57 protein-coding genes and 1 tRNA gene (2 of these 58 running past the window's edge) are annotated in these 57,501 nt (G+C 62.1%); 27 read left to right on the top strand and 31 right to left on the bottom strand.

The features are described 5' to 3' along the window. On the bottom strand, positions 1-245 hold the start of the coding sequence (locus tag B0E55_RS04355) for a helix-turn-helix domain-containing protein (RefSeq protein WP_019744771.1). It extends 346 nt beyond the left edge of the window; 245 of the gene's 591 nt are visible here — the first part of the coding sequence; it begins with the start codon at positions 243-245; its stop codon lies off the left edge, out of view. A gap of 165 nt (positions 246-410) precedes the next feature. On the opposite strand from B0E55_RS04355, the gene B0E55_RS04350 reads away from it, so the two are divergent. The 6 genes from B0E55_RS04350 to B0E55_RS04325 all read left to right on the top strand — a co-directional run bounded on the left by B0E55_RS04350 (position 411) and on the right by B0E55_RS04325 (position 6,442). Then, the gene (locus tag B0E55_RS04350; protein ID WP_019744772.1) at positions 411-1,196 is read left to right on the top strand and encodes an aldolase; all 786 of its coding nucleotides are present in this window, start codon (positions 411-413) and stop codon (positions 1,194-1,196) included. Between the two features lie 33 nt (positions 1,197-1,229). Then, a complete protein-coding gene (locus tag B0E55_RS04345) occupies positions 1,230-2,132 on the top strand; it encodes a dihydrodipicolinate synthase family protein (protein ID WP_019744773.1) in 903 nt (300 codons plus the stop codon). Between the two features lie 59 nt (positions 2,133-2,191). After that, a complete protein-coding gene (locus B0E55_RS04340; RefSeq protein ID WP_060938210.1) occupies positions 2,192-3,052 on the top strand; it encodes an SDR family oxidoreductase in 861 nt (286 codons plus the stop codon). Then, the gene (locus B0E55_RS04335; RefSeq protein WP_080909160.1) at positions 3,052-4,845 is read left to right on the top strand and encodes a DEAD/DEAH box helicase family protein; all 1,794 of its coding nucleotides are present in this window, start codon (positions 3,052-3,054) and stop codon (positions 4,843-4,845) included. The genes B0E55_RS04340 and B0E55_RS04335 overlap by 1 nt, the downstream gene beginning before the upstream one ends. Positions 4,846-5,128: 283 nt before the next feature. Continuing rightward, positions 5,129-5,605 carry a nitroreductase/quinone reductase family protein gene (locus B0E55_RS04330; protein ID WP_041815139.1) on the top strand — a complete coding sequence of 159 codons (477 nt, stop codon included), beginning with the start codon at positions 5,129-5,131 and terminating at the stop codon, positions 5,603-5,605. Between the two features lie 57 nt (positions 5,606-5,662). Then, complete coding sequence (locus B0E55_RS04325) at positions 5,663-6,442, top strand: DUF427 domain-containing protein (RefSeq protein WP_080909159.1); 780 nt, start codon at positions 5,663-5,665, stop codon at positions 6,440-6,442. 48 nt (positions 6,443-6,490) lie between these two features. On the opposite strand, the gene B0E55_RS04320 is transcribed toward B0E55_RS04325, so the two are convergent. Next, positions 6,491-7,723, bottom strand: coding sequence for an MFS transporter (locus tag B0E55_RS04320; protein WP_080909158.1), 1,233 nt, complete (start codon positions 7,721-7,723; stop codon positions 6,491-6,493). 72 nt (positions 7,724-7,795) lie between these two features. Here B0E55_RS04320 and B0E55_RS04315 point away from each other — a divergent pair, with 72 nt between their 5' ends. After that, on the top strand, positions 7,796-8,671 hold the full coding sequence (locus tag B0E55_RS04315) for a LysR family transcriptional regulator (RefSeq protein WP_080909157.1): 876 nt from the start codon (positions 7,796-7,798) through the stop codon (positions 8,669-8,671). On the opposite strand, the gene B0E55_RS04310 is transcribed toward B0E55_RS04315, so the two are convergent. From B0E55_RS04310 to cobF, 4 genes are all read right to left on the bottom strand, one after another. Next, positions 8,664-9,530, bottom strand: coding sequence for an Fpg/Nei family DNA glycosylase (locus B0E55_RS04310; protein WP_019744780.1), 867 nt, complete (start codon positions 9,528-9,530; stop codon positions 8,664-8,666). The genes B0E55_RS04315 and B0E55_RS04310 overlap by 8 nt on opposite strands. Before the next feature lie 40 nt (positions 9,531-9,570). Then, on the bottom strand, positions 9,571-10,746 hold the full coding sequence (locus B0E55_RS04305; protein ID WP_019744781.1) for a GGDEF domain-containing protein: 1,176 nt from the start codon (positions 10,744-10,746) through the stop codon (positions 9,571-9,573). 43 nt (positions 10,747-10,789) lie between these two features. Then, positions 10,790-11,956 carry a GGDEF domain-containing protein gene (locus B0E55_RS04300; protein WP_241896002.1) on the bottom strand — a complete coding sequence of 389 codons (1,167 nt, stop codon included), beginning with the start codon at positions 11,954-11,956 and terminating at the stop codon, positions 10,790-10,792. A 75-nt stretch (positions 11,957-12,031) separates the two neighbouring features. Further along, positions 12,032-12,772 carry a precorrin-6A synthase (deacetylating) gene (gene cobF / locus B0E55_RS04295; RefSeq protein WP_019744783.1) on the bottom strand — a complete coding sequence of 247 codons (741 nt, stop codon included), beginning with the start codon at positions 12,770-12,772 and terminating at the stop codon, positions 12,032-12,034. 86 nt (positions 12,773-12,858) lie between these two features. On the opposite strand from cobF, the gene B0E55_RS04290 reads away from it, so the two are divergent. From B0E55_RS04290 to B0E55_RS04270, 5 genes are all read left to right on the top strand, one after another. After that, positions 12,859-13,659: a thymidylate synthase gene (locus B0E55_RS04290; RefSeq protein ID WP_003946427.1), complete on the top strand. Its 801-nt coding sequence runs from the start codon at positions 12,859-12,861 to the stop codon at positions 13,657-13,659. A gap of 2 nt (positions 13,660-13,661) precedes the next feature. Further along, entirely contained in the window at positions 13,662-14,153 is a 492-nt protein-coding gene (locus B0E55_RS04285) for a dihydrofolate reductase (RefSeq protein ID WP_021345190.1), read from the top strand. A gap of 84 nt (positions 14,154-14,237) precedes the next feature. Further along, positions 14,238-14,570, top strand: a complete 333-nt coding sequence (locus tag B0E55_RS04280; RefSeq protein WP_003946336.1) for a cupin domain-containing protein — start codon at positions 14,238-14,240, stop codon at positions 14,568-14,570. Positions 14,571-14,589: 19 nt separating this feature from the next. Further along, a complete protein-coding gene (locus tag B0E55_RS04275; protein ID WP_019744785.1) occupies positions 14,590-15,285 on the top strand; it encodes a hypothetical protein in 696 nt (231 codons plus the stop codon). A gap of 27 nt (positions 15,286-15,312) precedes the next feature. Further along, on the top strand, positions 15,313-17,004 hold the full coding sequence (locus B0E55_RS04270) for a sensor histidine kinase (protein WP_021332279.1): 1,692 nt from the start codon (positions 15,313-15,315) through the stop codon (positions 17,002-17,004). 2 nt (positions 17,005-17,006) lie between these two features. On the opposite strand, the gene B0E55_RS04265 is transcribed toward B0E55_RS04270, so the two are convergent. The 7 genes from B0E55_RS04265 to cycA all read right to left on the bottom strand — a co-directional run bounded on the left by B0E55_RS04265 (position 17,007) and on the right by cycA (position 25,212). Next, positions 17,007-17,645, bottom strand: coding sequence for a response regulator (locus tag B0E55_RS04265; RefSeq protein ID WP_019744786.1), 639 nt, complete (start codon positions 17,643-17,645; stop codon positions 17,007-17,009). Positions 17,646-17,721: 76 nt separating this feature from the next. After that, a complete protein-coding gene (locus B0E55_RS04260; RefSeq protein WP_003946389.1) occupies positions 17,722-18,615 on the bottom strand; it encodes a universal stress protein in 894 nt (297 codons plus the stop codon). 358 nt (positions 18,616-18,973) lie between these two features. Further along, positions 18,974-20,014: an LLM class F420-dependent oxidoreductase gene (locus tag B0E55_RS04255; protein WP_007727670.1), complete on the bottom strand. Its 1,041-nt coding sequence runs from the start codon at positions 20,012-20,014 to the stop codon at positions 18,974-18,976. Between the two features lie 175 nt (positions 20,015-20,189). After that, the gene (locus tag B0E55_RS04250) at positions 20,190-21,083 is read right to left on the bottom strand and encodes a universal stress protein (protein WP_019744789.1); all 894 of its coding nucleotides are present in this window, start codon (positions 21,081-21,083) and stop codon (positions 20,190-20,192) included. A gap of 141 nt (positions 21,084-21,224) precedes the next feature. Then, complete coding sequence (locus tag B0E55_RS04245) at positions 21,225-22,730, bottom strand: glutamate-cysteine ligase family protein (protein ID WP_080909156.1); 1,506 nt, start codon at positions 22,728-22,730, stop codon at positions 21,225-21,227. 125 nt (positions 22,731-22,855) lie between these two features. Next, positions 22,856-23,626 (bottom strand): M23 family metallopeptidase, encoded by a 771-nt coding sequence (locus tag B0E55_RS04240; RefSeq protein WP_080909155.1) that lies wholly within the window; start codon positions 23,624-23,626, stop codon positions 22,856-22,858. Between the two features lie 122 nt (positions 23,627-23,748). Beyond that, positions 23,749-25,212 carry a D-serine/D-alanine/glycine transporter gene (gene cycA / locus B0E55_RS04235; RefSeq protein ID WP_019744791.1) on the bottom strand — a complete coding sequence of 488 codons (1,464 nt, stop codon included), beginning with the start codon at positions 25,210-25,212 and terminating at the stop codon, positions 23,749-23,751. Between the two features lie 142 nt (positions 25,213-25,354). Here cycA and B0E55_RS04230 point away from each other — a divergent pair, with 142 nt between their 5' ends. After that, positions 25,355-26,071 carry an HAD family hydrolase gene (locus B0E55_RS04230; protein ID WP_080909154.1) on the top strand — a complete coding sequence of 239 codons (717 nt, stop codon included), beginning with the start codon at positions 25,355-25,357 and terminating at the stop codon, positions 26,069-26,071. 7 nt (positions 26,072-26,078) lie between these two features. Here the strand turns inward: B0E55_RS04230 and xylB are convergent, their stop codons facing one another. From xylB to B0E55_RS04215, 3 genes are all read right to left on the bottom strand, one after another. Continuing rightward, positions 26,079-27,476, bottom strand: a complete 1,398-nt coding sequence (gene xylB / locus B0E55_RS04225) for a xylulokinase (RefSeq protein WP_080909153.1) — start codon at positions 27,474-27,476, stop codon at positions 26,079-26,081. 24 nt (positions 27,477-27,500) lie between these two features. Then, on the bottom strand, positions 27,501-27,818 hold the full coding sequence (locus B0E55_RS04220; protein WP_003946343.1) for a WhiB family transcriptional regulator: 318 nt from the start codon (positions 27,816-27,818) through the stop codon (positions 27,501-27,503). Positions 27,819-27,887: 69 nt separating this feature from the next. After that, complete coding sequence (locus B0E55_RS04215; protein WP_020970382.1) at positions 27,888-28,118, bottom strand: DUF3263 domain-containing protein; 231 nt, start codon at positions 28,116-28,118, stop codon at positions 27,888-27,890. 194 nt (positions 28,119-28,312) lie between these two features. Here B0E55_RS04215 and B0E55_RS04210 point away from each other — a divergent pair, with 194 nt between their 5' ends. Continuing rightward, positions 28,313-29,500 (top strand): ROK family transcriptional regulator, encoded by a 1,188-nt coding sequence (locus B0E55_RS04210; protein ID WP_080909152.1) that lies wholly within the window; start codon positions 28,313-28,315, stop codon positions 29,498-29,500. A gap of 266 nt (positions 29,501-29,766) precedes the next feature. Beyond that, positions 29,767-31,068 (top strand): MFS transporter, encoded by a 1,302-nt coding sequence (locus B0E55_RS04205; protein ID WP_080909151.1) that lies wholly within the window; start codon positions 29,767-29,769, stop codon positions 31,066-31,068. Between the two features lie 46 nt (positions 31,069-31,114). On the opposite strand, the gene B0E55_RS04200 is transcribed toward B0E55_RS04205, so the two are convergent. The 9 genes from B0E55_RS04200 to B0E55_RS04160 form a co-directional block, all read right to left on the bottom strand. Further along, positions 31,115-31,915: a crotonase/enoyl-CoA hydratase family protein gene (locus B0E55_RS04200; protein ID WP_080909150.1), complete on the bottom strand. Its 801-nt coding sequence runs from the start codon at positions 31,913-31,915 to the stop codon at positions 31,115-31,117. 65 nt (positions 31,916-31,980) lie between these two features. Continuing rightward, complete coding sequence (locus tag B0E55_RS04195; protein WP_257237272.1) at positions 31,981-32,934, bottom strand: LLM class F420-dependent oxidoreductase; 954 nt, start codon at positions 32,932-32,934, stop codon at positions 31,981-31,983. A 46-nt stretch (positions 32,935-32,980) separates the two neighbouring features. After that, a complete protein-coding gene (locus B0E55_RS04190; RefSeq protein ID WP_019744799.1) occupies positions 32,981-33,382 on the bottom strand; it encodes a nuclear transport factor 2 family protein in 402 nt (133 codons plus the stop codon). Further along, complete coding sequence (locus tag B0E55_RS04185) at positions 33,379-35,100, bottom strand: class I adenylate-forming enzyme family protein (RefSeq protein ID WP_080909149.1); 1,722 nt, start codon at positions 35,098-35,100, stop codon at positions 33,379-33,381. Before B0E55_RS04185 ends, B0E55_RS04190 begins: the two co-directional genes overlap by 4 nt. Positions 35,101-35,113: 13 nt before the next feature. Next, positions 35,114-36,397 (bottom strand): ABC transporter substrate-binding protein, encoded by a 1,284-nt coding sequence (locus B0E55_RS04180; protein ID WP_020970386.1) that lies wholly within the window; start codon positions 36,395-36,397, stop codon positions 35,114-35,116. A gap of 58 nt (positions 36,398-36,455) precedes the next feature. Beyond that, a complete protein-coding gene (locus B0E55_RS04175) occupies positions 36,456-37,544 on the bottom strand; it encodes a branched-chain amino acid ABC transporter permease (RefSeq protein ID WP_019744802.1) in 1,089 nt (362 codons plus the stop codon). Then, positions 37,541-38,437: a branched-chain amino acid ABC transporter permease gene (locus B0E55_RS04170; RefSeq protein WP_019744803.1), complete on the bottom strand. Its 897-nt coding sequence runs from the start codon at positions 38,435-38,437 to the stop codon at positions 37,541-37,543. Before B0E55_RS04170 ends, B0E55_RS04175 begins: the two co-directional genes overlap by 4 nt. A gap of 3 nt (positions 38,438-38,440) precedes the next feature. Further along, positions 38,441-39,154, bottom strand: a complete 714-nt coding sequence (locus B0E55_RS04165; RefSeq protein WP_020970388.1) for an ABC transporter ATP-binding protein — start codon at positions 39,152-39,154, stop codon at positions 38,441-38,443. After that, positions 39,151-39,954, bottom strand: a complete 804-nt coding sequence (locus tag B0E55_RS04160; RefSeq protein ID WP_069146421.1) for an ABC transporter ATP-binding protein — start codon at positions 39,952-39,954, stop codon at positions 39,151-39,153. Before B0E55_RS04160 ends, B0E55_RS04165 begins: the two co-directional genes overlap by 4 nt. A 114-nt stretch (positions 39,955-40,068) precedes the next feature. Between B0E55_RS04160 and B0E55_RS04155 the strand changes: the two genes are divergently transcribed. Genes B0E55_RS04155 through B0E55_RS04140 form a run of 4 tightly spaced genes read left to right on the top strand, consistent with a single transcriptional unit; the run spans position 40,069 to position 44,100 of the window. Further along, positions 40,069-40,656 carry a nuclear transport factor 2 family protein gene (locus tag B0E55_RS04155; protein ID WP_019744806.1) on the top strand — a complete coding sequence of 196 codons (588 nt, stop codon included), beginning with the start codon at positions 40,069-40,071 and terminating at the stop codon, positions 40,654-40,656. Next, the gene (locus B0E55_RS04150) at positions 40,653-41,423 is read left to right on the top strand and encodes an SDR family oxidoreductase (protein WP_080909148.1); all 771 of its coding nucleotides are present in this window, start codon (positions 40,653-40,655) and stop codon (positions 41,421-41,423) included. The genes B0E55_RS04155 and B0E55_RS04150 overlap by 4 nt, the downstream gene beginning before the upstream one ends. Beyond that, on the top strand, positions 41,420-42,475 hold the full coding sequence (locus B0E55_RS04145) for an NAD(P)H-dependent amine dehydrogenase family protein (RefSeq protein ID WP_080909147.1): 1,056 nt from the start codon (positions 41,420-41,422) through the stop codon (positions 42,473-42,475). Before B0E55_RS04150 ends, B0E55_RS04145 begins: the two co-directional genes overlap by 4 nt. Further along, positions 42,472-44,100, top strand: a complete 1,629-nt coding sequence (locus B0E55_RS04140) for a long-chain-fatty-acid--CoA ligase (RefSeq protein ID WP_080909146.1) — start codon at positions 42,472-42,474, stop codon at positions 44,098-44,100. Before B0E55_RS04145 ends, B0E55_RS04140 begins: the two co-directional genes overlap by 4 nt. A gap of 74 nt (positions 44,101-44,174) precedes the next feature. On the opposite strand, the gene B0E55_RS04135 is transcribed toward B0E55_RS04140, so the two are convergent. Genes B0E55_RS04135 through B0E55_RS04125 form a run of 3 tightly spaced genes read right to left on the bottom strand, consistent with a single transcriptional unit; the run spans position 44,175 to position 47,696 of the window. Beyond that, positions 44,175-44,906, bottom strand: coding sequence for a hypothetical protein (locus B0E55_RS04135; protein ID WP_020970393.1), 732 nt, complete (start codon positions 44,904-44,906; stop codon positions 44,175-44,177). Next, a complete protein-coding gene (locus tag B0E55_RS04130; protein ID WP_019744811.1) occupies positions 44,903-46,420 on the bottom strand; it encodes a carotenoid oxygenase family protein in 1,518 nt (505 codons plus the stop codon). The genes B0E55_RS04135 and B0E55_RS04130 overlap by 4 nt, the downstream gene beginning before the upstream one ends. Positions 46,421-46,463: 43 nt before the next feature. Continuing rightward, on the bottom strand, positions 46,464-47,696 hold the full coding sequence (locus B0E55_RS04125; RefSeq protein WP_080909260.1) for an acetyl-CoA acetyltransferase: 1,233 nt from the start codon (positions 47,694-47,696) through the stop codon (positions 46,464-46,466). A gap of 123 nt (positions 47,697-47,819) precedes the next feature. On the opposite strand from B0E55_RS04125, the gene B0E55_RS04120 reads away from it, so the two are divergent. The 5 genes from B0E55_RS04120 (at position 47,820) to B0E55_RS04100 (ending at position 52,733) form a co-directional block, all read left to right on the top strand. Continuing rightward, positions 47,820-49,031, top strand: a complete 1,212-nt coding sequence (locus tag B0E55_RS04120) for an acetyl-CoA C-acyltransferase (RefSeq protein WP_047890093.1) — start codon at positions 47,820-47,822, stop codon at positions 49,029-49,031. Beyond that, complete coding sequence (locus B0E55_RS04115) at positions 49,028-49,981, top strand: SDR family NAD(P)-dependent oxidoreductase (RefSeq protein WP_080909145.1); 954 nt, start codon at positions 49,028-49,030, stop codon at positions 49,979-49,981. The genes B0E55_RS04120 and B0E55_RS04115 overlap by 4 nt, the downstream gene beginning before the upstream one ends. Further along, on the top strand, positions 49,948-50,772 hold the full coding sequence (locus tag B0E55_RS04110; RefSeq protein WP_080909144.1) for a DUF1295 domain-containing protein: 825 nt from the start codon (positions 49,948-49,950) through the stop codon (positions 50,770-50,772). Before B0E55_RS04115 ends, B0E55_RS04110 begins: the two co-directional genes overlap by 34 nt. Next, positions 50,769-51,635 (top strand): acyl-CoA thioesterase, encoded by an 867-nt coding sequence (locus tag B0E55_RS04105; RefSeq protein WP_020908689.1) that lies wholly within the window; start codon positions 50,769-50,771, stop codon positions 51,633-51,635. The genes B0E55_RS04110 and B0E55_RS04105 overlap by 4 nt, the downstream gene beginning before the upstream one ends. A gap of 81 nt (positions 51,636-51,716) precedes the next feature. Then, a complete protein-coding gene (locus B0E55_RS04100; protein ID WP_021345229.1) occupies positions 51,717-52,733 on the top strand; it encodes a winged helix-turn-helix transcriptional regulator in 1,017 nt (338 codons plus the stop codon). Positions 52,734-52,742: 9 nt separating this feature from the next. On the opposite strand, the gene B0E55_RS04095 is transcribed toward B0E55_RS04100, so the two are convergent. Then, on the bottom strand, positions 52,743-54,122 hold the full coding sequence (locus B0E55_RS04095; protein WP_198538393.1) for an LLM class flavin-dependent oxidoreductase: 1,380 nt from the start codon (positions 54,120-54,122) through the stop codon (positions 52,743-52,745). Between the two features lie 242 nt (positions 54,123-54,364). Between B0E55_RS04095 and B0E55_RS04090 the strand changes: the two genes are divergently transcribed. Both B0E55_RS04090 and B0E55_RS04085 read left to right on the top strand, forming a co-directional pair. Next, positions 54,365-54,440, top strand: a tRNA-Arg gene (locus B0E55_RS04090). A 49-nt stretch (positions 54,441-54,489) separates the two neighbouring features. Beyond that, complete coding sequence (locus tag B0E55_RS04085; protein WP_080909259.1) at positions 54,490-55,452, top strand: formylglycine-generating enzyme family protein; 963 nt, start codon at positions 54,490-54,492, stop codon at positions 55,450-55,452. 1 nt (position 55,453) lies between these two features. Here the strand turns inward: B0E55_RS04085 and B0E55_RS04080 are convergent, their stop codons facing one another. Both B0E55_RS04080 and B0E55_RS04075 read right to left on the bottom strand, forming a co-directional pair. Continuing rightward, positions 55,454-56,371: a TauD/TfdA dioxygenase family protein gene (locus B0E55_RS04080; RefSeq protein WP_080909142.1), complete on the bottom strand. Its 918-nt coding sequence runs from the start codon at positions 56,369-56,371 to the stop codon at positions 55,454-55,456. Positions 56,372-56,406: 35 nt separating this feature from the next. Continuing rightward, positions 56,407-57,075 (bottom strand): TetR family transcriptional regulator, encoded by a 669-nt coding sequence (locus tag B0E55_RS04075; protein WP_021332258.1) that lies wholly within the window; start codon positions 57,073-57,075, stop codon positions 56,407-56,409. Between the two features lie 205 nt (positions 57,076-57,280). Between B0E55_RS04075 and B0E55_RS04070 the strand changes: the two genes are divergently transcribed. After that, positions 57,281-57,501: the 5' portion of an arylsulfatase gene (locus B0E55_RS04070; protein ID WP_080909141.1), read on the top strand. 2,116 nt of this gene lie beyond the right edge of the window; only the first 221 of its 2,337 coding nucleotides appear in the window; it begins with the start codon at positions 57,281-57,283; its stop codon lies beyond the right edge, outside the window.

The following is a 57,501-nucleotide window of genomic DNA, read 5'->3' as shown; positions in this document are numbered from 1 at the left end:
GCCGGGTCGATCACGCGGTCCTTGGCGCGCACGATCGTCATGGCATTGCCCTCCATACTGTCCGAGAACAGTTGTCCCACATCGGCATCGAGCACCCGTGCAATTTTGAGCGCCACCGCGATCGACGGGGTACTGATACCCCGCTCGACCTTCGAGAGATAGCTCTTCGTCAGACCGGTCTGCTCGGCCAGGCCCTCGAGCGTCAGACCGGCGCGACGCCGATGTGTTCGCAAAAACGCTGCCATTCGATTCCCCTCACGAGACTTTGTGTCATCACCCTACCAACACATTGACCTGCGACGATCAGCGACGCTCGTCCTGAGGGTTGCGCATTTCCGTCCTATATGACACTTTGTGTCCTATAGGTGACTGAATGTCATTGATTCCGGGCCCCGAGAAAGGCACACCCCATGACCGACACGATGCATGCGAGCAAGCAAGAACTCATGGCCACCGCCGAGACGAAAATGCTCACCGAAGTAACCACAGGCAGTTGGACACTTCGACAGAAGATCGCACTGACCTGCCGCGCACTGTCGGACGCCGGCCACGATTCCGGTCTCGCCGGCCAGATCTCCGCCCGCGGTGAGCAGCCTGGCACGTTTGTCACCCAGCGACTCGGCCTCGGGTTCGACGAGATCACCGAGGACAACCTCCTGCTCGTCAACGAGGACCTCGAAGTCCTCGACGGGGAGGGCATGCCGAACCCCGCCAACAGGTTCCACAGTTGGATCTACCGCGCCCGACCCGACGTCAACTGCATCGTCCACACACACCCACTGCACGCGACGGCGTTGTCGATGCTCGAGATTCCCCTCGTCGTCTCCCAAATGGACATCGCGCCCCTCTACGACGACTGCGCATTTCTCGCCGACTGGCCCGGAGTTCCCGTGGGAAACGAAGAGGGCGAGATCATTTCGGCTGCGCTCGGCGACAAGCGGGCAATTCTGCTCGCCCACCACGGCCAACTCGTCGTCGGCAACACGGTCGAAGAAGCATGCTCCCTCGGGCATCTGATCGAGCGGGCCGCGCGGCTGCAGTTGCTGGCAATGGCTGCCGGCGACATCAAGCCGCTACCGCCTCGCCTGGCGAAGGAGGCTCACGATTGGACACTGACCCCTCGGCGCAGCGAGGCGAACTTCGCGTACTACGCCCGTCGGGCTCTCCGCAATCATCCCGACGCACTGACCAACTGAATTTCGTTTCCCACCAACAGAACAGAGAACCCCATGAGCAGCACAATCAAGGGAATCGTCGCCTACCCCATCACCCCGTTCGACCGGGACACCGGAGCATTCGATCCCAAGCCGCTACACACGCTCCTCGACAGCATGATCAGCAGTGGTGTCGACGCGATAGCCCCACTCGGCAGCACCGGCGAGAGCGCCTATCTCGACGACGCCGAATGGGAGTCGGTCGCCCGGGAAACTGTCGACTACGTCGACCGACGAGTCCCCACCGTCGTCGGAGTGTCGGATCTGACGACGGCGGGAGCACTCCGCCGAGCATCGATCGCAGCAGACGCCGGCGCCGACGCGATGATGATCCTCCCCACGTCGTACTGGCATCTGGGTGAGCAGGAGATTCGTGAACACGTCAGTGCGGTCGCCGATTCCGTCGACATTCCCACGATGATCTACAACAATCCCGCGACCACAGGGATCGACATGTCGCCGGAGTTTCTCGTCGACCTCGTCTCCACCGTCGACGGCATCACGATGATCAAGGAATCCACCGGCGACATCACCCGGATGAACCGCATCAACGAACTGAGCGGTGGCACGATCCCCTTCTTCAACGGCAGCAATCCTCTTGCACTGCAATCTTTCTCTGCCGGTGCAAGCGGATGGTGCACGGCAGCACCGTGTCTGGCCCCCGAACAGGTGGTGCACTTCTGGCGTCTACTCGAATCCGGTGATCGGTCGGGTGCCGCCGCTGTGTTCGAACAGATCGAGCCACTACTGAAGGTCCTCGTCAGTCGCGGACTGCCGTCGACGGTCAAAGCCGGGTTGGAATTTCTCGGCGTCGACGCCGGCCTTCCCCGCCGGCCCCTGCTGCCCCTCGACGACAACACCAGGACAGCTTTGTCCGACGCTCTGTCGGTGGCTCGCGGTGTAATCGTCGCGTCGTGACCTGACGTGGGAGTGGGTTCCGGCAAGATGGGATGCACACCGACCGAAGGAGGGGCACCATGTCCGTAGATTCACGGTCTGCAAGGATCGCCGTCACCGGCGCTACCGGTCATATCGGCGGACTGGTGGCTCGGTCGTTGGCCGACGCCGGTGTCCCGCAGCGACTGATCGCGCGTTCGGTCAACCGATTACCGCAGCTCCCCGGTGCCGATTCGGCCCAGACCACGTACGGGGATCAGGAGAGCGCTCTCGCGGCTCTGGCCGGAATCGACACCCTCTTCATGGTCTCGGCGGCCGAAAGCGCAGATCGCCTGGATCAGCACCGCACCTTCATCGACGCCGCAGCGGAGGCCGGGGTCAGGCACATCGTCTACACGTCTTTCCTCGGTGCCGCTCCGGACGCGACGTTCACGCTCGCTCGCGATCACTGGATCACCGAAGAACATATCCGCGCTTCCGGACTCGCATTCACCTTCCTGCGCGACAGCTTCTACCTCGATTTCCTACCCGCTCTCGCCGGTGAAGACGGTGTGATCCGCGGACCCGCAGGTGACGGTCTTGTCGGCGCGGTAGCGCGGTCCGACATTGCTGCCGTCGCCGTGTCGGTTCTGCAGGATCTGGATTCTCATGTCGGACAGACGTACAACCTGACCGGACGCGAGGCACTGACGCTCTCCGAGGCCGCGAGCATCATCACCGAGGTCACCGGCAAGCGGACCACGTACGTCGAGGAAACGCTCGAGGAAGCCTACGAGTCGCGGGCGTCGTACAACGCACCCGATTGGGAGCTCGATGCTTGGGTGTCGACGTACACCGCAATCGCGCAGGGTGAATTGGCGATGATCACGAGCACCGTGGAGGACCTTGTCGGCCGGCCTGCGCTCACGCTGCGTGAATTCCTCACAGCAGAAACCGCCTGATGCCACCACGCAAAGCAACCACGGCACGCAAGGCTGCCGCAAAGAAAGCTGCACCGAAGAAGGCTGCTCCCAAAGAGAGTGCAACCAAAAAGACCGCCGCAAAGAAGACTGTCGCAAAGAAACGATCACGCGCTGTGATGCCCGACGTTCCGACAGCCGCTCCGGGCGAACGAGTCTGGCTTCTCGACGTACCCTTTCGGACGCCGGCGCCTGGTGCGCAGTTCGTCAAGAAATGGAAGAGCTACGCGTGGGTCGGCACGGAGTTGCCTGTAGAACTCGCTCCGTTCAAGGCACTCCCCTTCTCGTATCAGCAGTGGGTCGAGGACGACATCAATGACAGCACCGGCGAACGCCCGGTTGCTGCACCCAAAATTCCTCGGCCCGAGCAGGTTTCGGGGGCTGCGGCCGTCGTCGACGCTGCTCGGGCCGGCAAACGCGGATTTCTGTTGGCAGACAATGCCGGCCTGGGTAAGACGCTGATCGCAGTGATGTCGGCCAAGACGATTGCCGAGGAACGCGGCGAAACCAACATCCTCGTCCTCGTCGATCGACCCGCACAGATCACCATTCCGCATTGGCGCTATTCCATCGCCTCGGTGGGCGACGGCGGATTCCGCTGGCTGATCATGTCGCCTGACCAAATGAAGAAGCTGATCGCGCGGAACGGCCGTCCCAAGTACACCTTCGGTGTGGTGATCGCGGACGAGGCCCAGCTGTACAGCAACGACACACAGCGCACAGCTGCCTTCGAGAAGGTTGCGCGCTTTTCCAATTCACACGAGCAAGCGCCGTTCGTCCTGTCCGTGACAGCAACACCGGGACATACGCCGGCAGATCAGCGTTACCTGGCGCCGCTTTTTGCGCAGCTGCATTCAGAACCTTCGGAGTACTGGTCCGACCTGGGTGCCAGGCTTGTCGAGTCCGGCCTTCCGCTGGACAAGTCCTACGGGAAGTGGACGTGGAGCGCAGAGGCGAAGGAATCAGCGACCCTGCAATCCCAGGCGCTCGAGACCGTGCGTGGATGGATGTCGAACAGCAAACCGCCCTTGATGATTCATCGACCGACTCCGTGGGGACCCGTTCCGCTCGACGGTATGCCGATCGACCTCACGCATGCCCAGCGCGCCGAGTACGAGACCGAGTGGGCCGAGTACGCCTACGAAATGGGATTGGCCCGCAAGAGCCGCAACATCGCGCGGGGCCGTGCGCTTGTTCTGCGCTATCGACAGAAGGCGGGCATGATCCGCGCCGAATCGACGGCCCAGTGGGCGCAGGCGCAGGTCAAGGCAGGCAAACAGGTGTTGGTGGCCGTCGAATTCGTCTCCACGGCAGGCGATCCACTGGTCGAGATGATCGAAGACGCCGGGATCTCGGTGGCAAAACTGTTCGGCGCGGTGCCGGACAAGGAGGGTCAACGTCTGCGGTTTCAACGCGGGGATGCACCGGTCATCGTCTTCAATGTCACGACCTCGATCTCGCTCCACGCCAACGAAGCACTCCCCGACGGCACTCACGCGTCCTCGTTGCCACGGACGGGAATCTTTCATCAACCGCGATACTCAGGGATCGCGGCAGAACAGACATTCGGTCGGTCACACCGCGACTACCAGACGTGTCCATGGGTCATACCCTTCGGCGTGGGCACCAAGGAAGAGGACGTCGCCACGGTCATGTTGCGCAATCTCAATTCGGTCACAGGTCTGAAAGGTGGTGATCGATCCGGTCTGCGGTCGCTGTCCGAACTGCTCGGCGTCGAGTGGCTAGAGCCCGATGTCTTGACCTCGGAGTCTTGACCTCGGAGGCTTGACCTCGGAGTCTTGACCTCGGAGTCTTGACCTCGGAGTCTTGACCTCGGAGGCTTGACCACGGCGGCTTGACCTTCCAATGGCCGTCCAACGCGCGCACACGAACGGTTTCGGAGGTATGCCCCAATTCCGCTCCACCAAAACCGAATTCGGCTGACCGCTTCATTCCTTTCGGGACCTTGGGACTCAGGTATCTGTGACCTGACGTGGCAGACTCTTTCGAGTCGAGGTGCACCAGCCTCGAAACAGTGCCGAGAAACCGAGGGGTCCTATGCGCAATATCTACCGGTCATTGATGCGCAATGTCGGCCATACACAATGGTTCTCGGATCTCGGCAAGGATCTGGTTCCGCTCGATCGAGCAGTGCAGAGAGCGTCGGGCGGCAAGCTCTCACTCGTCGGCGAGAACACCGTGACCCAGCTACTGCTCACCACCACTGGCCGCAAGACCGGCCGTTCTCGCACTACGCCACTTCTGTACGCACCCGACGGCGATGCGTTTGTCGTCGTCGGATCCAACTGGGGGCAGGATACGCATCCAGCGTGGACACTCAATTTGATGGCAAATCCCACCGCAATCGTGACAGTGAAGGGCGTCGAAATACCGGTCGGTGCGAGTCTGGCGGAGGGCGCCACGCGTAAGAAGTTGTGGAAGCTCGCGACCACCACGTGGCCACCGTACGAAACCTACGCCGATCGAGCATTCGGGCGCCAGATCCGCGTATTTCGACTCCAACCTGTCAAATAGCTGCTGGCGAGCGCAGGATGGGAAGGACCACCCTGCCGATCTCAGGAGCATTCGCGAATGTCCACAGCACTGACTCACGCAGAAGACACACAGATCACAGCTTCCAACGGGCGGATCGCACTGGAGCCGAACCCCCGCCGCATTCGAGCATTCTTCGCTGGTCACGCCGTCGCGGACACCACTCGTTCGGTGTACCTTTTCGAACGCGGCCGCCTGCCGATGTACTACATCCCTCGCGCGGACGTTCGCACCGAATTCCTCGTCCCGACGTCGACGACCACCCATTGCCCCTGGAAAGGCGACGCCACCTATTGGACGATCGAGATCGGGGATCGCCGGGCCGAGGACGCCGTCTGGTCCTACCCTGAACAGTTCGACGGTTCCCTGGACCTGAGTGAGTACGCCGCGTTCTATTGGGATCGCATGGACGCCTGGTACGAGGAGGATCAACAGGTCTTTGTCCACGCCCGCGATCCATACGTACGTATCGACGCACTCCCCTCGTCCCGACACGTCCAAGTTTTTGTCGGCGACGTACTGGTCGCCGAGACGACGCGACCCAGACTGCTGTTCGAAACCGGACTGCCCACGCGGTACTACATTCCGAGAATCGACGTTGGCAGCGAGTACTTTGTGCCGTCCCCGACCACCACGGCCTGCCCGTACAAGGGCACTGCGTCGTATCTGTCCTTCACCGGCACAACCGAACTCGCACCGATCGAGGATCTGGCGTGGTTCTATCCGTTCACTACCGCCGAAGCGTCCGGGATCGACAACCACGTGTCGTTCTATCCCGAACGCGTCGGCAAGATCCTGGTGGACGGTACCGAAATCTGACAGGCGCCGAAATCTGACAGGTGCGGGGATCCGAGAAGGTGCGGGTGCCTATCCCACCGAGACAAGGGATTCCGGGATTCGCAGTTCAGTCTTTTCCAGCCGGCGATCGTGCATCCACACCAACGCCGTTGCAACGGAGAAGACCAACCCGGCGATGCATACTCCGTTCCAGCCGTACGACTTCCACACCATCGACCCCACAGCCGAGCCCACGGCGGCACCCACGAAGTAGGTGGTCATGTACACCGAGTTCACACGCGAACGCGCTTCGGGGACAAGGGCGTAGATCACGTTCTGGTTGCTGACGTGCACTCCCTGCAGCGCGAGGTCGGCAAGAACGATGGCAACAAGAAACCACACTATATGCGTGGCACCGGAGGCAAACGGAAGCCACGAGACCAACAGAATCGCGATAGCTCCGCCCGTCGCCACCTGACCCAGTCCCCGATCGGCCAGTCTGCCCGCCACGGTCGCCATCAACGCTCCCGCCACGCCGAGTAGTCCGACCAGGCCGATTTGAGTATCGCTGTAGCCGAATTCGCCGGAGAGAAGAAAGGCCATTGTCGTGAAGACTGTGCTGACGGCAGCAAAAGCCAGCCCGCCCATGGCCGATCGAGTTCTCAGGCGCGGCAAGGTCGCAGCCAACTTCCCTACCGACACGAGCGTTGCGCCGTAGCTTGCCTTCGGTCGATCGGCGGAATCGGAAGGCAGAGATCGCCACAGTGCCACGGCCATCACCACCATCAGAACCGCCGCAACCTTGTAGACCGTCGACCAACCTCCCAGTCCGGAGAGCACGCCGGCAACACTGCGCGCCAACAGGATTCCGATCAGCAGTCCGCTCATGATCGTTCCGACCACCTGACCGGACCTCTCAGGTTCGGCCAGTGAGGCGGCAAACGGAATCAGCACCTGGGCAGCAACCGAAAAGACCCCTGCCACTGCGATTCCCACGGCAAGCGTGGCAAAGTTGGGCGCAAATCCGCTGACCGCTTGACCGGTAGCCGCCAGCAGCATGAGCCCTACCGTCAGCTTGCGTCGGTCGACCATGTCGCCTACCGGAACCAGAAGTATCAATCCGAGTGCATACGCGACCTGTGCAATGGTCACCGTCGCGGCCGCTGCGGAGGCCGAGACGTTCAAGTGATCCGAAATGGAATCGAGAAGTGGCTGATTGAAGTAGTTACCGCCCGCGCACAGACCCGTCGCTGCAGCCATCAGCAGCACTATCGGTAGTCCGAGCCTCGGACGCGCGTCGCTTGAAATCATGTCGTCAAGCATGACCGCCCACACCGACGTGCGTCCAATAGATAGATATGCATGATCTATCTCCAGAAGCGATAGATTGGTGCAATGGAACTACGTCACATCCGCTACGCCCTGGCAGTCGCGGAAGACAGACACTTCAGCCGTGCTGCCGCGCGGTTGCACGTTTCACAGTCTGCGTTGAGCTCCCAGATCAGAGACCTCGAAAAGGAACTGGGAGTCGAATTATTCAACCGCAACAGTCGAAACGTCGGCCTGACTGCTGCCGGGGAGGTTTTTGTCGCCCGCTCCCGTGAGGTGCTCGGCGCCGTGTCGAGACTGGTCAGTGATGTCTCGGCACGGAGCAACGAGCAAGTGCGGCTGACGGTCGGCACCATTACCTCGGCGGGGCGCGTCGACGTCGGCCGTGCGCTGGCAGATCTGACACGCCGCCACCCTGCAATCAACATCACCGCGCGACCGTACGGCAGTGAAGTAGTTATCGAAGGAGTCCGGTCCGGCGCAATCGACGTCGGCATCGTCGGATTGGCCGCAGGTCGCCTACCCAAGAGCTTTGCCGCCGCACCGTTGTGGAGTGAACCCACCGCAGCGTTTGTTGCTCCCGACCATCCCTTTGCCCAGGCCTCGTCGATCAGACTCGAAGACCTACGGGATCACACTCTCGTGGACTTCGCCTCCGGCAGCGAGGCCCGTGTCCAAACCGACCAAGCCTTCGCCGAATCACAGGTCCCACGCGGAAAAACGCTCGAAGCCAACTCGGTGGACCTGATCTGTTCACTGACCGCCAACGGCCTGGGTGTCGGTTTGCTCCCCCAGTCCATGAGCGCCCTACATCCCGAACTGGTCTGTATTCCGATCACCGATGCGCCGCATCGGATCGTCCACGCAATTACCGAACCCACCCATTCGTCGGCGCTCGCCCGCGAATTCGTCGAACTACTCGCGGCGCAGTTCGCTACTTGAGCAGTTTCGACATTCGCCTGTCCGCCAACGGCTTACCGCCTGTCTGGCACGTCGCACAGTATTGAAAAGAACGCTCCGCGAACGACACCTCGCGTACGACGTCACCGCACACCGGACAGGGAAGTCCGGTGCGAGCATGTACTCGCATCCCCGAGCGTTTCTCACCTTTGAGCCGCGCCGCGTCCTGACCTTCCGAACGCTCGATCGCGTCGGCCAGCGTGGACCGCATCACGGCATACAGCGTCGAAATCTGCTCCGGCGTCAGCCGCGACGAGGTCGCGAATGGCGATAGTTTCGCGGTGTGGAGGATCTCGTCCGAGTAGGCGTTCCCGATGCCGGCGATCAACGACTGATCGACTATCGAGTTCTTGATCCGCGCCGACGTCCCGCCCAGAATCTCTGCGAACTCAGCTTCTGTCACAGCCATCGCGTCCGGCCCCAACCGGGCGATGCCCGGAACCTCCTGCGGATCGTTCACCACCCACACGGCGAGACGTTTCTTGGTGCCGGCTTCGGTGAGATCGAATGCCGGCGTCAACCCTTCAGGTGTGAAGAAATGAACGCGCAGCGCCAACGGCCCCTTCCCCGGCTTCGGCGGCGTTGGCGACGGATTATCGAGCCACCGCATCCAACCGGCACGGGAGAGATGCGTGACCAACCACAACCCGTCGCAATCCAGAGCCAGATGTTTCCCGAAGCGGGCGGCGCCCGTGACGTCACGCCCTTGCAAAGCCGTGATCGGCGGATCGAAGGTCTTGAGCACACTCAATGCAGCGATATCGACGCGTCCCACTACTGCGCCGACCGCGTGCTGACGAAGGAACCCTGCCAGCGCTTCCACCTCGGGTAGTTCAGGCATGGCATCAGACTAACGCCGACCACGGACACTCACCGTGTGCTCAGTCCGTTTCGGTCAGCAGAACCACCGAGTGTCCACCGCGCGCCTTCGCTGCGTACATCGCGCGATCTGCACGTCGCAGCAAAGTGGGATAGGCGATGAGTGCATCGTCCGGCGATTCGAAAGGACCTGCGACCTTCGCGATTCCGACGCTCAGGGCGACCTCGGAATGGTCGGGAGCAGTGACCGTTGATCGCTGAAGTTCTTGTTCGAGTCGATCGACCGAGCGTTGATCGCCCGAATCGACGATGATGAACTCGTCGCCGCCGATCCGTGCGATCAAGGCCGCCGGGCCGGCGCATTCGACCAGTCTCGATCCGACCTTCTCGATCACAGCGTCCCCGACTGTGTGCCCATATTCGTCGTTGATGGTCTTGAATCGATCGATGTCGACAGCGGCGACAACGACAAGCGCCGAATTCGCGTACGACCGCTCCAGTAGCAGTCGCACCTCGTCGGCCAGTCCCCTCCTGTTGAGTAGTCCGGTCAGTGGGTCCAACTGCGAATTCAGCGCATCGGTGCCGAGGATGGAGAAGATGAACTGACAGGCAAAGGGGATCACGTAGATCGCCGCGCCGACGAGAACTGTCAAAGCGATCAGAACCGGAACATCCGAATAGTTCTCGACAACGGAAATGCGCGTCACAATGCCGATGACTACGACGAATACCCACAGCATGTGAAGGCTCTGTATTCGAGCATTGTGGAAGAACGCGATGTATCCGCCGATCACCGAGAACATCACGGCATGTGCCAGTGCCGCAAGTGGATTGGAATACAACAGCATTGCGGCCGCTATTCCCACTTCCGAATAGAGCACAAAGGCGTATGACCAGGAACGGGAGAGGTTGCGCCTCGTCGAGAGGGCGACGGCCATCATCACGGTTATGACGATGATGACTGCGTTCGCGGTGCGCGCGTGCGGAGTGGTCGGTCCCTGTGGACTGAAGCGAGTCAAGAACATGATCACGGTGACCAGCACCAACGAGCAGACGACAAGAAACCGCGAGGCGACGGTCAACCCTTTGTCCGCGAGATAGCGATTGAAGGTGTCGAATTGGTCCGGACGCCGATACCAATCGACAAGTTGAGAAGAGATCAGCCGGAATGCGGGGCCGGAGAGCGGTCGTTGAGACGCGACGGCGTCCGAACGCTCCACACTCTCGGCAGATTCCATAGGGTCAGGGTAATCCAGTCAACTCCCCGCAATCAGACAATTCTCACTGTTTGCCGTCCCACATCACAACTCGATCGCCGCCGGCGGCCTTCGCGCGGTACATCGAGGCGTCTGCTACTCGAAACAGTTCCGTCAATTCCTCGTCGGAAATGATCGAAGACCATTCGGCAGAGGTGATCGCGACTCCGACGCTGGTCGTCACCGCCGGATCACGATCGTCGATTCGGAGGTGCCTTCGTAGATTGTCCTCGAATGCGGGCGCTGCATCGACGTCGATCGTGTCCACCAAGACGAACTCGTCCCCACCGAATCTGGCGAAGAGCGCCTTCTCGCCGCCGCACCACCGCAGTCGATCAGCAATCTGACGAAGTACGAGATCGCCTTCCTCGTGCCCCCGCGAGTCGTTGACGCTCTTGAAGGAATCGACATCGACGATCGCGACGACATACGACGACTTGCTCGACGCGTGCCCCGTTGCCCCCATTTCGACAACAGCTCGCTGCAGCCCGCGCCGATTCAGAAGGCCGGTCAACGGATCCACATCCGAACTGTCCGCGTCGGAGCCGAGAAGTGAGAGGACGAACTGGCAGGCGAACGGGATGACCACGATCCCGGTGGCGATGATCAGACACAGTGCGGTGGCCAACGCAGGATCCGCGTAGACCGCGACCTTTCGTCCGACCACTGCCAGAACCACGATGGACAGGGCGATGTGAATCGCCTGGAGTCTCGCGTTGTGAAAATACGCGATGTACCCACCGATCAGTATCAAGAGCACGCACTGGATCAACCCGATGAAGGGGTCACTGTTCAAGAACACACCGACAAATACGCCGACCTCGCAGTAGGCGACAAAAAAGTACGACCACCGACGCGTGATTTCGGGCAGAAGGCAGAAGAGCACGATCACCGCGACCGTGACTCCGATGATGACGGCGTTGACGACGCTGGTGACGTGGTTGTGCACGCCCGCGTCGCTGAAGCGCAGCAGAGTCATCGCAACGATGACCGTCGTCAGGGAACCGATGACCAGCAATCGGACGGCTAGCTCCAGGCCCTTCGTGGCGAGGTATCGATTGAAACTGTCGAATTGATCAGGACGCCGATACCACTGAACGAGAAGATCGAAAGCCGACTTCACAGCTGATTTTTCACGGCCACGCGGAGCGGGCAGAATCGACTGCAGTCGGTCCTGCCCGAACGATGTCATGCGCAGATCATAGGTGCGCAGACCGTCGTTCGGGATCAAGAGCGCAGGATCGAGGCCGCAAATCCGCGGTCGGTGTCAGCGCCGAACGAGGTACGTGTCCATGATCCAACCGTGCTTCTCGCGCAGCTCCGCCCGGCGCGCGACGATCCGATCTTCGACGTCGCGCAGGTTGCCGGAAATCAACTCCTCGTCCGCGGTTCCGAGGTATGCCCCCCACCAGATTTCGGCATGGTCTTCGGCCACCTGAGTGAAGGTGCAATGCGCGTCGAGCATGACGACGGCGTTGTCCACGCCGTCGGGTAATCCCTCGGCCAGTTTGCGGCCGGTCGTGATGTGGATGGGTTCGCCGATTCGGTTGAGGACGATTCGGTGCTGTGCGGCCAACGACTGCACGCTGGTGATTCCCGGGATGACGGAGTAGTCGAACGTCGCTCTCCCGCGAGCGAGCACCCGCTCGACGATCCGCAGAGTGCTGTCGTAGAGGGAGGGGTCACCCCAGACGAGAATCGCTCCGACGCCAGGTTCGGCCGCGAATTCCGCTTCGAATTTCGCGGCCCGACGCTCGTGCCAGTCCTCGACAACCCCCTCGTAATCGGTCGGGGTTCGGTCCCGCGGCGGGTCCGTGATCTCGACCACCTTGTAGTCGAGGTGAACGTGCTCGTCGAGGATGCCGGTTCGCAAGTCGACCAGAGCCTGCTTCTCGTCACCCTTTCCGATGATGAAGAACGTATCGGCCCTGTTCATAGCCTTGATCGCCTGAACCGTCACCTGGTCGGGATCACCCGCACCGATACCGATCACCAAGAGTTCGCGCATGTGCCGAGGCTATATTGCCGTGCGCCTTTATTAACCGCGGGAGGTTAATAAAGGCGCACGGCAAGGCAGGCCCTAGACTGATTCCCGTGACTGTCTCCACTGCTTACGAAGACCTCCTCCGGCTCGTCATGGAGACGGGTACTGCCAAATCCGATCGAACCGGAACCGGCACCCGCAGCATCTTCGGTCACCAGATGCGTTTCGATCTTGCCGACGGCTTTCCGCTCGTCACCACCAAGAAGGTCCACCTCAAGTCGATCGTCAACGAGCTCCTGTGGTTCCTGCGCGGCGACTCCAATGTGGCGTGGCTGCACGAGCACGGCGTCTCCATCTGGGACGAGTGGGCCGACGAGAACGGCGAACTCGGCCCCGTCTACGGCGTCCAGTGGCGTAGCTGGCCCACCCCTTCGGGCGAGCACATCGACCAGATCACGCAGACCGTCGAGACCCTGCGCTCCAACCCCGATTCGCGGCGAATCATCGTCTCGGCGTGGAACGTCGCCGACATTCCACAGATGGCTCTGGCTCCATGCCACGCGTTCTTCCAGTTCTACGTCGCCGACGGCAAGCTCTCCTGCCAGCTGTACCAGCGCAGCGCCGACATGTTCCTCGGCGTTCCGTTCAACATCGCCAGCTACGCGCTGCTCACCCACATGATGGCCCAGCAGGCCGGACTCGACGTCGGCGAGTTCGTCTGGACCGGCGGTGACTGCCACATCTACGACAACCACGTCGACCAGGTCACCGAGCAGCTCGGTCGCGAGCCCCTTCCGTTGCCGACCCTGAAGCTGAACAAACGCGACTCCATTTTCGACTACACCTTCGAGGACGTCGAGATCGTCGATTATCAGCACCACCCTGCGATCAAAGCACCGGTAGCGGTCTGACGATGACCGATCGCACAGTCACCCTCATCTGGGCGCAGGCCCACGACGGCGTCATCGGCGTCGACAACACGATCCCGTGGCGCGTGTCCGAGGACATGGCTTACTTCAAACGCGTCACCATGGGACATCCGGTGATCATGGGACGGCGCACCTGGGACTCCATTCCACTGAAGTTCCGGCCGTTCAGCGGGCGTCGGAACATCGTCGTCACGCGCGATCCGCAATGGCAAGCCGAAGGCGCCGAGGTAGTCCACGGGCTGGACGACGCCTTGGCGTTGCCGGACGGTGACGTATTTGTCGTCGGAGGCGGGCAAATTTATTCGGCTGCACTGCCATTCGCGACGCATCTCCTGGTGACCGAGGTCGACCTCGACATCGCCGGTGATGCCTTTGCTCCCGAGATCGGCCCCGAATGGAACCTGAAGTCCGACGAGCCCTGGCAGACCTCGGAGAAGAGCGGGCTGCGCTTCCGCTGGCTGGAATACACGCGCTGACCGACTTCCGCCGATAACGAGGCACCTCGCGAGTGAGTCGGTCATACTCCAAGAACGACATTCACCGCTTCCGAGAGGTCTTCGATGGACAAGAAGTCACTGACCGCTCTCGCTCGTCAACAGTTGAAACTGGCGGGCTCGGCGACCAGCGGTCGCAGTTCACAAACCGTCTACGGCGGCCACCAGCGCAGCCTGCGACAGACGGTGATCGCCCTGAGCGCCGGCAAGAGCCTCGCCGAACACGACAGTCCGGGCGAAGCCACACTGTTGGTCCTGAGCGGGAAGCTGAATCTTGTGTGTGGGAGCGACCAGTGGAAAGGATCCACCGGTGATTTCCTCACCGTGCCGGCCGACCGCCACAGCGTCGAAGCGCTCGAAGACGTTGCATTTCTGCTCACCGTCGCTATGAAGGGTTGAAGTCGGTACCGTCTTCCGGGTGAGCGAAACCGTGATCGAAGTGTCCATCGTCGCAGCCCCGTCCGTTTTGTGGCCCGCCCTGCGCGACCCGTCGCTGATTCGTCGTTGGTTCGGCTGGGAGTACGACGGTCTCGACGACGAAATCGCCCAGATCTACTCCACCGCTGAGGCCGATCCCGAGGCACTGACGCTGAAACTCGGAAACGGTGACCGCTTCTCACTTCTCGAACAAGACGGCAAGACGGTCGTCCGCATCGATCGGCCGGCCAAATCTGCCGACGACGACTGGTACGACGACATCACCGAGGGATGGACGACGTTCCTCCAGTTGCTCAGATTCGCAGTGGAGCACCACGGACTCGCTGAGCGAAGAACCATCTATCTCGACGGCCTGCTGCTCCCTGGCGAGAATGCGGCAACCGTCCTCGGGCTCACCGAAATCGGTTTGGAAGCGGGAAGTCGATACGCGGCGACAATCGCTCCCGGCGACTATTTCGAAGGCGTCGTCGACTACGTCACCGATCACCAATTCGGGTTGACAGTCGAAGATCTCGGTCCTGGTCTACTCTCTGTCGCGACCCAGTCGGTGACTCCGCAGCGGCCAGACGGAGGCATGTCCATCCTGCTGACCACCTACGACCTGAGCGATGACGAGTTCGACGAAATCAAGCATCACTGGTCGTCGTGGTGGGAAGGTCGCCGTCAGGAGGGCTGACGTTCCGCGAGGCGATATGCTTCGACCATGGTCGAAGCATCGGGTCACAGTCCGGCACGCACGTTCGGCGAGTTGCTCGACCGCCTGGGCGATTCCAATGCAGACATACCGACACTCCACCGTCTGCTCGAGGCGGTCCTGGTGGTCGGTTCAGGTCTGGATCTCGACCTGACTCTCCAACGGATCATCACCTCTGCGACAACGGTTCTGGATTGCCGCTACGGCGCCCTGGGGGTTGCGGCGCCGGGGGGCGGACTCTCGGAATTCGTGTACGAGGGAATCTCCGGGTCCCAACGCGCGACCATGGGACATTTCCCCGAAGGTCATGGCGTTCTGGGTGTTCTGATGAATCACCCGCAGACTTTGCGTGTGGCGCATCTCGGCGACCATCCCGAATCGGTGGGATTCCCCGCAAATCATCCGCCGATGGAGAGTTTCCTCGGGGCGCCGATCATGATGCGAGGAAAGGTGTTCGGAAGCATCTACCTGACTGAGAAGCGCGGAAAAGCCGAGTTCACCCAAGAAGACGAGGTCATTCTCGAGGCCCTCGCCATCGCAGCCGGCATCGCTGTGGAAAATGCTCGACTGTTCGAGCAGTCACGAACTCGTGAAAGATGGCTCACCGCAACATCTGCCATTCGCTCGCGATTGCTGGCCGGTGACTCGCTCGAGGACGGCCTGCAACTTCTTGCCAGTCGCGTTCGGGACCTGACCGGCGTCGACGACGTGATCGTGGTGATCTGCGAGAACGGATACGCACAGGTTCACGCTGCAGCCAGCGCCAGAACCACGTCACGTGGAGTCAGAATTCCAGCGACGACCTATCCGTTCGACGTGGTGCGGAGCACTCGAAAGCTACAGGTACTCACCACTTTAGGTGCACTCACCGAACTGGTGCCGTCGGCCGGAAGTGCGGTCGTGGCACCGATGTGCGTCGCCTCGGGTGTAGTCGGCGCGGTCATCGTGGCGTCGAACTCGACCAACACGCACTGGGATCACGACGAACTGACCCGAATCGAGTCGATGGCCGAACTCGGCTCCGTTGCAATCGAGTTCGACGAGAAACAAAAGGCGCAACGCCTGTTATCGGTTCTCGCGGACCGCGACCGCATCGCACGAGATCTGCACGACAACGTCATCCAGCGACTGTTCGCGAGCGGAATGAGCCTGCAGAGCACGCTTCCGGACGAGACCCTCCCGGAGTCGGCGCGCGCGATTGTCAAACGATCCCTCGAACAGCTCGACAAGACAGTCCGCGAGATTCGGACAACCATCTTCGATCTGCAGACTCCCACAGCCACCGATTCGTCGAGCCTGCGCCGACGCCTCCTCGATGTCATCGGCGACGCCACCGCACAGTCCGCCGTGACCCCCAGCGTCCAATTCTCCGGCGCCATCGACACTCTGGTGAATCCCGGGATCCACCAGCACGCCGAAGCTGTGCTGCGTGAGGGGCTGAGCAACGTCCTTCGGCATGCACACGCACACCACATCACCATCGCAGTCACCGCGGACGTCGAATTTGCGATCACGATCGAAGACGACGGCGTCGGACTCCCCTCCGACTTCCACAAGAGTGGACTTCACAATCTCGAGCGCCGTGCCGAACATTGCGGCGGTACGTGCACGATCGTCAACCACGATCCGAGCGGTGCACGCCTGCTCTGGCGAGTACCGCTCGGGCGCACCAACTCGAATCGACCGAAGTCCGGTCGGTAGACCTATCGACTGCCGCTGCGGATTTCGGTGGCCAGCACCGCAGCCTGAGTACGACGCTGCATGCCCAGCTTCGAGAGCAGACGCGTCACGTAGTTCTTGACTGTCTTCTCCGCGAGGAACAATCGCGCGCCGATCTCCCGGTTGGTGAGTCCCTCTCCGATGAGGTCGAAGACTGCTCGCTCCTGATCGGAAAGTTCGGCCAACGGATCAGCTGTGCGGTCGCTACGGATCCGCTGCATCAGCGCCTCCGTCGCCCGACTGTCGAGCAGTGAACCGCCGCGCCCGACTGTGCGGACCGCAGCGACCAGATCGGTTCCGAGAATCTGTTTGAGGACAAATCCCGAAGCGCCCGCCATGATCGCGTCGAGTAGTGCCTCGTCGTCCGCGTACGACGTGAGCATCAGGCAGCGCAGGTTGGGCAGCATCGAGCGCAGTTCGCGGCACAGTTCGACGCCGTTGCCGTCCGGCAGCCGTACGTCCAGAACCGCGACGTCGGCATTGCTCTGCGGTACCGCAGCCAATGCTTCTCCCACGGATGCGGCCTCACCCACCACCACGAAGTCTTCGACCCCACCGAGTAGGTCGAACAATCCGCGTCTGACGATCTCGTGATCGTCGACCAGGAATATCCGCGTTGTCATCGAACCCCTCCAAAAGACATCTCACGTCGAACGGTACCGGAGACGGTGGACTCAAAAGTCATTGAATGCATTCTCTTCACTTGTTGACGTGCCGAACGATGAGAACCGGGCAATCCGCAGTATGGAGCAGTGCCCGACTAGTCGATCCGAGGAGCATTCCCGCGAATCCGCCGCGCCCGCGACTGCCGACGACGATCAATTGCGCCGTCTCCGCGTATTCACTGAGAACGCGGACCGGACGGTCACGCGCGACGACTCTCTCGACGACGACGTCTGGGTAGCGCTCGGTGAAACCAGCCAATTGCTCGGCAAGGACAACTTCCTCACCTGTCTGGATGCTGCTCCACAGTGGATCGTCGGGGGTGGCGCCCAGGGAGGGCTGCACGCTCACATCGCTCCACACGTTGACCGCGATCAATGTTGCACCCCGAGCGGATGCCTGTTCGAAAGCATGCTCGACTGCCTCGATGCTGCTTTCGGATCCATCGACACCGACGACGACAGGACCTTCGGTCGGCGGTCGACCATCAAGCGTCCGGCCCCGGACTACCGCCACCGGAGATTCGCCGTGCGAGACGACCGACACCGTCGCGGAACCGACGACCAATCCGGTGAATTCACCATGCCCGCGGGGCCCGAGCGCAATGATGTACGCGCCCTTGGACAATTCGATCAGGCGATCGGAGACGCTGCCGTCGAGTAGTTCGGTGACGATCTCGAGGTCGTCGTCGATGCTTTGTCGCGCGAGGATCTGCGCGCTGTCCAGACGAGCGGTGGCTGTGCGGCGAAGTTCGTCCTTGAAGCTCTCGGCGAGGTACGGCTCGGAGTAGTAGAAAGCGGGGATGTGCACCACCGTCGCGATGTGCAGCGGACGACCGAGCGCCACCGCCGTTCGAGCGGCCCAGACGACAGCCGACGACGCCGATTCCGAGCCGTCCACTGCCACGACTACGGGTTTGGTTGCACTCATGTTCGTCCCTCCACGATCGACCAGAGAATCTCTTCGCCCTCACACTATTGCCCAATGACGGCAAAAAGGATTCATCAGCCGACGCGAGTCCCGAATCGGACATTCCGAGTTCGGGTGGACTGCGGCAACGGCCCCGCCAACATCCCTTTCGGGCGTCAACGAGGCCACCGGTGCCGGATTCGCACGCAAATCCTGGCTACTCGATCCACGTTAGGCGAAGAACCCGACCGGTCAGAAGTGAAAAAAGTCCCATATGAAAGCGCCGAAAATCGGGTTTCGTGCGCAAGAGATCCCGAATCACCCGATCTGCTGTGCGCCTTTATTAACCGCCGGCGGTTAATAAAGGCGCACGGCAGGGTCAGTCACAAATCTTGCGGAACTTCTCGATCAGCTGAACACGGCCGTTGCGATCGGCCGCCAACGGCGTGACGTTGAGCGTCGTGACGCCAGCTTCGGCGAAGGCTGCGACGCGTTCCTTGACGTAGCTCTCGGGACCGATCAACGACACGGCGCGAACCAGCTCGTCCGGGACCGCTGCTGCGGCCTCGTCCTTCTTGCCCGCGAGGTAGAGATCCTGAATCTTCTCGGCGGCCTCTTCGTAGCCGTATCGCACCGCGAGGTCGTTGTAGAAGTTCTTGCCCTTGGCGCCCATACCGCCGATGTAGAGCGCAAGGCTCGGGCGTACCCAGTCGAGCATGTGGTCGACGTCGTCACCGATGGCCAGGGCCGGCGACGCGTACACCTGAAGCTCGCCGAGGCTCGGATCGCGCTTGGCCTTGCCCTTCGCAATCGGCTCGCCCCATACGCTTGCTGCCTTTTCCGGATGGAAGAAGATGGGTTCCCAGCCTTCGGCGATCTCAGCCGTCAGTTCGACGTTCTTGGGTCCGAGCGAAGCGATCAGGATCGGGATGCGCTCACGCACAGGATGATTGATCAGCTTGAGCGGCTTGCCCAGTCCGGTGCCCTTCTCGGCAGGGAGCGGAACCTGGTAGTACTTGCCCTGGTATTCGACCTTCTCGCGGCGCCACACCTGACGGCAGATCTCGACGACCTCACGCGTGCGTCCCAACGGAGCGTCGTACTTGACGCCGTGGAATCCCTCGATCACCTGCGGTCCGGAAGCACCCAGGCCCATAACGAAGCGACCGTTGGAGACGAAGTCCAGGCCCGCTGCCGTCATGGCGGTCAACGAGGGCGTACGGGTGTAGATCTGGAAGATTCCCGAAGCGAGTTCGATGGTGGACGTCTTGGCCGCCAGGTAACCGAGCTGGCTGACCGCGTCGAAGGAATACGCTTCCGGAACGAAGGCGATGTCCAGGCCCGCCTTCTCCAGGTCACCGACCTCTTCGACGGTTTCGGCGAACCCGCCGCTGTAGTTCAAACCCATACCGATACGCACGTTGTAACCCCAATCCAGACGATTGCCGCCGTGTGCGACGCGCACACAGCCTTGGTACTCCCATCGAACACTTAACTCACATCGAACACTACGGAACATGAGTCCGCATTCATGTGACTACCCCGTTCGTATTCGATGACCGAAACGAACGGGGTAGCGGGAGAACCTGGAGAGGTCAGGATTCTTCGGGGCGAACCACCATGACGGGGCACTTGGCCGAAGCGATCAGGGTATTGCTGGTCGAGCCGAGGAGCATGCCACGGAATCCGCCACGGCCACGGCTGCCGACTACAACAAGCTGCGCTTTTGCCGACCAGTCCAGCAGCCGTCCTCGTGGGTTGTCGAGGTATACCTCGCGCCGGACCTTCACGTCCGGGTACTGCTCGGACCAACCGGCCAAGCTCTCGCTGAGTACTGCGTGCTCTTCCTCTTCGAGAGACTGCGGGGCAAGCGCAGCTGCCCTCGGGTCTTCGAATGCCGCGCTACCGAGGTCACTCCACACGTGCAGCGCCACCAACTCGGCACCGCGGAACGCTGCTTCCTCGAATGCCGCGCCCACTGCTTGCGCGCTGAGCGCACTGCCGTCGACGCCGACCACGACGGGTCCCTCCGAAGGCACTGCGCCGTCGCGGTCCCGTACGACGATGACCGGGCACTTGCCGTGACTGGCAACACCGACCGCTGTATTGCCGAGAACTGCCGTCGCCGCCTTGCCTGAAGCGGACGCTCCGACAACGACCCGCCTGGCCTGCGCCGAACTCTCGATCAACCACTGAGTTGCGCTACCGATGGCGATTTCGGTGTGAACTTCGAGTTTCGGATCGATCTCATGGGCGAATTGTTCCGCCTCTGCCAAGATCGCTTTTCCCGCCTCTTCGACCCATTCGTACACCCCACCCGCGTCGACGTACGGTCCGCCGAAACCGTAAGGCGCGAAGTCGAGAGCGTGGATGATGTCGAGTCGCAATTCGCGCTGGGCGGCGATTTTCGCGGCCTCGCGGAGCGCAGTGGACGCAGTGTCCGAACCCTCGACTCCGACAACAACACTGTTATGTTCGCGTGAACTCATGTGCCCACCTTCCTGAAGAAGTAACCGAGCCACTTTCACTCTAACCATCCCACTTGTCCGGCTTTTTTGGGGTCGCCCCCTCTTCATTTCGGGGACTTAGGTCCCCGAAACTGTTGACGGATAGGAGAATTAGCAGAGCAATCAGGACCAGGTGTGAACGGGATCTCCCGCCCGCATGTTCTCGACGTAACCGCGGAGCATTCCGGTGAGCGCAGTCGAGCGGTCCGCGCCCGAGGCCTCCGCACGCGCCACGTGCTCTCGTTGCCAGGCGGCACCGGTCTGCCGATTCAGGCACCGCCCCTCGATGACGCCGAGATACCGATCGCGGGCCGCGGCGGACAATCCGAAGTCCGCCAAACCCTCGTCCGCCAACGGCAGCAGCCTTCGCAGGACCAACTCGTCGGCACCGACCCAACCGATCTCCGGCCAGTACAAAGTTGCGTCGAGTCCGTACTTGGCGCCGATGTGCAGGTTCTCTTCTGCCGCATGGAACGACATGTGCGACCACAGTGGCCGCTCCGCGTTCACCAGCGCCCGAACTGTGCCGTAGTAGAAGGCCGCATTGGCCATGATGTCGACGACAGTCGGTCCGGCCGGCAGCACTCGATTCTCGATACGCAAGTGCGGCTTGCCATCCGAGCAGTCGTACACCGGACGATTCCAGCGATAGACCGTGCCGTTGTGCATCTGAAGCTCGCTCAACTCCGGAACCCCGCCCGCCGCGAGCACTTCCAGTGGATCGGTGTCCGACACGTCAGGCAGCAGGGCCGGGAAGTACCGTGAATTCTCTTCGAACAAGTCGAGCACCGAGTGGATCCACCGCTCACCGAACCACACCCGCGGCCGCACACCTTGGTTCTTCAGCTCGAAAGTTCTTGTGTCCGTGGCCTGCTCGAAGATCGGGATGCGCGATTCGTGCCAGAGCGCCTTGCCTGCCAGGAAAGGAGAATTGGCCGCCAACGCCACCTGTACGCCGGCCAGACACTGCGCGGCATTCCAATGCGCGGCAAACTCTTCCGGCGCAACGCGGAGATGCAACTGCATGGACGTACATGCCGCCTCCGGGACTACCGAATTGGTATCGGCCCGAAGAATTTCCACGTCGCTGCCAGGTAGCGCGACACCTTCGACGTCGAGTTCGATGTCCTCGCCTCGAGCGGTGAAAATTTGCTCGTTGAGCAATTCGTAGCGCGGGTTCGCGGTGATCCACTCTCGATCGAGATGCTCGAGTTGCAGAGTCGGCAGCATCCCGATCATCACCATCTCGGCGTCGTGCGCATGGATTCGCGCGTCTGCGACGTCGAGAGAGGCGCGCAGTTTCTTTTCCAATTCGAAAGTTGCATCACCGGTGAGTGGGCCGGGTTCGACGTTCATCTCGACGTTGAACTGTCCGAGCTCGGTTTGGAAAACCGCGGCGTCGTCGATGGATTCGAGCACTTCACGGTTGGACATCGCAGGAGCCATGTCCCCGTTCACCAGGTTGAATTCGATCTCCATGCCCAGCAGCGGCGCCGGCTTGTCGACGGCGTCTCGGAAGTCACCACCGTCGAGCATCTGCTTCATGGCGTCGACGCATGACCGCACTTTCTTGCGAAAGAGCCTACGGTCCGCCCGCGTGAATTCTCGCGCCGTGACTTCTGCACCCATCGCGCATTCCCCCTTCGACGATCAACGTCACTGAAGGCTATCCGGCCGGTGTCACCGACAAACGAGAACTGCGGTGGCACCGGGAAGAATTTCCCGACGCCACCGCAGTTCTCCGAAAGTTTCTCTTACGAGTTGTCTACCCAGGTGACAGCCACGCCGCGAGCCTGCAGCCACGCTGCGGGATCGACCTTTGCGCCGTTCTCGGCAACCTCGAAGTGCAGGTGCGGGCCGGTGGACTGTCCACGGTTACCCACTGTGGCGATCTGCTGGCCCGCATTGACGCGCTGGCCGACGTTGACCTGGTAGTCGTTGACGTGGCCGTAGGTGGTGACCGTGCCGTCGTCGTGCTGCACGCGGACCCAGAGACCGAAACCTGACGCCGGGCCGGCGTCGATGACCTGGCCGTCGGCTGCGGCCAGGATCGGCGTACCGATCGGAGCCGCGATGTCGAGACCGCCGTGGTGTGCTCCCCAGCGCGAACCGAAGGTGGAGGTCAGCGTTCCGGACACCGGCTGCACGGTGCGAGCAGAGGTGCCGGGGTTGATCCCCGAGAGGAACTGCTGTGCCTGCGTGTTGAGATCGGCAGCAAAATCGGGAAGCTCGGGAATGTCGAGTGCGGGAAGTGCCGCCAATTCAGCCGGAACGACAACGCCCTCGGGAAGCAGACCCTGCGGGATTTCGATGCCGGCGATGGTCTGTGTTGCCGGCGCCGCAGCAGCGGTTCCTGCACCCATCTGGCCTGCACCGACGAGGAGTGCACCGGTAGCCGCAGCTACGACACCCGCCTTGACACCGGCACCAGGGCCAGCCGACGGGGTGCGGTGGCGGCCGCTTGCTGCCTCGGGATCGATCTCGAAGACAACATCGTCATTGCCCGTGCGGTGGTGGTTTCCCACAGTGTGTACTCCGTCAGTCGTCGGCGTGCAGCGTCCTTCTGATGAAGCCCGCTCCTCTGTCTGCCGAAGAATGTAACAGTTTGATCAAGGCGGCCGCCACCGTTACCCGATCTTGACCAAAACTATTTCTCGCCGTTCTGTCGGCTGGCGTCCAGTTCTGACTTGAACGCGTCGTATCGTGCCCGGTGAGCGGGTCGGCGACGAATGATCGCCCACGCGATTCCCAGAACCACGAACCAGATCGGCGTGACGACAAGTGCCTGCAGGGTGTCGTCCTTGGTTGTCAGCGCCCAGAGGATGAAGACGAAGAACGCGAGCACGACCCAGCACATCACGATGCCGCCGGGCATCTTGAACTTCGACGCCTCGTGCAGGTGCGGACGACGCTTCCGGTACACCATGTAGCTCGCCAGAATGATCGTCCACACGAACATGAACAGCAGCGCCGAGATGGTCGTGACGACGGTGAAGGCCTCGATCACGGAATCGCCCGAGAACAGCAGGATCAGCGACGCCAGCAAGAAGATGCAGGAGAACATCAGGGCGTTCGCGGGGACCTTGCGCGAGTTCAGCTTGCCGAGTGCCCGCGGTGCGTCGCCCTCCTGCGCAAGACCGAACACCATGCGCGAGGTGGAGTAGATACCCGAGTTGGCCGAAGATGCCGCGGAGGTCAGCACGACGAAGTTGATGACAGATGCAGCGATGCCGAGGCCGGCGAGTGTGAACATGGCGACGAACGGACTCTTGTCTGCGCTGATTTCGCGCCACGGAGTCACCGCGATGATCACGGTCAGTGCAACGACGTAGAACAGCAGGACACGAATGGGGATGGAGTTGATGGCCTTCGGCAGGTTCTTCTCCGGGTCCTTCGCCTCGGCGGCGGTGGTGCCGACCAGTTCGATGCCCACGAAGGCGAACACGGCGATCTGGAAGCCGGCCACGAAGCCCATGAATCCGGTCGGGAACATGCCGCCGTCGTTCCAGAGGTTGTCGATACCCGAGGTGGCACCGTTCGGCGCCGTGAACCCGGAGACGACCATGACGATGCCGACGATGATCAGGCTGACGATGGCGACGATCTTGATCAGCGCGAACCAGAACTCGGTTTCACCGAAGGCGCGAACGGTCGGGAGATTGAGGAGCAGCAGCGCCGCGATCGTCAGCAAAGCAGGTATCCATGCCGCGAGACCTGGCCACCAGTATTTGAAGTATCCGGAAATCGCGATGACGTCCGCGATGCCGGTGACGATCCAGCAGAACCAGTAGGTCCAGCCGGTGAAGAATCCCGCCCAAGGGCCCAGCAGATCCGCGGCGAAGTCGGAGAACGACTTGTACGCCATGTTCGAGAGCAGCAACTCCCCCATCGCCCGCATGACGAAGAAGAGCATGAAGCCGATGATCATGTACACGAAGATCACGGAAGGCCCGGCAAGCGAGATCGTCTTGCCCGATCCCATGAACAGTCCGGTGCCGATGGCACCACCAATGGCGATCAGCTGGATATGCCGGTTGGACAGCTGACGTGAGAGGTGGGGGTCTTCGCCGGACGGCTTCGTCAGGTCTGGTGTATTCGCGTGGTCGGACACGGAGGATCCCCCTCGTCATACGGTTCATCCGGGGCATCGAAATCGTGCCCGTCGGGGGAACCTCGGAAAATGTGCTCTCTCAAAGTACGCGTGCACTGGCTCACATCAAGCATCGGAAAGCGGACGCCGATAACCTGTCGAGGTGAACACTGACAGCACGGCCCATCAAGACGGACATATCGCCGCGACGCTGTTCGATTTCTCCGGAACCCTCTTCCGTTTGGAGGAGAGCGACGATTGGACCGAGCACCTCGTCGATCATCAAGGCGATCCGCTCGACGTGCACGCTCAAGCCGAGTTGATGCGTCGGATGACCGCGCCGGTGGGCAGAACCGTCGAGATGGACGAAGCCGGGATCTACGCGTGGGAGAACCGCGACCGGGATCCGAAGTTGCATCGTCAGGCTTACCTCGACGTGTTGAGTAAGTCCGGGGTGCCCGATCCCGTTCGAGCCGAAGCTTTCTACGCGCTGCTGGTCGATCCGGACCAGTGGTCGCCGTACCCGGATACCGGTGAGGTCCTGAAGTCATTGTCGGAGAAGGGCGTACGCACTGCCGTCTTGAGCAACATCGCCTTCGACATCCGTCCGGCGTTCGTCGACCGCGGCTGGGACGTCTGGGTCGACGAGTTCGTCCTGTCGTTCGAGGTGGGTGCAGTCAAACCGGAACCCGCGATCTTCGAATACGCCCTGGCACAGCTGGATGTGGATGCGGCGCAGACCCTGATGATCGGAGACAGTGATGTCGCCGACGGCGCGGCCCGAGACGTCGGTTGCCAGTTCGCACTCGTCGATCCCCTGCCGACGACCGAACGCCCGCACTCGCTACTCGACGCAGTGCGGAAGTTCGGGCTTCTGTAGGGAGCGCTCAGACGCCTTCGGTGAGTTCGCGCAACGCCGCGTAGCGCTCGCGCACGTGGGGAGCTGGTTCGGCGTCGAATCGTCGCTCTTCCGGTTTCGGCCACACCGGCGCCTGCGTGCTCCCGGACAGTGCCCATGCTGCTTGCCTGCATGCCCCTTCGGCGACGTACTCACCCGGAGCAGGGATTACGACCGGAACTCCGAGAATTGCCGGCGCAATCTCACAGAGAGCGCGAGACTTCGCTCCGCCTCCGACGAGGAGAACTCGCTTCACCTCGACGCCCTGACGAACCAGATCGTCGACGCCGTCGGCCAAGCCGCACAGGAGCCCTTCGACTGCGGCGCGCGCGAAATGCGCCGGCGTCGAGTTCTGCAGCCGGAAGCCGTGCATTGCTCCCGTGGCGTCGGGGCGGTTGGGCGTCCGCTCGCCCTCGAAGTACGGAATCATGACCAGTCCGTCGTTTCCGAGGGGCGCGGTCAACGCCAACCGGGACAGTTCGGCGTGATCGACACCGAGAATGGACGCCGTCGCATCAAGAATGCGCGCGCCGTTGAGAGTGCACACGAGCGGCAGGTGCAGACCGGTTGCGTCCGCGAATCCTGCCACGTTTCCACTGGGATCGTGCGTGGGGGTGGCCGATACAGCCGACACGACGCCGGATGTTCCGATCGAGATGATCACGTCACCGGGGACTGCTCCCAAACCCAGTGCGGCTGCGGCATTGTCACCCGTACCCGGTCCGATGATTCCCCCGGAGTCAGTGCTTCCGATCTTGTCGTTCGGCGATGCAACTCGGGGAACATGGGGGGTGCGATCGCGAAATGCCAACGCCAGCAAGTCGGTACGGTATTCGCGCGTCGAGGCAGCGTAATAGCCGGTTCCACTTGCGTCGCCCGCGTCTGTGGCGAGCTCCTCGATTGAACCGGACCCGCCCAATTTCCAGGACAGCCAGTCATGCGGAAGACACACCGCGGCAGTGCGATCGGCGTTGCCTGGCTCGTGATCTGCGAGCCATCGAAGCTTGCTTGCCGTGACCGCGGCGACCGGAACTACGCCAACCGCGTCGGCCCACGCCTTCGATCCGCCGAGTTCTTCGACCAGATCCGTCGCAGCCTTCGCCGAACGAGTGTCGTTCCACAGCAGCGCCGGCCTGACGACCTCGCCGCCGCTGTCCAGACACACCATGCCGTGCTGTTGAGCTCCGACGGATACCGCTGCGACGTCGCCGAGCCCACCCGCCGCGGCGATTGCATTGTCCATCGCCTCGAGCCAGCATGTCGGATCTATCTCGGTACCGACGGGATGGGCCGCCCGTCCTTCTCGTACCAGTTCTCCCGAATCGGCATCACGGACAATGACTTTGCACGACTGGGTAGACGAATCGATACCGGCTACGAGGGTCACACTGGCGTCCTTTCCGAAGGACCGTCAGCTCGCGTTGGCGACCGCGGGCATCCGGTTGCTGCGCTTACGCAGCGATCGCACATATTCTGCGCGCTCGGTCTCCGTCATTCCACCCCAGATGCCGTACGGCTCGTGGACGGAGAGTGCGTGTTCGCGGCACTGCTGGAGCACGGGGCACGTCGCGCAGACCTTCTTGGCGTTGCGTTCACGGTTCTCGCGAGCGTGTCCACGCTCGCCGTCCGGGTGGAAGTACACCGCGGAATCGTGCCCACGGCACGCTCCCTGCAGCTGCCAGTCCCACACTTCGGCGGTCGGGTACGGCATCGGAAGGTGCTTGTGCATGATGGCGACCTCAATTCCTTACTCGGGTGAAACGGATTCGGGTGACTCTGGGCTGACGCCGGGTCGGGCTTATCGACGCCTGGCCGATTGGCCGAGTCGATGTGCACAGACCGTTGCGAGCTCGCCGGTGACCGGCGGAGTCAGCGCTACGACGCCGTCGTCGAGAATTGCCTGCAGCCTGCGGAAATACTCGTCCGGGGCGAGGCCGAAGGTTACAAAGATCTCTTCGTCAGGTCCACCGTCGAACTGCTGCCACTTACGTGCGAACTCGACGATCTCTTGTGTATCGGTGCGGCTCATCAGGTTCTCCCCTGTTTGTGCGCCCTGCTTCACAGAAACTGCGACTCGTCTCCTCGGACGCCCGTGGCAGTGAGTCAAGACACAGACTATGCCTACTTCTGCTTTTTCACAAGACTTACTTACGTCTTTTTGTGGACAAAGTATGCGAACTTTCGCACGCTGAAGTTACCGACGAGGAATGCTTGAATAGGACAATGACCCGACCGTCCACGACTCCGGCTACCGCGGGAGAGGTATTCACGCTGATACGCAGCGGTTCCGCGACCACGCGCAGCGAGATCGGGAAGCTCACCGGCCTGTCCAGGACGGCGGTATCGGCCAGGGTTGCAGCACTTCAATCGCTTGGTTTGATCGCCGATGACGACGAGGGCCCGTCGACGGGCGGCCGGCCGCCGTCCACTCTCACCTTCGCGAACTCGTCCGGCGTGGTTCTCGTCGTGGCAATCGGTCGATCGCGGGCACAACTTGCCGTCACCGACCTGGCGGGCACGATCCTCGCCGCAGAAGACATCGACAAGTCGGTCGGGGTCGGCCCCGACGAACTGATGCCCGAAATTGCCGAGCATCTTTCGTCACTACTGGCCCAGGTCCAACGCGCGTCTACCGAGGTCATCGGAATCGGACTGAGCATTCCCGGAACGGTCGACGTCGCCGCGGGAGCGAGCCTCGACTCTCCGATGATGGCGGGATGGGACGGCGTCGCTCTTGCCCCCTATCTGGCATCGGTGACCATGGCGCCACTGTTTGCCGACAACGATGCGAACGTGATGGCCCTGGCCGAATTGAGCGAACGACGCGAGAGCGCGCCCAACCTCCTGATGATCAAGGCGTCAACCGGCCTCGGCGCAGGAATCGTCATGGGCGGAATCCTCCAACGCGGTTCACTCGGAGCGTCCGGCGAGATCGGGCATACCAAAACCGCTGCAGCGCGGGGCATGAAGTGTCGCTGCGGTGATGTCGGCTGCGTCGAAACCGTCGCCAGCGGTTGGGCTCTCGTGCACGCCCTCCGAGATCAGGGCCGTAGCGTCGGGCACGTGCGTGACGTTGTCCGCCTCGCCCTGGACGGCGACAGCGAAGCCCGCCGGCTCATCAGAAGCAGCGGCCGACTGATCGGCGACGTCATTTCCGGCGCGGTAAACCTCCTCAATCCCGAGGTCCTGATCATCGGCGGCGACATGGCCGAGGCAGACGAGCTCTTCCTCGCCGGACTCCGGGAGTCCGTCTACGGCAACGCAACGGCGCTTGCCACCCGAAAGCTTCAGATCGCTTCGGTCAGCCACGGCGCACAATCCGGGATCCTCGGTTGTGCGGTTCTCGTCCTCGACCATCTGCTCAGCGCCAGGCAAATCGATCTGCGGATCGCCGCGTCGCTCCACACCTGAGCAACTGAGTCCTCGCATGCTCTGCGCCAAATAATCAGACCTTTCCGGCACCCCTTGTATTGAAGCTCACACTTCTGCATAATTCATTACCTACCGATCATTCGGTTGCCAATATCGACAATGAGATCGCGCAGGAACGCTCCGAGTCAGCCAAAAGCATGCACCGAGCACACCGGCAACGTCGCAGATCGAACAGCGTTTCTCCCCTGTTCCGACTTCGCAGTTCACCGCGCCGGTGAACCACGTGACTGGCAGAAAGTAGCTCGATGACCACAACCAGAACTGGCACCAAGCCCGCCGCGAAGGAGTACGACCGCGCCGCGATGGCGTCGATGGTCGGCACCACCGTCGAGTGGTACGACTTCTTCATCTACGCCCAAGCCGCAGCCCTGATCTTTGCCGACCTGTTCTTCAAGCCGATGGGCTCGGCAGGCCAGATCGTCTCCTACGTCACGGTCGGCATCAGCTTTGTCTTCCGTCCTCTCGGCGCCATCGTGGCCGGCTATCTCGGCGACAGACTCGGCCGTAAACGTGTCCTGGTCGCGACGTTGGCGATGATGGGGGCCGCGACGGTTCTCATCGGCGTGCTGCCGACGTATGCCTCGATCGGGATCTGGGCGCCGATCCTGTTGATCCTTCTCAGAATCGTGCAGGGATTCTCGACGGGCGGCGAATGGGGTGGGGCTGCTCTTCTTGCCGTCGAACACGCACCCACCAAGCGTCGAGGATTCTTCGGAGCGTTCGTCCAGATGGGCGTACCGCTCGGAATGTTGCTCGCCACCGGCGTTTTGGCACTGTGCACGTTCACCCTCACCGACGAACAGTTCACCACCTGGGGATGGCGAGTGCCGTTCCTGCTCAGCGTCGTGTTGATCGGCGTCGGCTTCTACATTCGAAGCAAGGTCAGCGAGTCACCCGTGTTCGCCGAACTCAAGGAACGCCGCACCGAGAGCAACACGCCGATCCGAACTCTGTTCAAGAAACACCCGAAGCAGGTCGTACTCGCGGCCCTCTCCTTCATCGGCACAAACGGCAACGGCTACATGGTGATCGGCGGATTCATCGTCGCGTACGCAACCAAGACCTACGGCCTGGGTAAGACCGAACTACTGATTGCCACGCTCGCAAGTGCAGTCACGTGGGGCGTTTTCACCATGATCGGCGCTTACTGGTCGGATCGGCGCGGCCGCACCACGGTGATGAACGTCGGCAACCTCGCAATGATCCTCTTCGCGGTGCCGTTCTTCCTCCTCATCGACACCGGCAATCTCGGCTGGATCTACGTGGCGATGATCCTGTTCTCGGTCGGACTCGGACTGTCGTACGGACCTCAACCGGCATTGTTCGCCGAACTTTTCCCAGCTTCGATCCGCTACAGCGGCGCGTCGATCTCCTACGCCGTCGGCACCATTTTCGGCGGCGCCTTTGCTCCCACCGTCGCCCAATGGCTCCTCGGCAAGACCGGTGGCACTCTTGCCATCTCGATCTATCTCGCCCTGTTGGCCGCAGTGTCGTTCGTCGCCACGATCCTCATCAAGGACCGATCTGGACGAGATCTGATGGTGTAATCGACCTGAATGAGAACGCCCCACGGCGTCGCGATGCCGGAGTTTGTCAGCCGAACTTTCGAATGGCGAACTCCGGCAACGTCTTCGCAGTATTCGCGGAGCGTACGATCTTGTGGTTCTTGCCTCTCATCAGCGCCAGTTGGATCCGCGATTCAATCAAGAATGCCCAGCGAGGCGATCGGTTCCAGGTCTTGTGCAACAACGTCTTCGTTGCTGCGACGGCGTCCGGTGAGCGCGTCATGATCTGCGACAGCAGTTCCTGTGCCGGCTTGAGCGGATTATCGCTGACTCCGCTCACGAAACCCCACTCGAGAGCCTGATTTCCGTCGAATAGTTCAGCAGTCATGGCGAGGCGTTTCACGACGTCCATTGCCGCGAGTTCGCGCATCGTGACCGTTCCGGTCATGTCGGGGATCAATCCCCACTTCGCCTCCATCACCGAGAACGTGCAATCAGGGGTGGTGAATCGAAAGTCTGCGGCGAGCGCCAATTGCAGTCCCCCGCCGAAGCAGTGGCCGTGAACGACCGCGATGACCGGCACGGGCAATTCGCGCCACACCCAGCACGCACGTTGAAAGAGGTTGGTCTTCTGACCGGGAAATTTCGCAAAGGCCTTGGCCATCCGGCTCGGCTGCTTGCCGGCAGAAGCGAAGTCCAATCCGGCCGAGAATGCGTCGCCCGCGCCTTGCAGAACCACGCCCCGGATCGAACGATCAGTTCTGATCGTTCGGGCCGCGTCCACCAGCGCGTCGAGCATGTCCAGATCGAGACCGTTGAGTTTCTCCGGCCGGTTCAGCGTCACGTACGCCACCGACTGCACTACCTCGACACGAACACGATCACTCACGGCAACTCCTCCGATTCGACATATCCCCGACGAACTTACCTGAGAGTAAGTTCGTCGGGGATTCGTCATACCATCTCGGCAAGAAGTTCCATCGTCACTTGCCCGGCCGGATCCGAATCAGTGGATGAAGGCACGGCCACGACGGTGTCCACACCGACCGCTCGATACGCCTCGAGTTGCTCGCGCGCATCGGCCGCGGTTCCCACGATTCCCACTGTCGCGACCATCGCGTCCGAGACCTGACTCAAGATCTCTCGAGGCGCGGTCCCGGCCCTGGCTGCCTCGATCACGGATGCAAACCCTGCTCGTACGAACATGTCCGAGTACCCGGGGGCAGCGAGATACGGCACAAGCCCACGTCTGAGCTGATCGATCGACATCTGAGTTGGGCCTTCGGTTGCCACGGCCGCCGGCGCCCAAACCGACACCTGGGGCATCGGCGTTCCCATTTCAGCCGCGATTTCCTTGCACCGTGCGATCAGGCGCCCCGCTTGCTCCGGGCTGACCAGATTGAGCACCAGTTCGTCGCCCAACTCCACCGCGGCGCGAAGGGCCTTGTCTCCGAAAGCTGCAACGATCAACCGCCCACCCGGCGGCTGAAGTCGCAGTCGGTATCCACTGGTCCGCATCACCGTTCCGGCGACTTCGCCCCGCTCGCCGTTCATCAGCGCTCGCACAGCGCAGGCTGACTCCGCGAGTGCACGTGCGGCCCCGGATCTGCTTCGCCCATGCCATTTTTCGACCACGACAGTGCTGGACGTGCCCAACGCTATCGACACGTGACGCCCGGTTAGGTCGGCTACCGACGCCGCCCCGATCGCGATCATCGCCGGATCACGAACCGTCACCGCGAGCGGGCCGACCACCAACTCGGAGTGCTCGAAGCCGGCGCCGACTGACGTCGCCAGAGCAAAGGCGTCGTACGTCGCCATCTCCCCCACCCACACTCGGCCGAACCCCAGTTTGTCGGCGAGGCGTGCAGTAGTGGTCACCTCCCGCGGCGGACGGTCCTGCCACAAGCCCAGGGAGATATCGATCGTCGGCAGTCGGCTATTCGAAATCCCGCTATTCGAAATCGGAGACAAGACCCATTCCCTTCAAGAGTGTCGGACGGTCGTAGTATTCGAGCCACTCTGTGACCAGCCCGTCTGCCATGCTGAGGATTCCGACAACAGGAACGACGCCGTGGGTCCCGTCGAAGTGGAAATCGTCCACTCGCTGTACAAAAACCCTGCCGTCGATCACGCCGAGCGACTCGATCTTCAGGGTGATCCGTTCACACTTGCTTGCCAGCAATGCAATTCGGCCCGCTACAGCCTCCTTGCCGACAAGAGGTTCCTGCATCACGCTGTGGAGCACACCGTCTTCGGCGAACAGGTCGACGACGCGTGCCCAGTCCATGACGTCCCACGCCTGGAACATCTCACGCGCCAACGCAAGCTTGTCACTGTCGTTCATCACACTCATGCCACACTCTTCTGTCGAAGCTCACGCTTGAGGATCTTTCCGGTCGAATTGCGCGGCAGTTCTTTCCGAATCTCCAGCCGCTCGGGAAGTTTGTACGACGCGATGCGCTTGTCTTTCAGGAACGCAACCAGAGCATCGAGTTCGAGTTCCGTCTCGGGTCGAAGTGTCACCACTGCTGCGACGCGCTCACCGAGCACTTCGTCGGGGTCGCCGATGACGGCCACGTCCGCGACGGCCGGATGCTCGGCGATCAACCCCTCCAATTCGGCCGGAGCGATGTTCATTCCACCGCGGATCACCAGGTCCTTGCCGCGATCCAGGTAGCGGAGGAATTGTCCGTGATCACCGGCAATCTCGAAGATATCTCCGGTGCACAGGAATCCGCGCTCGTCGAACGGTGACGGTCGATCGCCGAGATAGCCGGCAAAGACCGTCGGTCCGCTGATTCGCAACTCACCCGGGTGCCCGACTTCGGTGATGTCCTCGCCGGTGACCACGTCGACCAGGCGAACGTCCATCCAGTCCGAGATCCTGGTGCTCCAGCGAAAGTTCTCGACACCGAAACGAGGGAAGTACCGTGCGCGGTCGTCCGGATCCGGCATGTCCGCAGGCGAGGAGAGCAGACTGATGCCTTCGTTGGATCCGAAGAAGTTGATGACTCCGATTCCATATCGCTCCTGCCATCCCCGCACCATCGGAGGTTGCAGTGGCACAGAACCCGAACCGATCCGCGTCAAGCTCGACAGATCGACCGCCGCGAGCATCGACTCGTCGGCAAGCAGCATCCACAACAGAGCAGGCGGCGCTACCGTGTATGTCACTCGCTCGGCCTCGATCTGCCCGAGGAACACTCGAAGGTCGAACGGGTGGTGCTGTACCAGTACACATCCCGTGCGGAGCCAGGGCAGGAACATTCCGTTGATTCCGGCCATGTTGACCATCGGGAACGGGTTAAGCAGGACGTCGTCGACGACGATGTCGGGAGCATCGATCGTGGCCCAGCAGATGGCCAGCCACTCGTAGTGCGAACGTGGGACCCCCTTCGGCTCGCTTTCGGTTCCGGAGGTCCAACAGATCGTCATCGCGTCGTTGGGGTCGTTCGGATCTTCGGTGTTTCGTCTGTCCAGAGCACTTCGCTGCGATTCGGTGGCTGCCCGAGGACTCAGCCCCACGACGCCGGTAGGAAGCTCAGCCGGAAGCTCTGATTCGGGAGCGTAGACGAATACCGATCTCAGAGAGGCAATTCGGGATCTGATTGCAGCGATCTCCGTAGCCGGGAATCTGTCCCCGAAGCTGGGCACGGTGACAAATGCTGCAAACGCCGCCTGGTTGGCCATTCCTTCCACTTCACGTTCGCGGTACTGCATGGGCAAGGGTGAGACCACGATCCCCAGCGACCACGCTGCAAGGTAGACCTCGACCAGTTCGACGGTGTTAGGCATCTGAACGCCCAGAACGTCTCCCCGGCCCAAGCCTGCCTCGGTGAAGCGCGCAGCGAGCGAGATGACTTCGCTCTCCAGTTGGTTCCAACTGAGGCGTCTTGGATCTCCGCCGGACAACTCGCTGCGGTTCGCCGGATCAACTACGGCAAGCTCGTCCCCTCGGGCCCGCACCTGCGCCCGGAACACGTGATCGATCGTCTCGTCGGACCACCACCCTTTCGAGGTGTATTCGTCCACCTTGACGCGAGGATGCAATCCCCTGTGTGTCTTGTTCATTCGCGCACTCGATTCAGTTCTCGTAACGGCCGGAAATGTCGATCACGTCGCCCTGCTTCTCGAACGCCTGAGTAGCGGCATTCCACTCGAACGGCTGAAAGGCCAGGATTCCCAACGCATGGTCCGCGGTCATCGTGAACTTGATTCCGTCGATGAACATCGGCGGGTGGTAGTCCTGCGTTCGCGCGGCACTCATGATGGTGGCACGTGAGAGTCCGTCGGATGACTGAGAGGCCCGAGTGAAGTTGTCCACCAACAGGTCACCGATGGCCCAGCCGTTCACGGTGTAGCTGTTGGTCGGGGAATCTGCACCGTGAGCCGCTGCACCGGCGAGATAGTCGCGCACCGCCGCGTCGTCCTTGTAGAGAGCGTTGTTGGGATCTTTGAGCCACACCATCACCTGCTGCCCGTCGGCAGCATCACCGGCGGGTGCATACAGGGTCGCACCGTCGACGCAGTTCGACGGCTGAATCACGGTGTCGGGCTTCCATCCGACACGTCCGATCGCCTGAGTGATCGCGAGGCAGTCGGTAGTGACACCGGCGACCACCAAAACCTCGGCGCCGCTGGCCTTGAGAGTCGAAGCCGCCGTCTTGGGGTCGGTCAGCGCCTCCTCCGCCGCGATCTCGAAGTTGGTTCCTTCGATCGCGGACTTGAAGCCGTTGGCGATTCCCTGTCCGGACTCGGTCTGGTTCGTGGCCAGTGCGACCTTGGCGCCGTTCGGATACTTCTTCTTCAAGCTCTCGACCACTACCTCCATCTCGACGCCCGGATCCGGTAGATACTCCGTGGTCCACGGGAAGTCTTCGATGACCCGGAACTCGGGCATGCCTGCCTGCGCGAAGAGCAACGGCACGCAGGCAGTGGTCTGATCGTCCGCGATGGCGTTCAACTGCCCGGCCCCGAAGGTGCCCAGAACGTCGACCTTGTCCTTCTGAATGAACTCTCCGACGTTGGCTTTGGCGCGCTCCGGGGAGAATGCATCGTCCTTGACCACGACGTCGAGCTTGACGCCGCCGACGCCGCCGGCCGAGTTCTCCACCTCGAACCGTGCTCGCATTCCTTCGATCACGTTGCCGACGGCATCGGCGAGCGGGCCTGACGTCGGCCCACTCCATCCCACCGTGAGTTTGTCGGTGATCGGCGCTGCGGCACCGCTGGGATCACTGCAGTCGTCGACCGATACTGCGCCGGCCGATGTCGACGTGTTGCTCTCTGCGTCGGAGCTACCTCCGCAGGCCGAAAGGAGTAGTGCCGCAGCGGCGATGACTGCGGGAATCGTGGTCTGCCTTTTCATATCGTCCAGTTCCTTGCTGTGAGTTGAGGGAAACGAGAGTGGGCGAGGGAGACGGCGCTCAGGTGCGAGGTTCACCCTCGCGATACTTGGGATGATCTGCGGGAACCACGAGGACGAACCGTCGGAGCACGCTGTTGATCCGTCCGACGATTCCGTCCGGCATCAAGAACACGATCGCGATCAGCACCGCGCCGAACACCACTCCCGACACGGGGCCGTCGGTGACGCTTCCGGTGTAGTACGGCAAGAACACCACTGCCGTTGCCCCAACGATCGGGCCGAATTGGGTTGCGATTCCGCCCAACACCAGTCCGGTGATGAACTCGATCGACTTCATCAGCGAGAAGGATTCGGGTGAGAGCGCGCCGATGTACATCGTGAACAGTGAACCTGCCAGGCCCGTGATCGCGCCGGAAAGCCCGAAAGCGAGAATCTTGACCCGCGCGACGTTGATGCCATTTGCGCTCGCCGCGATCTCGTTGTCACGCACCGCGACCATAGCCAGACCGAATCGACTCTTGACGAGATTGCGAATCAGGAGCATGACGATCGCCAGAGTCACCACCGACACCCAAAAGATCCAGAGGTAGGTGTCGGCTCGGGTCAGACCCGTCCATTTCGGCGGAACGAGCAGATTTGCGCGAACCACCATTCCGGCGGCACCACCGGTCAGATCCCCGGTCTTGCGGATCACCTCGGGAAATGCAACAGCGACGGCGAGTGTCACGAGAGCGAGATACAGCCCCTTGATCCGCAACGAGGGAAGACCGACGAGAAGCCCTAGTACAAAACACAATACGACCGCCATCGGGATCGTGGTCAACGGCGAGTATCCGCGATCGACGATCAGAACGCCGGTCGTGTACGCGCCCAGGCCGAAGAAGGCAGAATGGCCGATCGACAGAAGTCCGGTGTATCCGCTGACGATATTGAGTCCCGCAATGGCAATCGCGATGATGAAGACGCTCGTGAACTGCCCCACGCGAAACGGCGCGCTCTGTGACGCGAGAAGCAACGCACACACGGCAGCCACCAGCAGAACCAACTGGAGTATCCGGTACGACGTCGATCCGGCGACCACTACCCGCGGTCGCCTGACTGCCTTTTCGGCGACGGTGGGTTCATTTCTCTCGGCAAGCGTCGTCATACCCGCTCCAGTTTCTTGGTACCGAACAGTCCATTGGGTCTGACGAAGAGGATCACCACGATGATCAACAGGGCGGATGTCTGCTGCAGCGAACCGCCGATGACCGAAATGTAGCCGCTGAGCATCGATTCCAGGACACCGATCGTCAACCCGCCGACCACGGCGCCGACGAGACTGTCCAGGCCGCCGAACAGCGCTGCGGCGGATGCTGCGATGAAGATCGGGAACATGGTCGTGAGACCGAGTTGTTGCGGCGAGAGCGGAGTGACCAGGACACCGGCCAGGGCACCGATGGCTGCTGCTACTCCCCAACCGATTGCGAGTATCCGGCTGGTCGGAACTCCGGCGAGAGTGGCAGATTCGGCATTGTCCGCGACGGCACGCATGTGCAGACCGACTCTCGTCTTGCGAAAGAGCAAGGACATCAACACAAGTAGGACAACGAGCGCCACCAGTACGCCCAGTGCGTCGCCGTACACGCGCGCACCGCCCACCGAGATGTAGTCGGTCGGACCGTTGGGGAACGGGCTCGGCATTATCTTGGTATCGCTCCCCCAGAGCATTCCGGCCAACGAGTTGAGCCCGGTGAACAATCCCAGTGCCACGATCAGCACTGCCATGTCGCTTCGACGCTGAACCGGCCGGATGAGCAGACGCTCCATCAATGCTCCGAGCAGGAACCCCAATGCCAGGGCCGCTCCGATCGCCGACCAGATCGGCCAGGACATCGTCGTCAGCCACCAGGCGACAAAGGTTGTGAACAGGGCCAACTCGCCCTGAGCGAAGTTGATCGTGCCGGTGGCGCGAAACACCACCACTAGTGCCAGCGCGAGAATTGCGTAGATCGACCCGTTGGTCAATCCGGAGATGAGTCGTTCGAGAAAGAGTGTCACCGTTTACTCCTGGTACCCGAGGTAAGCGCTGCGCACGACGTCGTCGGAACGAAATTCCTCGGGCGTTCCGGCAGCGACGATGGTGCCTACGTCGAGCAGGAAGACCTTCGACGCGAGTTTCATCGCGAGATCGGCGTTCTGTTCCACGATCAGCAGTGCAGTTCCGTCGCTGCGGTTGATCGCACCGAGCGTGTCGAACAATTCGGCGATGACGATGGGCGCCAGCCCCAGGCTCGGTTCGTCGCACAAAAGGAGGGTGGGACGGCTCATCAATGCCCGTGCGACCGCGAGCATCTGCTGTTCACCGCCTGAAAGAGAACCGGCCAACTGTGTGGACCTCCTCGCGAGCACGGGGAATGTCTCACACCACCGCTCGATGTCGGCTTCGATCTCCGCCTTGTCCTTACGAAGGGCAGCGCCGACGAGCAGGTTGTCACGCACCGACAGTTGACCGAGAGTTCCGCGGCCCTGTGGGACAAGGCTGACGCCGGCGGCCACAGCGCGTTCAGGTTTGGATCCCAACGGCGACCCGTTGAAGGTGATCGTTCCCTGATGCGGGATCAATCCGGCAAGCGCGCGCATCATGGTGGTCTTGCCTGCACCGTTCGCGCCGAGAACGACAGCGACCCCGCCGGGTTCCACGTCGAGCGAAATCCCGTGCAGTACATTGCCTCGCCCGTAACCGGCGTGCAGATCGTCGACGCTCAGCAGGGTCATGCGGCACGTCCCAGGTACGCGTTGATCACGGCGTCGTCCTGCTGGATCTCCGCCGGGGTTCCCTCGGCAATTTTGTGGCCGAAGTTCAGGGCGACAACGTGATCGGAGATCCCGAGCACCAATCCCATGTGGTGTTCGACCAGAAGCGCGCCGAAGCCGAAGTCGTCGCGGAGCGAGACGATCAGTTCTCCCAGTTCTTTGACTTCACTGTGCGTGAGCCCGCCGGCAGGTTCGTCCAGCAGAAGCAGCGAGGGCTCGGACATCAATGCCCGTGCCAGTTCGACACGCTTGAGAGTTCCGAACGGTAGACCGGACGCGGGTGCGTTCGCGACGTCGACGAGTTCGAGACGTTCGAGCAGGTACCAGGCCTTCTCTCGAAGTTCTCGGACTCGCGCACGCGCCGGAGGCAGGCCGAGAAGCCCACTCACGAGCCCGAAGCGACCTCGCGATGATCCACCGACCATGGTGTTGTCGAAGACACTCATGCCGCCGAACAGCGCGAGATTCTGAAAAGTTCGAGCGATTCCTGCAGATGCCAACGCATAGGGACGCAATCCCAACAGGTCGGTTCCTTGCCAGGTGATGACACCGCGACTCGGTTCGTAAATCCTTGTGATGCAGTTGAACAGCGTGGTCTTACCAGCGCCGTTCGGCCCGATGAGTCCGCAGATCTGTCCCGCGCGGACGTCGAAGCCGACGGCGTCGAGAGCCGTGACTCCGCCGAATTCGATCGACACATCGGAAAGCGTGAGTACGACCGGTGCATTCCCAGGTTGTGCGGGTGGTGTGTTTCCAAGCATTGGTTTCACCTCCTCGTGACACTTCAATTAACAGTGTGATAGAGATTACTACAGTAAACAGAGGCACTCCGTCAACGTGCGGCCCCCGATCCGGAGCCGAGAAGGGACATCATCGTGAGGTCCAACAACATTCACGCAGTCGACAGCGGCGGGGGCCCAGACGTCAGGGACTACAGCCCGGTCGACGCTCTCGTCGCCAAGCAGGAAATCTACGAGGTTCTGGCTCGTTTCCTCCGAGCCGCAGACCGCGGCGACGTCGAGGACGCCAGGCGGTGTTATCTGCCCGGCGCAACCGAAGACCACGGGGGTGTCTTCACCGGCACCGCCGACGACTACATCGACCACATCGCCGGGGCCATCACCCACCCACGGTCACTGACCACCCACGCAATGACCAACGTCTTGGTCGAACTCGACGGGGATACAGCACACGTCGAGTCCTACGTGCTTGCCTTCGCACGAATCAAGACCTCGGACGGCATAGCCGACACACTCACCGCGGCGCGCCTGATCGATCGCTTCGGTTTCGAGGACGGCAGGTGGGGAATCCGCCACCGCGCACTGCGGTGGGACTGGAACCACGACATGGCCACAGCCGAAGGCTGGATCTTCGGGATGCTCGCGCCTGAAACGTCATTGAAGAAGAGCAAGAAATTCCCCGACGACCTCATCTACACCCGACAGACGCAGGAGAACTCATGACAACCTTTCGCGGAACTCCGGTCGAGGGTGCGACCGTCCTCGTCACCGGCGCCAATCGAGGCCTCGGGTTGGCCTTCGTCCAACAGGCGAAGTTGATGGGCGCAGCCAAAATCTATGCGGGGGTGAGAAATCCCGACGAGGTGCCGGCCGAGCTCCGAGCCACCGGTGCGCACATCGTCGAACTCGACGTCACCGATCCAGGACTCGTCGACACTGCCGCCGCGGCGTGCGGTGACACCTCGGTCGTCGTCAACAACGCCGGGCTGTTCACCGGGAATCGGCTGATCGAGGCCGACGACCGAGAGGCCGCTCGAGCCGAGATGGAGGTCAACTACTTCGGACCGCTGACGATGATCCGAGCCTTCGCGCCGGTCCTCGCCGCCCGCGGCGGAGGATCGATAGTCAACGTCTTGTCAGTCGCCGCAATCGCACCCACCGCCTTCATGGGCGGCTATTCACCGGCCAAGGCGGCTGCTCTGTCGCTCGGCGGCATCGCCCGTGCCGAACTCGAACCGCACGGCATCACCGTCACCTCGTTGATCGTCGGCAGTGTCGACACCCGCATGGCTTCACACGTGCAGGGCCACAAGGAAAATCCCCTCGACATCGCCGCGACCGGACTCGCCGCCATGCAACGCGGCGAGTGGACGTGCGACACCGATTTCATGGCAATCGACGCCCGTGCGCGTCTGGCTCGAGACCCGATTCGGTACGAACGCGGACTGGGCAAGCTCCTCTTCGCCGGCGAACTGACCACTCGATCATGAGCGATCCGATTCGTGTTGCCCAGTGGGCGACCGGCGCCATCGGCAAGACCGCGCTCCGCGGAATCATCGATCGTCCCGACCTCGAGTTGGTCGGCCTGTACGTCTACAGCGATGCCAAGGCCGGGCGCGATGCCGGCGACATAGCCAGACGCGCGCCGACGGGCGTGATCGCCACACGCGAGGTGGACGAGATCATCCGCTCGCGCCCCCAGGTTCTCATCCACAGTCCGCGTTTGCAGATTCCGTACGAACGCCACGACGACGATTTGTGCCGTCTGCTGCGCGCCGGGATCAACGTGATCACGACGGCCGGGCAGCACTTCCCCCGCGCACACGGCACCGAGCGCGAGCACATGTTCGCCCAAGCATGTAAGGAAGGCGATTCGACGCTCTTCGGCGTCGGAGTGAGCCCGGGCGTCATCGGTGAGCGATTGGCGTTGGCTCTGACGGGAACATCGATCGAACTGGACCGCATCACGATCGACGAGGTGCTCGACGCTCGCGGCATGCCTGACCCCGACTTCGCTTTCACCGTCATGGGAATGGGCTCGCCCCCGGAGGAACTGGACGGAACCGGGCCGTTGCCCTCGCTGTACGCGTCGCTGTATCTGGAGACCATCGCGTTCATGTGCGAACGTCTGGGGATCACCTACGACGAGGTCGTATCCGATCACAGGGTCGTTGCGGCGCGAACGGATCTCGACGTGGCCGCCGGACGCATCGCCGCCGGAACCGTCGGAACCACCGAATGGCGCTGGCACGCAATGGTCGACGGAAAGCAGTTCCTCACTCTGGCCATCATCTGGACCATGGAACCCGATCGTGAGGAATACGCGGGGCGCGATCAGTGGGAAGTCCACCTGTACGGCAAACCCGAGATCGTGATGACCGTCAATCTCGTCGAACCACAAGATCCGAACTGCCGGACAACCGCCGGTCAGTTCATCACTGCGGGCCCGGCACTACGCGCCGTCGAGCATGTACTCGATGCTCCCACAGGCATTTTCGAACCCCCTGTCTTTGCCCCCTTCAGATTGGAGCATTCAGCATGACCACTCAGCCGACGGCCGTAGGTTCGACTGCCACCCGTGAACCCGCCACCCGCGAACCTTCTGTGAACGCGCTCCTACCCGATGGTCGCCCCGTGCAGAATCTCGAAGACTTGCTGCGCAGCCGGGCGATTGCCAGTCCGGAGAGCACCGCCGTCATCTCCGATGACGGCCGTACCAGTTTCCGCGAGCTGGACATCGAAGCAAATCGTGTCGCGAATGCACTTCTACGCGATGGTGTTCGAACAGGTGACCGGGTGGCGTACATCGGCGCCAATACACCGTCTTTCCTCTCCGTCCTGTACGGATCTTCGAAGATGGGCTCGATTCTGACGGCCGTCAACAATCGGCTGGCACCGGGCGAGGTCGACTACATCCTGAGCAACAGCGAGCCGACCGTCGTCGTACTCGGAGCAGGCGATGAGGGCCTCTCCGACGTCGCCGCGGCGGTCGGTAGCGTCCGGACCGTCGTCACGGTGGACGGTTCCGCAAACTCGGTCTCGTGGAACGACTGGCTCTCCGGTGCAGGGGACGACGACCCAGGAGTGTCACGCCTTCCCGACGATACCGCGCTGATCTTCTACTCGTCGGGAACCACCGGCCACCCCAAGGGAATCGAACTCACCGGCGCGAACCTCGGCCGCGCCCTCGCGACCATGTATCACCTGCTCGATCTCGACACCGATTCCGTGGCCATGTGCCCGGTCCCGTTCTTCCATGTGGCGGGGCTGGGTCTCGCTCTCGTCACGACGCTCGGCGGTGGCGCTCTACTTCTCAAGACCATCGCCGGTCCGCTGGAGCTGGTGGCGCTGATGCAGGAGTACCGGGTGACTCATGCGGTCGCTGTTCCCGCGGTGATCAGCGTCCTCACCTCCCTTCCTGCTGTACGCGAGGCGGATTGGAGTGCCCTGCAGTTCCTGGTCTACGGAGCGGCGCCCATGCCGCTACCCCTGTTACAGGACGCCACCAAGGTTTTCGGATGCAGTTTCCTGCAGGCCTACGGACTCACCGAGTCGACTGGCGGCGTCACCATGCTGACCCCCGAAGATCATCGGGCGACCGACGAGTCGACCGCGCATCGGTTGAAGTCCGTCGGGCAACCGATGTTCGGCGTACCCATCCGCATCGTCGATCCCGTGACGCTCGAAGACGTCCCGGTCGGTACTCGCGGCGAGGTGGTCATCGGCGGCGCTCACGTCATGAGGCGCTACTGGCGCAACGAGGCAGCCACTGCGGCCACCATGTTGGACGGCGACTGGCTCCGAACAGGAGACGGCGGATCGTTCGACGAGGACGGGTATCTCTACCTCCACGACCGCCTCAAGGACATGATCGTCTCCGGCGGTGAGAACGTCTATCCCGCCGAGGTGGAGAGCGTTCTCTCCGGCCACCCCGGCATCCGGGAGGTCGCGGTAGTCGGCGTTCACTCCGATCGGTGGGGTGAGACTCCCATTGCGGTGGTCGTTCGTTCCGGCGATTCGGCTGTCACCGAAGCGGAGATCATCGAGTGGTCACGCGAGCGACTGGCGCACTTCAAGTGCCCCAGTGCAGTTCAGTTCATCGAGGAACTGCCACGCAACGCGAGTGGGAAGCTTCTCAAGACTCGTCTGCGACAGGACTTCGCTTGAGTCCATGACAAGAATTCGGGGCCGGTCGCGTTGAGCGATCGGCCCCGATTTCTGTCGTTCGATGTGAAGCTCGCTCAGCCTGGGTGAATCCGGAATTCGACGCCGCCGACGATCAGGCCGGGCTCGACGGTGTTCGCTCCGATCGACGCCGCCAGATCGACCGCACTGAGCATCGACCGCTCGCCCGGAACGAACGACACGGCGCGCGACCCCAGCGCAATCGAGAGTGATCGCGCCGAATCCAGTTTCTTGCCGAACACTTCGGCCCACAGCGCCGCCGTCTTGGCCGGATCGGGAGAGGACACGTCGACGCCGAGAATGTCGTCGACCCGTGGATCGAGGGAAACCTCCTTCTCCGTCTGGTCCCAGAACCACTCGTCGGCGTCGGGAATCTCGTCGAGTTCTACGAGCAGTCCGAGATCACCGGGATGAAGTTGGACGATCCGGTGACCGTAGGCCTCCAGATCGGCCACCGTCCGAACATCGGCCGCAGCTGCACGTTCCAGATAGGGCTCGATGTTCGAAACCTGGATCGAGAGTGCATAGCCGCCCTCCCCTCCGCCCTTGCGGATCCATCTCGCCAGCGAGACCGTCTCGTCGAGCGGTGCGACGATCTCGAGAAATGCCTGCGGCCCGACGGCCAAGGTCTCGTCGGCCAAACCGATGTCTTCGAGCAGTGGATCTGCGAATCCTGGTGCCAGATTCAACGCTTCACGTAATTGTTGACCGGTCTTGTCCAGGTCTCGTGCACCGATCACCACCTGCCGCAGGATCTCCCACGTGCCCGCGTCGTGCGTGTCCGTCACAGTCCGACCGCTTCGGCTGCGGTGTCGGCACTCTGCCAGCGTCGGAGCTCGGCACCCGGCGCCCACGTCGAGTGGGTGCCACTCGAAATCCGTTCGGGAAGGCGAAGTTTGCACAATGGTCCGTCTCCGACGCGGGCAGCGTCGAAGATCAGGCAGAAGGACGCGTCCTCGTTCATGTCGGTGGTCAACGTGATGAGATAGCCGTCGTCTTCGGCGGTACCACCCACGCGTGGTGCCATCGAGGTCTCGCTTCCATACACGCCGTCACCGAAGGAGAATCGTTCCTCGTTCCCCGTCAGCAGGTCGTGTTTGACCAAGCCGTCGAACAGGAACCACGACGGCTTACCAGAAGCCGCATAGGCGTATCGGTACTTCTCACCCGCGAAATTGCCGTTCATCATGCCGAATTCGGTGATCGAGTCACTGAGTTGCTCTTCACGCGTGGCTCCGGTGACCAGGTTCAAACGCCAGCGGTGAAGCCGGGTCTGCATGCGATCGAGAGCGAGGAAACGGAAGGCGCGCTCCCACTGATTGCCCATACCGTTGTCCGACGGCTCCGGATCACCCTGGTAGAAACCGTCCAGAACAATCTCGTCCCCCTCTTCGTAGGCGTTCACGAAGTGCAGGACGTAGGTCGGATCGGCCTCGAACCACTTGATGTCAGCGGTGTTTCCGCGGCGTGGGATGACTCCGAGACGGAGCGGGATATCGGGATGGAAATTCGCGACGTGCGCACCCTTCTCCAGTAGAACCGGATCCCAGAACAAGGGGCAGTCGTTGAGGATCGCGTAGTTCTCCGTGAAGGCCATGTCGTGTGGCAAGCGCGGACCGGGAAGCGGGACGTCGACGTAGTGGACCAACTCGTTGGCCGAGTCCACGACGCCGTAGTGCATGTACGGCGCTTCCTTGCTGTAGTTGAAGAACAGCATTTCTCCGGTCTTGTCGTCCACCTTCGGATGCGCGGACACACCCCATTCGAAGGGGAACTTGCCGTTCCAGCTTTCCTTTCCGAGTGTCTCCGCCGACATCGGATCGAGACGATACAGATCTCCGCACTGGTAGAAGCTGGTGAGAGCAGTCCCCCGGTGAACGACGACGTCGGTGCTGGACGCGTCCTTCATCCGGGTGCGCGCACCCTTGCCGCCCTCGGGGCGACTGAGTTTGGGAGACTCGGCGAGTCCGGCCCACAAGGCGCCGCCGGCATCCTGCTCGGCCGCCAACCCGTCAGTCCGTACGAATCGATTGCGGTAGAACGACTCTCCGTCACGAAAGCCCACGATGTGAATCATTCCGTCGCCGTCGAACGGGTGATAAGCCTTCATCGAGGGATGGAGCGGATTCTCGGTGTTGCGCAGGTAGACACCGTCGAGGTCTTTCGGAACCTCACCGAATACGACTTCGAGGTTGTCCGCTTTGAACTCGGTGGTCTGGGGTTGCCACGGGCCGGTGCGATACGGGTGATCGTCATCGGCGGGAAGGGTGGACAACAACTTGCCTACGATTTCGACGTCCATTGAATTCTCTTTTCGACTGATGGGGAAAGGCTGGGCTGCACTTTCAGGAAACTGCGTCGACGACAAAACTGACGGTGGTGGCCGTACTTCCACCGAAGTTGAGCGTCGCAAAGCGGCTCGCACCCTCGACTTGGAAACCGCCGGCCTTTCCCGTCACCTGATGGGCCGCGTCGAGAAGCATTCGAACACCACTGGCACCCACCGGATGACCACCGCCGATCAGACCGCCGCTGGGGTTGATCGGTAGCTTGCCGCCCATGGCGATGTCACCACTCTCGATGGCTTTCCACGACTCGCCGGGCGCGGTCAGACCGATGTGGTCGATCGCGAGATACTCACTCGCCGTGAAACAATCATGTGTTTCGATACCGTCTATCCCGGCCAGGTCGACTCCGGCCCGGGAGAAGGCACCCATCACCGCATCCCGAACGTGTGGCATCACGTAGGGATTATCGGCGTCACGGGCCAGCTTCTGCTCGAGACCTAAACCAACAGTCCGGTGACCCCAGCCCGCGATCTGGGCCAGCGGAGTCGCCGCGGCATCAGGATGCTCACGGAGGTACTTGTCCGTCACCAGCACAACCCCGGCGCCACCGTCGGTCACCTGGCTGCAATCGAATCGTCGAACACCGCCTTCCACAACAGGATTGGTGGCGTCGTCGCCGCCTGCATTCCCGAGCAGATCGGGTACCGCCCAACCGCGTGTCTGTGCATTGGGGTTGTTCTTCGCGTTCGCGAAATTGATCTGCGAGATCGCGCGAAGATGAGATTCGTCGATCCCGTAGCGCCGCCCGTACTCCTTCGACACACGATCGAACATGTACGGCCACATGAAATTTGCTTCCTGACCTTCGTGTCCGACCCAGGCTGCAGCGCCCAGATGTCCGGCCGCGTCATCACCCGGAACCGTCTTCTCCAGTTCGATACCCATCACCAGAGCCGCGTCGTAGTTGCCGGCGCGCAGGTCTGCCATCGCGGCGAGTACGGCGATACTGCCCGATGCGCACGCCGCCTCGTGCCGGGACGAGGGCACACCCCATAGATCTGGATGCACGGTGGCGGGCATCGCACCCAGCTGACCTTGGCCGGCAAACAATTGACCGAAGGCATTACCGACGTGGATCACCTCGATGTCGGCGGCAGGAACCTTCGCCGCGGCCAGGGTGTGGTTCACCACCTCTTCGGCAAGGTTCGCGAAATCGAGTTCCTCACGGGTGAAGTTCCGTGCGAAGTCGGATTGGTACCCGCCGAGAATCCAAATGTTCGAAACAGTCATGACCTCTCCCCTTGCCGATCCGGCATCGGTGACGTCACCGAGATACCCGTGCATCGGCGGTTGTAATTTCATCGCAACCGTACTACAACTAGCAGAGTAACTCTACTAATTGAAGGGTTGAAAATGACTGATGCTTTTGTCCTCGACTACGTGCGCACACCGCGCGGCCGAGCATCGACGCGAGGTGCCCTCCACGAACACAGCCCAGTCGATCTTGTCGTCCACCTGGCCAAGGCTTTGCAGGGTCGAACGAACCTCGCCGCAGAACAGATCGACGACGTCGTTCTCGGTTGCGCATCGCAGGTGGACGAGCAGGGCGCGAACATCGCGAGAACTGCCGCACTCCTTGCCGGTTGGGGCGATTCCGTTCCCGGCGCGACCCTCAATCGTTTCTGCGCATCCGGCGTCGACGCAGTCGGCCAGAGCGCAGCCCGCATTCGCAGCGACGACGTCTCCCTCGTCGTGGCCGGTGGCGTCGAAAGCGTCTCCCGCACTCCGATGTTCAGTGATCGCGGACCGCTGTGGATCGACCCGGCAACCATCGCGCAGATCGGCTCCATCCATATGGGTGTTGCCGCCGACTTGAATGCCACGATCGAGGGGTACTCCCGCGACGAGTTGGATGCGTACGGCGTCGAAACCCAGCACAAGGCTGCCGAGGCCTGGCGCAACGGCGCATTCGAGCGGTCCGTTGTGCCCGTTCCCGGCAGAAATGGTGAAGCCGGAATCGCGCACGACGAACTGGTCAGGGCAGAGACGACGGCAGAGGGACTCGCCGCGCTGCCTCCGGCCTTCGAAGGGCTCGGCGCCGCCGGTCAGGATGCACTCGCGCTCGCCGCCTACCCGGAGGTCGGCAAGATCGAACACCTGCACACCGTCGGATCCTCTCCCGCCATGGCCGACGGCGCAGCACTACTACTCCTCGGATCCGAGAAAGCCGCGGCCAGAGCCGGCCTGACCCCTCGCGCACGGATCATCGGATCCGCCTCGACTTCGGTGAATCCGGTTCTCATGCTCACTGCGGGCCAGAGCGCCGTGGAGGCAGTCATCGCTCGAGCCGGGCTTCGTCCACAGGACATCGACGTGTTCGAGTTCGCAGAGGCCTTCTCCGCGCTCTGCCTACGGTTCCGCCGCGATCTTGACGCCGGGCCGGACCGCATGAACCCCAACGGCGGCACGATGGCGATGGGCCATGCATTCGGCGCCACCGGAGCAATTCTCGTCGGCGCGTGTGTCGACGAACTGGTACGGAGCGACGGACGCTACGGTGTGGCCGCGGTCAGCGGCGCCGCCGGTGTCGGAGTCGCGGTGCTCGTCGAACGGATCGCCTCGTGACCGCCAGTTCACTCTCGGGCCGCGTTGCCGTCGTCACGGGAGGGGGTAAGGGCCTCGGCCGTGCCGTCGCACTGCATCTCGCGAGCCGAGGGGTCACGGTGATCGTCAACAATCGAAATCGCACACTCGACGGGAGCGGCCGGGGCCCTGCAGATCAGGTCGTCGACGAAATCACCGAAGCCGGTGGCCACGCCGTCGCCAACCACGACGACGTCACCGACCCCGAGGTCGGTCGAAAGTTGGTGGACGACGCTCTCACTCGGTTCGGACGACTCGACTTCTGCATCACCAGCGCCGCGGTCAGCGGTCCACAGATGCTTCATCGCACCACCGCCGAGAACCTCAGCACCGTCATCACGACAAACGTCGTCGGGACCGCACTGGTTGCCGCCGAAGCCTCCCGAGTGATGCGCGAAGCCGGATTCGGGCGCATCGTGATGATTGCCTCGACCGCAGGACTGCACGGGGAACCCACCGTGTCCGCCTACGCCGCCAGCAAGGGTGCCGTCATCGCATTGGGCCGCACCGCGGCCGGCGAAGGTGCGAGTCGCAACGTCTTCACCAATGTCGTACTGCCCTATGCCACTACGCAGATGACCGAGTCCGGAATGGACCCACGATTTATCGACATCATGGGGGCCGACCTGGTAGCCCCGGTGGTCACTGCTCTCGTCGATCCCGAGTCCACGACCAACGGGCAGGTGATCGTCACCGCAGGTAACGGAGTGCGTTCGGCCGACGCCGTCGAGGGCTCGACCGAATTCTTGCCCACCACAACAGAACTCGATGCCAAAGCGCTCGACGCACTGCTCGTGACCAGCCGGCTCGGCACTCCTCACACCTATCCGAGCGCACAGGAAGCCTTCGCGGACTTCGCTTCCGAACTGCTCGACCACCACAATCAGAAAGCGCGCACATGCCCGACATCCCATTGGCCGACCTTGCACTGAACTTCGGTGTGAGCGCACTCGCCGTACTCGTCTTCATCGCAGTCGTGATGGCCGTAGCCATCCGGATGAACAATCACTCGATCATCGACATCTGTTGGGGGCCTGGCTTCGCCGTCGTCGCCGTCGTCTCGTACCTGACGTCCATCGGATCGGACGGCAACGATCTGCGTCGCCTCGTGGTGCTGACACTGACCGTGGTGTGGGGAATGCGACTCGGCCTCTACATCGGTTTCCGAAACCGTGGGCACGGGCAGGACAAGCGCTACACTGCCCTACTCAAACATCAACAGGGACCGCTGGTTCCGTTCCTGATTCGCAAAATCTACGGCCTCCAGGGCGTCCTCATTCTCGTGGTGTCGCTGCCGGTCCAGTTCGCGATGTACGAGTTTCGCGCCCTCGGAGTCCTCGGTGCGATCGGCATCGCAGTCTGGACCGTCGGCTTCGTCTTCGAATCGGTTGGTGACTACCAACTTTCCCGATTCAAGGCAGATCCGGCCAATTCGGGAATGGTGATGGATCGTGGACTCTGGGCCTGGACCCGGCATCCCAACTACTTCGGCGACGCATGTGTCTGGGTCGGACTGTTCATCCTCGCGCTTGGTGATCCATTGGCGCTGATCACGATCGTCTCGCCGATCGTCATGATCAAACTACTGGTGAGCTACAGCGGTAAGGCCTTGCTCGAACGAGGCATGCGCAAGAGCAAAGGCCAGGCCTACGAAGACTACGTCGCCCGGACCAGTGGCTTCTTTCCCCGTCCGCCCCGTCCGGCACGAAACCACGCGTCGTGAGCGCCCCCACGAGTGGTCTCGCTGACGTCTTCGATCTGGAATCGACCGGCCCGGACCGGTGGCAGGGGTCCAACGACGGTGTTCGTCTACCTCAGTTGTTCGGCGGCCAACTGGTAGCCCAGTCGATTCTCGCAGCCGGGCACACGGTTACCGACGGCAAAGCGATCAGTTCCGTCCACACGCACTTCCTTCGCCCGGGGTCGACGAATCGCGCAACCGAGTTCTCGGTAGATCGCCTTCGGGATGGAAAACGCCTGTCCACCAGAGGCGTCGACGTCCACCAGGACGGACGACTCGTCTGCCGTTCGACGGTCTCTGCTTCCTCGATCGACGAGGGCATCACTCACAGTCGCGCCGTACCCGCCGCACTCCCGCCCGCTGAGTGCGTGACGTTGCAGGAGTTGGCCGAGGCAGACGGCGGGTTGGGCGAGGTGTGGGAGGAGTTCTCCGCCATCGAGATTCGTGTGTCCCCCCTCGATTCGCAGTCCCCCACGACGCATTCGGCGGCGCCTCCACGCAACATCTGGATGCGTTCGGCTCAGCGACTGAGCGACGATCCGCTGATTCACGTCGCTGCTCTCGCCTATGCCAGTGATCTGATGCTGATGGCAACCGCGCTGACTCCGCACGGCTACGACATCGGGCAGGAGCACTCGCTCGATACGGATTGGACGGGCGTGTCCCTCGATCACACGATGTGGTTTCAGCGTCCCGTGCGAGCGGACGAGTGGCTCCTCTTCGAGCATTCGACACCCACTGCTCATGCCGGCAGAGCAGTCGTGAATGCCGCGGTCTTCGATCAGTCCGGACTCCAGATCTGCCAAATCACCCAGGAAGCGTTACTCATTGCCCGTATCGAGTGATTACCGACTCTTTCTGCAGACCACTCGGTACGGTCTCGCGGTGCCGCAGGGTTCGCGGCCTATGATTTCGGGGTGGTACGAGTGAATGCAACCGGATCTTCGGCGTCGGCCGGATCTCCGACACCCACGCCGTCGGTGGGAGTCACCGAGTTGCCTGCGGGCGGACCCAACGCACTGGCGGTCACGCTCGGGCTACTGGGAGACGAGTGGAACCTCTGGATTCTGCGGTTCGCCCTTTTGGGGTCGCGTCGATACAACGACTGGCTGGCTCTCGGGGGAATCTCCAACTCGGTGCTGTCCTCACGGTTGGCAGTCCTGACGGCCGGCGGAATGCTCGAGCGCCGGGAGTACCAGCAGAACCCGCCGAGGCACGAATACTCGGTCACTCGCAAAGGCCAGTCGATCTGGCCGGTCCTCATCACCATGTGGTCGTGGGAGAAGCAGTGGGCACCGAATGAAACCGCGCCACTACCGCCACTACGGCACAGCACCTGCGGAAACGACTTCACTCCGATCCTGCGTTGCAAGGAGTGCGGCGAGGACGTCGACGTGCGATCCCTGGACTCCCAAATGGGGCCGAGTGGGGACTTCTCACGCAGTGTGCCCGAAGCAACGTCGAGGCGCCGCTCCACCAAGTCCGAACGCCGACCGGAAATCCTGGCTCACACGATGGAACTCGTCGGCAATCGCTGGTCGGCAGCGATCATCGGGGCAGCTTTCCGAGGTGCCCGTCGTTACGGAGAGTTCGCCGAGATCACCGGTGCGCCGCCGGCAATCGTCGCCGATCGGTTGAAGCACCTCACCGAGATCGGTGTGATGGAAACGCGGCCGCTTCCGGATCGCCCACAGTGGTCGGAGTATCGACTCACCGACAAGGGAACCGCGTACTTCCCCGTCGTGATGTGCATGATCTCGTGGGGTCAGCGCTGGTTCAGATCCGCGGACGGTCCGGACATCGTTCTCCATCACAAGGCGTGTGGAAAGCGGTTCGAAGCAAGGCTGGGTTGTAGTGCGTGTGGTGAGGAACTGAGGTCTTCGGACATCGAGGCGATCGACCTCACCACCTCGGTGCACGTGCCGGGGTCCGGCTGGTCCTGAGATCCCCACTCAGCCGGCAGTGCGGATCCGGTCGAAGCTCCGGCCTCGGTGTTCGAGCGGCAGCCTGTCCCCTCGCCCGAACAATTTGTTGCGCAGCGTCCCCGCTTCGTAGTCGCTCTGGTAGGCACCCCTCCTCGTCAGCTCCGGAATCACATGCTCCACAATGTCTTCGAAGGTTCCAGGAGTCACCGCGTACGCGAGATTGAAGCCGTCGACGTCGGTCTCGGCAACCCACTCCTGCAACTCGTCGGTGACCTCCGCGCCGGAACCGACAACGATCGGGCCGAGCCCGCCGATACCCGCCCACTCCGCGATGTCTCCCACCGTCCATTCGCCGCCCTTCTCGTCGGCCTGACGAAACGATGCGACCGCGGATTGAATGGCGTTGCTCTCGACGTTCCCGATCGGCTCGTCCGCCCGGTATCCGGAGAGATCAATTCCCATCCACCCCGAGGTGAAAACGAGTGCACCTTCACTACTCGCGTAGCTGCGGTAGTCCTCGAGCTTCGCCTGGGCCAACTCGGGGGTTCGGTCGGTGATGATCGTCAACAGTGTGTAGATGCGGGCCGAGTACGGATCGCGCCCGACCTTCGTCAGTTCGTTTCGGATTCGGGCAACGGTGTCTTTGAGAATCGCCTTTGTCGGTGCACCCACAAAGATCGCCTCCGCATTCTCCGCGGCGAACCGAACCCCGCGTGGCGACGCGCCGGCCTGGAAGATGACCGGCGTCCGCTGCGGAGAAGGTTCGGAGATGTGGATGCCCGGAACCGTGAAGTGCTTGCCTTCGTGCTCGATCGGGTGAACTTTGGCGGGGTCCGTGTAGACCCCGGTGGTTCTGTCACGCACCACCGCGTCGTCTTCCCACGACGTTTCCCACAACTTGTAGAGAACTTCGAGGTACTCGTCCGCGTGGTCGTAGCGATCGTCGTGCTGGAGTTGGTCGTCCTCGCCCATGTTCCGTGCAGCCGACGGGAGGTATCCGGTGACCACGTTCCACCCGATTCGCCCGTTCGTCAGGTGGTCGAGGGTGCTCAAGCGCCGAGCAAACGGGTACGGATGCTCGAAAGCTGTACCTGCGGTGATACCGAAGCCCAAGTGCTCGGTCACGGCCGCCATCGCCGACGCCAGCAGTAGCGGGTCCGAGACCGGTACCTGCGCGCCCTGCCGCAGCGCTGCGTCGTGATTGCCGCCGTACACGTCGTATGTTCCCAACACATCGGCCAGGAACAGCCCGTCGAATCGTCCACGCTCGAGGAGTTTCGCCAATTCCGTCCAGTACCTCAGATCCGTGTACCTGGACGACTGGTCCTCCGGGTGACGCCACAGACCTGGCGATTGGTGGGCGACGCAGTTCATGGCAAAGGCGTTGAAGCGGATTCTGCGGGTCATTCCCGCACCATGCCGTGCCTGCTCCGCGGTGACCACCATTGCGATCAGTGCGATCGGTTCGGCTCCTGCTTGCACCCGGCGATACCGTCGACTTCGCGACCTCGTCGGCGGGCCGCTACACTGACTAGCGCAGCTGTGACGCCCGAGGCTTCGTGCCGACAGGTCGAGCGGATGCAAAAGTAGTATCGGGAAGCGAAAACCCCGGCAGCACACGGTTTTCAGCGCTTGTCGGTACGCTCCCCGCCCTCGTAGCTCAGGGGATAGAGCATTCCTCTCCTAAAGGAAGGGTCGCAGGTTCGAATCCTGCCGAGGGCACCAGGTGGGACTCTCCCTACATCGGCGTGACCAACGTGCCATTCTTGAATTCATGACGACGCCTCACTCCACGGCAACTCCACCGAAGAACATGTCTTTGATCCCGGGTGGGACGTACTGGATGGGCTCCGAAGACTTCTATCCGGAAGAACGCCCAGTTCACCAGGTCACCGTCGACGGATTCTGGATGGACACGACGGCGGTGACAGTCGCCGAGTTCCGACGCTTCGTGAAGGCAACCGGCCACGTCACCACTGCTGAAATCGCCCCGGATGCCGCCGACTATCCCGACGCCGATCCAGCCCTCCTCGTCCCGGGATCGTTGGTCTTCAATTCGCCACCCGGCCCGGTTTCACTCGACGACTACACCCGGTGGTGGTCGTTCACTCCCGGCGCCGATTGGCGCCATCCCGAGGGCTCCGACAGCAACATCGGGGGACGCGAACGGCACCCCGTCACCCACGTGTCGTACTTCGACGCCCAGGCCTACGCCGCGTGGGCCGGCAAGGAACTCCCGACCGAGGCCGAGTGGGAGTTTGCCGCCCGCGGCGGACTCGATCGCCAGGCCTACGTGTGGGGCGATCACGACTCTCCGGGCGGGCGGCCCGGTGGCAACGTATGGCAGGGCCAGTTCCCCTGGGAGAACCTGCTCGAGGACGGGTACGAGCGCACCGCTCCGGTCGGAAAGTTCCGGCCCAACGGCTACGGACTGTTCGACATGGCCGGGAACGTGTGGGAATGGACGGCCGATCACTACACGTCCGACCACGCCCACAGTTCCAAGAACGTCGCGCCGGCCTCGTCGTGCTGCATTCCTCGCAATCCCCGCGCGGAGTTCGCCACCGAGGCCTTGGCCGGCGAACCCTACGCACGACGGGTGATCAAAGGCGGCTCACATCTGTGTGCACCGAACTACTGCTTGCGATATCGCCCCGGCGCGCGGCAGGGCGAATCCGAGGAGTCCTCGACCTGCCACGTCGGCTTCCGGTGCATCATCCGCATTCCGCAGGAGTAGATCAGAAGGGCACGTCCCCCAGGATGGCCACCCGCTCCATGACGCGGCGATGTGGGAAGTAGTCGCTCGCAGCGTAGTGCTGGGTGGCCCGGTTGTCCCAGAAGGCAATGGAATTCGGCGCCCACTTGAAGCGGCACTGAAAGTCCGGGACCTTGACCTGCGCGAACAGCAGGTTGAGCAGATCGTTGCCTTCGACAGGATCCATATCCGGAATGTGGGTGGTGAAGAGGCTGTTGACGAACAGCGTCTTCCGCCCGGTCTCCGGATGCTTACGCACCATCGGATGCAGAACCGGCGGGTACTGCTCCTTCATCTGCTCCAACTTCTCCGGGCTCATGCCGCGTCCGAAGGACGGCACAAAATCGTGGATGGCGTCCTTGCCGTCGATCAAGTCCTTGATCTCGTCGGGGAGGCAGTCGAAGGCGTTACCCATATCGGCCCAGAGCGTGTCACCACCGGCAGGCGGTACGTCGATCGCCCGAAGTACTGAACCGAGTGGCGGCGTCTTCGTCCAGGTGACGTCGACGTGCCAGATGTTCTCCGTTCCTGGACTGTCCTCTCCGCGTTCGAATCTGACGACTGCCGGGACCTCTCCCTGCGGGAGAAGTGGATGAACCTCGAGTTCACCCCAATGGGCCGCGAAGTCACGATGATTCAAGCTCGAAATCGGCTGGTCCCGAAAGAACACGACCTTCCATTCGAGGAGGGCCCGGCGCACGTCCTCGATCTGCTCCTCCGACGGATCACGCAAGTCGATATCGCTGATCTCGGCACCGATGAACGGTGTGACGGGTGTCAGAGTGAACCGCTCGTACGGCCTCGATCCAACGCCTTCCGGATTGCGCCTCATTCCGCGTGGTCCGAATTCGATTGTGTGATTGCCGATTTGGACTGTTCGTGATGATGTAAGGGTAGCCATCGAATGACTCCGTCCTGTCGTGTCGTGTCGCGGGGTCACACGTCAGTCGACGCGTGCACCCGCTTTGCTCGTGTGCGTTTGTGTGCGCTTTGGGGCGCTGTCAGTGCTCCTACCGCGAGATCGACCAGATGATCCACCGTCGTATCGAAATCTGCCTGCACAACGGGGTTTTCGTCTTCGCGGCGCTGCTCGAAGATGGCCAGAGCAGAGACGCTCATGTTGAACGTCAGATCGATCCGTTCCACCGCGACGCGGCGGGGCAGATGCGGCAACGCCCGCGTCAACCTGCCGACTACCTCGTTGATTCCTTCACTGACCTCGCGAAACTCAGCACTCTGTGTATCTACTGACGGTGAAATTCTCGCGATGAACCGCGCATAGTTGGACCCGTCGACCGTCGCCATGAAATCGGCCAGCGGGTACAGGAAGGCTTCGACCAAAGCACGGACCAGATCGGTCCGCCCACTGGCGTCGACGTCGTCGAGATACGTCAGTCGCGCTGCATTGATCTGATCCATCCGATGCCGGAATACGGCCAGCACCAGACCGTCTCGCCCGCCGAAGTGATACTGAACTGCAGAGTTGTTGCGCTGCCCGGCCGCAGTCGCCACGTCCCGCATGGACACTTCGTGAATACCGTGCTCGGCGAACATCCGCTCGGCGACGGCGATCATGGCGTTCTTGGCATCCAACGAGGCGGGCATATACCGACCATATAAGTCACTGTCTTAATTCCGCAAGACCCACCCCCTGTGCGCGGTTTGGGAGTGCAGGGACTCCTTAACCACTCACAGGGGTGATTGTCCCAGTCAGCGAGACCGAGACTGCTAGTGAAGTCGTGACCGTTACGCTCCAGATTAAGACGACTGCTTAATCGACCCGGTTTTGCATACGCCAAGGAGCCTGCTGGTGAATCGCCATTCCATCCCGATCATTCCCGAGACGCCGAACGTCGCGGCCGCCGTGTACTACCCCGATCAGAATCCCCCGTACACCCGCCCGGAACCGCTTCGCCCGCCGGCCGGGGCCCCGAACGTGCTGCTGATCATGATCGACGACGTCGGATTCGGCGCACCCTCCGCGTTCGGTGGCCCGTGCCGCACGCCCACCGCCGAGCGTTTGGCCGAAAC

This window comes from Rhodococcus sp. 66b (assembly GCF_002076325.1).
Classification (GTDB): Bacteria; Actinomycetota; Actinomycetes; order Mycobacteriales; family Mycobacteriaceae; genus Rhodococcus_F; species Rhodococcus_F erythropolis.
This window is presented reverse-complemented; position numbering and strand designations above follow the sequence as displayed.

Bases quoted from the DNA above. Each gene is read 5' to 3' on its own strand.
- B0E55_RS04185 (WP_080909149.1), bottom strand. From the start codon at position 35,100: ATGAACAAGACACACAGGGGATTGCATCCTCGCGTCAAGGTGGACGAA.
- B0E55_RS04130 (WP_019744811.1), bottom strand. From the start codon at position 46,420: ATGGACGTCGAAATCGTAGGCAAGTTGTTGTCCACCCTTCCCGCCGAT.
- B0E55_RS04095 (WP_198538393.1), bottom strand. From the start codon at position 54,122: ATGACCCGCAGAATCCGCTTCAACGCCTTTGCCATGAACTGCGTCGCC.
- B0E55_RS04190 (WP_019744799.1), bottom strand. From the start codon at position 33,382: ATGAGTGTGATGAACGACAGTGACAAGCTTGCGTTGGCGCGTGAGATG.
- B0E55_RS04335 (WP_080909160.1), top strand. From the start codon at position 3,052: ATGCCACCACGCAAAGCAACCACGGCACGCAAGGCTGCCGCAAAGAAA.
- cobF (WP_019744783.1), bottom strand. From the start codon at position 12,772: ATGCGCGAACTCTTGGTGATCGGTATCGGTGCGGGTGATCCCGACCAG.
- B0E55_RS04175 (WP_019744802.1), bottom strand. From the start codon at position 37,544: ATGACGACGCTTGCCGAGAGAAATGAACCCACCGTCGCCGAAAAGGCA.
- B0E55_RS04215 (WP_020970382.1), bottom strand. From the start codon at position 28,118: ATGAGCCGCACCGATACACAAGAGATCGTCGAGTTCGCACGTAAGTGG.
- B0E55_RS04180 (WP_020970386.1), bottom strand. From the start codon at position 36,397: ATGAAAAGGCAGACCACGATTCCCGCAGTCATCGCCGCTGCGGCACTA.
- B0E55_RS04280 (WP_003946336.1), top strand. From the start codon at position 14,238: ATGGACAAGAAGTCACTGACCGCTCTCGCTCGTCAACAGTTGAAACTG.
- B0E55_RS04125 (WP_080909260.1), bottom strand. From the start codon at position 47,696: ATGACTGTTTCGAACATTTGGATTCTCGGCGGGTACCAATCCGACTTC.
- B0E55_RS04305 (WP_019744781.1), bottom strand. From the start codon at position 10,746: ATGGAATCTGCCGAGAGTGTGGAGCGTTCGGACGCCGTCGCGTCTCAA.
- B0E55_RS04310 (WP_019744780.1), bottom strand. From the start codon at position 9,530: ATGCCTGAACTACCCGAGGTGGAAGCGCTGGCAGGGTTCCTTCGTCAG.
- B0E55_RS04220 (WP_003946343.1), bottom strand. From the start codon at position 27,818: ATGCACAAGCACCTTCCGATGCCGTACCCGACCGCCGAAGTGTGGGAC.
- B0E55_RS04140 (WP_080909146.1), top strand. From the start codon at position 42,472: ATGACCACTCAGCCGACGGCCGTAGGTTCGACTGCCACCCGTGAACCC.
- B0E55_RS04075 (WP_021332258.1), bottom strand. From the start codon at position 57,075: ATGCCCGCCTCGTTGGATGCCAAGAACGCCATGATCGCCGTCGCCGAG.
- B0E55_RS04250 (WP_019744789.1), bottom strand. From the start codon at position 21,083: ATGAGTTCACGCGAACATAACAGTGTTGTTGTCGGAGTCGAGGGTTCG.
- B0E55_RS04330 (WP_041815139.1), top strand. From the start codon at position 5,129: ATGCGCAATATCTACCGGTCATTGATGCGCAATGTCGGCCATACACAA.
- B0E55_RS04345 (WP_019744773.1), top strand. From the start codon at position 1,230: ATGAGCAGCACAATCAAGGGAATCGTCGCCTACCCCATCACCCCGTTC.
- B0E55_RS04245 (WP_080909156.1), bottom strand. From the start codon at position 22,730: ATGGGTGCAGAAGTCACGGCGCGAGAATTCACGCGGGCGGACCGTAGG.
- B0E55_RS04080 (WP_080909142.1), bottom strand. From the start codon at position 56,371: ATGGCTACCCTTACATCATCACGAACAGTCCAAATCGGCAATCACACA.
- B0E55_RS04085 (WP_080909259.1), top strand. From the start codon at position 54,490: ATGACGACGCCTCACTCCACGGCAACTCCACCGAAGAACATGTCTTTG.
- B0E55_RS04340 (WP_060938210.1), top strand. From the start codon at position 2,192: ATGTCCGTAGATTCACGGTCTGCAAGGATCGCCGTCACCGGCGCTACC.
- B0E55_RS04325 (WP_080909159.1), top strand. From the start codon at position 5,663: ATGTCCACAGCACTGACTCACGCAGAAGACACACAGATCACAGCTTCC.
- B0E55_RS04270 (WP_021332279.1), top strand. From the start codon at position 15,313: ATGGTCGAAGCATCGGGTCACAGTCCGGCACGCACGTTCGGCGAGTTG.
- B0E55_RS04265 (WP_019744786.1), bottom strand. From the start codon at position 17,645: ATGACAACGCGGATATTCCTGGTCGACGATCACGAGATCGTCAGACGC.
- B0E55_RS04160 (WP_069146421.1), bottom strand. From the start codon at position 39,954: ATGCTTGGAAACACACCACCCGCACAACCTGGGAATGCACCGGTCGTA.
- B0E55_RS04165 (WP_020970388.1), bottom strand. From the start codon at position 39,154: ATGACCCTGCTGAGCGTCGACGATCTGCACGCCGGTTACGGGCGAGGC.
- B0E55_RS04205 (WP_080909151.1), top strand. From the start codon at position 29,767: ATGACCACAACCAGAACTGGCACCAAGCCCGCCGCGAAGGAGTACGAC.
- B0E55_RS04110 (WP_080909144.1), top strand. From the start codon at position 49,948: ATGCCCGACATCCCATTGGCCGACCTTGCACTGAACTTCGGTGTGAGC.
- B0E55_RS04260 (WP_003946389.1), bottom strand. From the start codon at position 18,615: ATGAGTGCAACCAAACCCGTAGTCGTGGCAGTGGACGGCTCGGAATCG.
- B0E55_RS04285 (WP_021345190.1), top strand. From the start codon at position 13,662: ATGACCGATCGCACAGTCACCCTCATCTGGGCGCAGGCCCACGACGGC.
- B0E55_RS04320 (WP_080909158.1), bottom strand. From the start codon at position 7,723: ATGCTTGACGACATGATTTCAAGCGACGCGCGTCCGAGGCTCGGACTA.
- B0E55_RS04315 (WP_080909157.1), top strand. From the start codon at position 7,796: ATGGAACTACGTCACATCCGCTACGCCCTGGCAGTCGCGGAAGACAGA.
- B0E55_RS04210 (WP_080909152.1), top strand. From the start codon at position 28,313: ATGACCCGACCGTCCACGACTCCGGCTACCGCGGGAGAGGTATTCACG.
- B0E55_RS04120 (WP_047890093.1), top strand. From the start codon at position 47,820: ATGACTGATGCTTTTGTCCTCGACTACGTGCGCACACCGCGCGGCCGA.
- B0E55_RS04150 (WP_080909148.1), top strand. From the start codon at position 40,653: ATGACAACCTTTCGCGGAACTCCGGTCGAGGGTGCGACCGTCCTCGTC.
- B0E55_RS04300 (WP_241896002.1), bottom strand. From the start codon at position 11,956: ATGACATCGTTCGGGCAGGACCGACTGCAGTCGATTCTGCCCGCTCCG.
- B0E55_RS04145 (WP_080909147.1), top strand. From the start codon at position 41,420: ATGAGCGATCCGATTCGTGTTGCCCAGTGGGCGACCGGCGCCATCGGC.
- B0E55_RS04350 (WP_019744772.1), top strand. From the start codon at position 411: ATGACCGACACGATGCATGCGAGCAAGCAAGAACTCATGGCCACCGCC.